Raw genomic sequence first — 53,493 nt, forward strand, 5'->3', positions numbered from 1 at the left:
ACTGGTCGGGCTGAAGGGATATGTCACCAACATCCCCGCCACCTGCATGGACGCGGCCGAGGTGATCGCGTCCTACCACGACCTGTGGCACGTCGAGCAGTCCTTCCGGATGAGCAAGACCGACCTGAGGGCACGGCCAATGTTCCACCACACCCGCGACGCGATCGAAGCCCACCTCACTATCGTCTTCACCGCCCTGGCCGTCAGCCGCGAGGCCCAGAACCGCACCGGGCTCGCGATCCGCAACCTCGTACGCCAGCTACGGCCACTGCGCAGCGCGACCATCGCGGTCAACGGCACCCAGCAGACCTTCCCGCCCGCCGTCACCACCCGCCAACGCAAGATCCTCGACGCCCTGAACACCCCACGCGCCACGCACTAACCAATTGAGCCAACTCAGGAGAAGATCATGACGCCATCGGTGGGCGCGGGCTGCTGCTGATGGCGCAGCTCGTCCACGACTGGGGCGTCCGCCCGCTCAACGAGGAGGGAAAGATCGTATGGGCTCGCTGCGCCCGCTGAACGTCCAGGCGCAACGCCACCTGCTCCGCTGGCGCACCCAACGAGGCCGCACCACCGCGATCCGCTACCTGGACCTGCTCGCCGTGGCCATCGCGTCCAGGGGCTACCGGTGCGTGAAGCTCTACCAGGCCGACGAGTTCCCCACCCGTCCGCCGCTGCTGTGGGTCTTCGCCTTCGGCCCCGACCACCACGTCCGCGTCGCGGTCAGTGTCCGCGCCGTGGCCGGCGGCACCTGGGCCTACCACGAGGCCGGACGCGGCGGACACGGCTACCTCTGCCCCTGCGGCGACACCAAATACGCGGCCGATCAAATCGATGCAGTCCTCAAACACCGCATGTTCCCCACCACCTGGTGAACACCGCCCCCGGCTCGGAAAGAGTTCCGCGATAACTGGGTGGCCGGGGTGAACGAGAGTCCTTTTCAACGTTCGCGACCGATTCTCGCTCAGGCTTTCGGCCATGTCGCGCCGGTCAGTGCCGAGTCGCAGAGTCGTCCATGGATCGCTCGCCCATGCGGGATGGACAGCGGAGTTCCGCTGGGCCGGTTCTGTAATGCGCAAGCACGGGAACTGGCTCTGCTAGGGGCCGGCGGTTTGGCGGCGTCCTCGGGTGGTGGTTCCGGCTCGTGGGGAGCCGTTTCTGTGTCGGTACCGGCGGGCGGGTGAGCGGGGACTGCACGGGACAGCGGGCTGTTCCCAGGGATTGGGGACGTCGGGTGCCGGTAGGGGGCGGCGTCGGTGGTTTCCGTCTTCCGGCGGGATCAGCCGGTAGGTGAATCGGCCGTCCCCGCCTCGGACTATGTGGATCTGGTCGGGGTTGGCCGCCTTGAACCGGTTGTGGAATCCGCAGGTCAGCGCGAGGTTGTCGATGTCGGTGGGTGCGTGGCCCAGGGCCCAGCCGTTGATGTGGTCGACCTCGCACAGCGTCCCGGGTACCTCGCAGGCCTGCACCGCGCACGTCGGGTAGAGCGCCTCGAGTACTCGGCGCTGCCCCGGGGTGGCGAACCGGACGGTGCGGCCGAGGTAGAGCGGGATGTGACCGCTCCCGAGGACGAGCGCTGACACTCCGGCCGCCAGGGCGATGCGGCGGGCCTGTTCCGGTGGGATCGGCGTTCCGTCGGCGAGGCGCGCCGGTGCTCGGCCACCTGCGAGAGTGTCCAGGTCGCAGATGACGGTGACCTTGGTGGCGCGGTGCCCGCCCGACAGGACGTGGGTCAGCGCGGCGGCGGTGCGTTCGGGCAGGTCGCGTGTGTCATCGGGTCCGGCGGGTTTGGCCAGGGGGCCGAGGGTGCCGTCCCAGAGGGCGGCGTCTTCGGCGTTGAGCCAGCCCTTGATGAAGCGACCGCCGTCCAGGGATCGGGTGGAATCGATCCAGGACCGCTCGTACCCGCGCCGGGAGTCGTCATCAGGGGTCTCGGAGTCGTCGCGTTCGGCGATCAGGTCGGTGATCCGGGTGCCGAACGCGGCGACCTTCCCGGCGGAGAACCCCTTCCCGGCCAGGTCGAGCAGGATCTCCTCGGCCGCCGCGCAGTCGGCGTCGTCCAGGCGGGCCACGGCGGTGGCGATGGTGGCGGCGTACCCGTAGGACAACTCCCCGGACGCCAGGCGTTCAGCGGTCTGAGGGAGGCGGTGACGTTCACGGGCCAGCGCGATGCGTTCCTTGGCGCGGGCCTCCCGCATCCCCAGCCGGGTCCGCAGCCAGCTCCGCATCGACGGGTATCCCCACCGGCGCATCTCACCCGAGACGTCTACCCGCCCGATCATCCCGGCCAGGGCACTTTCTTGCAGGTCTGCCGTTCGGGCGAGGGTTTCAGCGTCGTGCATGCAGACAGCCGCCGACTCGGGAGGCTCCCGCCGGGCGAGTTCGGCCGCGATCGCAGCCGCCGCGTCCACCAGCTCACTGGTGGACATCGACGCCACATCGATCACCGACCTCGAACACATGACTCTATGTTATCGAACGGATACCAACGGTTCGGCCGTTTGAAGGTGACAATATTGAGACTTCCTGGATAGCGAATCACTCAGAAGCCGCCGATGGCCTTTCATCTCCATGGACGGGAGACCGGGCCGGCTTTGGCCGGTCGAATGTGCCTGTGCGGGTAAGGGTGGATCGAGCACCTCTTCCGGCATCTGATGTTCTCGACAAAATTGGCGAACCGGTGGAAATCGTCCCAAGGCGGGCGGCCCGCCGATCTCGGCGGCCTGGGCCGCGTGGGCACGTCTTGGTGTGATTTGGGTAACTGCCGTTCATGGAGGACGGGGGTGTCTCGTCTTTGTCGGTGAAGTCTATGAACGGAGACATCATGCGAATCTTCATCGCGGGGGCGTCCGGCGCGATCGGCGGGCACCTCGTCACTCAGCTCGTGGCGCGAGGGCATGAGGTGGTCGGGACGACACGCTCGGCCGCCAAGACGGACGCGTTGCGGGCGCTCGGTGCCGAACCGGTGGTCCTCGACGCCCTCGACCCCGACTCCGTGGCGGACGTGGTGGCCAGGGCCGAGCCCGAGGTGGTCGTCCATCAGCTCACCGCACTGGGCGGACCGGCGGACTTCCGGCACATGAAGCGGATGGCGGCCGCCACCAACCGGCTGCGCGTCGAAGGCACCGACCACCTGCTGGCCGCCGCGCGGGCCGTGGGCGTCCAGAAGTTCGTGGCGCAGAGCAACGCCATGTGGATGGAGCGGACGGGCGGGCCGGTCGCCGACGAGGACGGCCGGATCGAGCCGAACCCGCCCGCGGACGCCGAGGAGGGGGTGGCCGCGCTGCGCCACCTGGAGGAGGCGGTGACCGGCATCGGCTGGGCCGAGGGCATCGCGCTTCGCTACGGTGGCTTCTATGGCCCGGGGACCGGGATGAGCGCCGCGCCGGACGCCGTCATGGGCGTGCAGATCCGCAAGCGGAAGTTCCCGATCGTCGGCGGCGGGCGCGGGGTGTGGTCGCTGGTGCACATCGTCGATGCCGCATCGGCGACGGTCGCGGCCATCGAACGCGGCAAGTCCGGGATCTACCATGTCGCCGATGACGACCCCGCGCCGGTGCACGAGTGGTTGCCGGAGCTGGCCCGCGCCCTCGGCGCCGGACCGCCGCGCCGCGTGCCCGCCGGGCTCGTCCGCCTGCTGGCCGGCAAGGGACCGGTGGACCTGATGACGCGGGCTCGCGGGATCTCCAGCGAGAAGGCCAAACGCGAACTGGAATGGACGCTGCAGTACCCGACCTGGCGTACGGGCTTCATCGAGGGGATGGGATAGCGGGATGTCCTCCGCCGACCTGTACGGCGAACTGTACGGCGAACTGCGCCCGCGGGCCTTCGCCATCGCCTACCGGATGCTCGGCAGCGTCGGCGAGGCCGAGGACGTGGTGCAGGAGGCGTTCCTGCGCATGCACCAGACGCTGGAACGCGACGAGGAGATCTCCTCGCCGCGGGCCTACGTCGCCACGCTGGTCACCCGGCTGGCCATCGACCAGCTCCGCTCGGCGCGGGCCCGGCGGGAACGGTACGTCGGCGAGTGGCTGCCGGAACCGCTGGTCACCGACCCGTCACCGGCCGAGCAGGCCGAGACCGCCGACTCGCTGTCGCTGGCGTTCCTGGTGCTGCTGGAGAGCCTGTCACCGCGGCAGCGGGCCGCGTTCCTGCTGCGGGAGGTGTTCGAGTATCCGTACGGCGAGGTCGCCGAGTTCATCGGCACCGACGTGGACAGCACGCGGCACCTGGTCGCGCGGGCTCGCCGCCACGTCCGGGAGCGCCGCCCGCGCTACCACGCCTCCCGGCGGCAGCGGGACGAGCTGGCCCGGTCATTTCTCGACGCCGCCGGAAAGGGCGACCTGGAAAAGCTGGAGGCGCTGCTGGCGGACGACGTGGCGCTCCACGTCGACGGCGGCGGCAAGGTGCAGGCGATACCGCGGCCTGCCCATGGCCGGGAGCGCGTGGCACGGATCTTGTCGGTCGGGATGTCCGCGCTGGCGCGTCGTGGATTGCGCGTCCAGGTCGCCGCCATCAACGGCCAGCCCGGAATCATGGTGACCGACGCGCAGGAAGGGCTGGTCGGGGCCATGGGCCTCAGCATCGCCGACGGCCGTATCCAGACGATCCACTCCATCGCCAATCCAGACAAGCTGGTCCACGCAGTTCAGGTCGGCGACGCCGACGACCTGTTCGGGCCTCGGTGATTCAGGAATTCCTTTAGTGGCGGGGGCGGGATTCGAACCCGCATCACCAGGCTTATGAGGCCTGCGTGCTCCCGTTGCACCACCCCGCATCGGTACGACCAATGGTAAGAGGGTGGTAAGAGGGGGGCCGGCCCTGTCGCCAATGGTTTTCGGGGCGCCGTCCACCGGGTGGGACGGGGTGGGACGGCGCCCCGTGACCGGTTCCCTGTGCCGGCGCCCAACGCCGGTTGGGCGGAGTTATCGGCAGAATCGCCGGTCGTGCTCCGGGGCTCTTGAAGCGGCCACCTCCTTTTGCGAGATTCCGGGCGATGCCCCTCGCCAAAGGAGGAATGTCGTGAAGAGGCTCGTCCGGAGAGTTCTCCTTCTTCTGTGCGCCCCGCTTCTGCTGACCGGTGTCCTGGCGGCTCCCGCGCACGCCGTCCCCGGCGGCACCGGTCCGTACCCGGCCGACTACGAGACCACCTGGCGGCTCTGGGACCACACCGTCTACCGGCCCGAGAACCTCCCGTCCGGGATCAGGCTGCCGATCGTCGCCTGGGGCAACGGCGCCTGCTCCGCCGACGGCACGATGTTCGAGAACTTCCTCAAGGAGCTGGCCTCGCACGGCTTCCTCGTCATCGCCAACGGCAGGCCCGGCGGGTTCGGCCGCACGGACGCGGACATGCTCACCGAGGCCATCGACTGGGCCATTGAAGAGAACGGCCGCGTCGGCGGCAAGTACCGGGGAAAGATCGACACCGGCAAGGTGGCGGTGATGGGGCAGTCCTGCGGCGGCCTGGAGGCCTACGAGGTCTCCGCCGACCCCCGGGTCACCGCCACCGGCATCTGGAACAGCGGCATGCTCAGTGATTCCGACAACTGGCAGCTCGCCCGGCTGCACGCCCCGATCGGCTACTTCGTCGGCGGCCCCAGCGACATCGCCTACGAGAACGCGATGGACGACTGGGACCGGCTCCCGGCCGGGCTGCCCGCCTTCATGGGCAACCTCGACGTCGGCCACATGGGCACCTACGGCGAGCCGAACGGCGGCGAGTTCGGACGCGTCGGCGCCGCCTGGCTGAAGTGGCAGCTCAAGGGCGACGCAGCCGCCGGGCGGCTCTTCGTCGGCCCGGACTGCGGGCTCTGCGACAGCGAATGGTCCGTGAGACAGAAGAACCTGGGCTGACGGACGCGGGCCGCCTCCGCCGTCACACCCGACGGCGGAGGCGATCCTCCTATGATCGCCTTCATGACCGGCAGAAACCGGGCCTCCGCTCCCCCCAGGCCGATCGCGCCGGGTGACGTCGTGGCCGCCTTCTCGATCGCTCTCGCCGAGTGGACGGCCGCACAGATCATCTGTGTCGACGCCGCCGATGAGGTGGCGGCCGTCCTCGAACTGGACTGGTCCGGTCCCGAACCCTCGTCCGTCGCCGATCTCGGTGACGTCTCACCGCTCAGGCTGACTCACCACTCCTGGAACGGGGTCCTGTCGTACTGCAATTACGAATGGGTCCTCCCGCGCAGCTACAAGGTCATCGGGGCCCTGCCGCCGTTGCACGACGAACCGTCGTGCAGCTACTCCACGGGCTGGCGGCTCGGCGACCAGCTCGCCCGGCAGCGACGCTGGGACGGCGGCGTCCGCGCGGATCCCGCCGACCCGCGAGCCGCGGACCACACCGGCGCCGAGATCAACGATCTGCTCGACGGGCCGGACGAACCGCACCCCGATATCCAGATCCTGGACGTCGAGGGCATCGAGTCGCTCGACTGTGAGCGGCTCGTCCGGCGGTTCCCGAACCTGAGGATTCTGACGTTGGGGGGCGACCTCGGGCTGCTGTCGGCGGCGGCCGCCCTCAACGGCCTGGAGTCGTTGCAGAGGATCGAGATCGTCGACCTGTTCGGGATGGGCCGGGACGACCGCCTGCTCCCCCGGAGCGTCCCCGCGCTGGAGGCGCTGATCCTCCACGGCGTTCCCGCCGAGTACGCCACCGCGATGCGCTCCACCTGGCGCCCGGAGATACCGAACGGCACCTACATCCAGATCAGCGGCGCCCGCAAGCCCGACTGGGTCGCGGAGAACCGGAACAACCCGCTGCGCGACTGGGACGGCCGCGGGCACATCAGCAGCGGCCGGTTCAAGAAGGCCGTCGCGCACTACAAGTCGACGCGGCGGGCGGTCATGGAGGTGCTCTCCAGCGACCCCGGCCCCGACCCCGACCCCGACGGGCCGGCGCGGCTGGTCGAGATCGGGCGGCGGTACGGCGAGGCGTTCAACAGGCTGGACGGCCGCGCACCCTTCATCGAGACCGAGGAGCGCGAGGAACTGTTCGCCGCCCTCGACCGCATCGTGGACGAGGCCGAAGCCGCCCACGGCGCTGACCTGGCCTGGGCACGCGTGAGCCTCGAATCGGGAGTGGAGTCCGTCCGCGACTGGTAGCGGCCCTTTCAGAGGTACGAGACCTCAGAGGTACGAGACCTCAGAGGTACGAGGCCCATCGGGTGAACGCTTCGCCCCATCGGACGGCAATTCCCGGGTGTAAGGCAATCCAGAACGAGGAGGGCCATGACACCCGATCCAGACGATGCGGAGTTGATCGCCCTGTCGCTCGACGGTGACGAGAACGCCTTCGTCGAGGTGGTCCGGCGCCACGAGGCGGCGGTGGGGGCCTGGCCCGCCGGCGGGGAGATCGTGGAAACGCTGATCATCGACGCCGGCACGGGCCAGCCTGTCGCCGTCTCCAGCAAGGCTCCGGACCAGCCGCTCAGGACGATCTACTACCACGCGTCCCGGGTGACGCTCGCCGACATCAAAGCCGGCAGGTTCTGACCCCGTCCCCACCGGAGTGCGGGCCGCCCGTCATCGGGTGGCCCGCACGCCTGCACGGTTCCGGAACAGCCGGCGGTCGAGTGTTCATGTTCGCCGAACAGTGAAGGTGGAGCAGCCGGGGTCGCGGATGTCGCCCTGGAGCAGATCGGGGCTGGCGGTCGAGACCCGCGCGCTCATGGAGACCATCTCGTAGTTGCCCGGCCGGCTGATCCAGCGGTCGCCGCGCAGAGTCAGTGACCGGCCGATGACCGTCCCGCGCAGGGTGAAGGAGCCCGAGCGCGCTTCGGAGTTGCCCGGACCGGGGGAAAAGCGGAAGATGCCGGTGACCCTGCCGCTCGAACTCTGGACGAGCGTGAGGTTCAGTCGCATACCGCCCTGGTTGCAGGTGTAGGTGCCCTGCCAGCTGCCGGTCAGCGAGCTCCGCCGGACCTCCGGCGTCGGCAGGTCCCGCGTCGACAGTTCCGGGGGCGGGATGTCGTCGGTGGACTCCGCGGTCGGGTTGAAGTTCGCTATCGAACAGCCCGAGCCGAGCAGTCCCACCGCGGCGATGGCGGTCGCGACCACGGTGATCCTGGCGCGCCCATGCCTCTGACCGGCACTGAGCTGGCGATTTCTCACGATAGGAACCCTTTGTAGATGATTGATTCGGACACATGTGACGGTGGCCATCCGATTCGGGTTCCATCCGATTCGGGTTCCATCCATTCGGGTTCCATCCATTGCCGGTGACCGTGCCATCTGGCCGGAGGATGCCCGGAACGCGAGAGCCGGCAGAGGCGGGGCAGGTGGCGCCGGAGAGTCGATCGGGTCGACGCAACCCGTCGCACCCGTCGAACCCGTCGATTAGCTGATGCAAATCCTGTTAGCATATGCGAACACGTTCCAGGGTCTCAACCTCTCAACCCTGTGACATGCAGCGTTCTAGAGATTCGCATATGCAATGGCCGTCGAGAGAGAGAACCCCCATGATCCCTTCCCGACTGATCACCCCCGGTGTGCTGAGCCTGGCGCTGGTGGCCCTGGCCGGCTGCTCGGGTTCCGATAAGGACGAGCCCGACGCCAAGGGCGGGCCGGCGAGCTCCACGGCGGCCGCGGGGCAGCCGGGCGGCGGCGGAACGCCCATCGGCGGCGCGAGCACCGGTGTCACGGTCAGCCTTCCGGCCGGATGGAAGCAGGTCGACCCCACACAGGACGCCTCCCCGGTGGTGCAGACGTCCTTCGGGTTGTCCGGCCCCCGCGGTGAGCTCATCAAGAAGCTGAAGGAGGAGCAGAAGAAACTCGGCGTGGTGTGGGGGATCGACTCGTCCGTCACGTCCGCCTACGCGCCGAACGTGGAGGCCGGATGCGACAGGGGCGGCATCATCGGCACCGAGCTGGAGACCCTGAAGGAGAAGGCGCGCAGACTCAACAAGGGCGCCAAGATCACCGATCTCACCGTCAGCGGGAGGCCCGGGTTCAAGATGACCAATACCAGCACCGACTACGACGGGGTCACGACCGACCAGATCGAGGTCACCGTCCCCGTCTCCGGCGAGCGTTACTGCTTCGTCCATCTGGCGGCCGGGAAGGGCGCCATGCCGCCCGCCGCCGAACAGATCCTTTCCTCGATCAGGCTGGCCTGAACGCGACCGGGCGGGCCGCAGCGGGTCAGCAGATGCGGGGCAGCGGGTCGCCCACCAGAAGGTCGGCTATGCGGGTGCCGCCGAAGGCGGTCTTCAGGAGGACGAGGCCGGGCGGGTCCTCGCGCACGCGGCCGATCACGGCGGCGTCCCGGCCCAGAGGGTGGCCCCGCAGGGCGGCCAGAGCGGTCTCCTCCGCCTCGGGCGCGACGACGACCACGGCGCGGCCCTCGCAGGCCACGTACATCGGGTCGATGCCGAGGAGTTCGCAGGCGCCCCGCACGGCGGGACGCACCGGGACGCTGGACTCGTCCACCACCGCGGCCGTGCCGGAGTCCGACGCCAGTTCGTTGAGGACGGTCGCGACGCCGCCGCGGGTGGCGTCGCGCATGCGGCGGACGGCGCCGGGGCAGGCGTCGCGGACGTCGGCGAGCAGGCAGTTCAGCGGCGCGGTGTCGGACGTCAGGTCGGCCTCGATGTCGAGTTCGCCGCGCGCCAGCATGACCGTGACGCCGTGTTCGCCGATCGGGCCGGTGACGAGGACGGCGTCGCCGGGGCGGATGTCCGCCGGCGCCGAACGGGCCAGGCCCACGCCGGCGGTGTTGATGTAGCAGCCGTCGGCCTTTCCGCGCTGGACGACCTTGGTGTCGCCGGTGACGATGTCCACGCCGGCGGCCTCGGCGGCGAGGCGCATCGACTCGGTGATGCGGCGCAGGTCGGAGATCGGGAAGCCCTCTTCGAGGATGAACCCGGCCGAGAGGTGCAACGGGGTGGCGCCGGAGACCGCGAGGTCGTTGACGGTTCCGTTGACGGCCAGGTCGCCGATGTCGCCGCCGGGGAAGAACAGCGGCGAGACGACGTAGGAATCGGTGGTGAAGGCGAGGCGGGTGCCGTTCACGGCGAAGTGCGCCGAGTCGTCCAGCCGGTCGAGGAGCGGGTTGCCGAACGCCTCGCGGAAGACGGTCTCGATCAGGGTGTGGGTCGCCTTGCCGCCGGAGCCGTGCGCGAGCGTGATGGCGTCCTCGCGGAGGCGCGGCCTGGCATTGCGGGCGCGGTCGATGCGTTCGAGGACCTGCTCTTCGCGGATCGTCACGATGTCGCCTCCTTGACGCGGGTCGTGTCCTTGACGCCGGTCGTGTCCTTGACGCCGGTCGTGTCCTTGACGCCGGTCGTGTCCTTGACGCCGGTCGTGTCCTTGACGCGGGGCGCCTCCTCGACGCGGGTGGCCTCCTTGACGCGCTCCCGGGTGAAGCGGCCGAAGTTGTAGTAGGCGGCGCATGCGCCTTCGGACGAGACCATGCAGGTGCCGATGGGCGTCTCCGGTGTGCAGGCAGTCCCGAAGACCTTGCACTCCCACGGTTTCAGGACGCCCTTCAGGACCTCGCCGCACTGGCACGCCTTGGGGTCGGCGACACGGCCGCCCGGGATGTCGAAGACGCGTTCGGCGTCGAAGGCCGCGTACTCGTCCTTCATGCGGAGCGCGGAGTGCGAGATGAAGCCGAGGCCGCGCCATTCGAAATAGGGGCGCAGCTCCATGGTCTGGCCGATGACCTGAAGCGCCTTGGCGTTTCCGTCCCACGGGACGACGCGGCCGTACTGGTTCTCGACCTCGCAGCGGCCCTCGGCGAGCTGGGTCAGCAGCATGTGCACCGACTGGAGGATGTCCAGCGGCTCGAATCCCGCGACGACCAGCGGTTTGCCGTGGTCGCCGGTGATGAACGAGTACGGGCGGCAGCCGATGACGGTGGAGACGTGGCCGGGGCCGATGAATCCGTCGAGCCGCAGGTCCGGCGAGTCGAGGATGGCCTTGATCGCCGGGAGGATCGTCACGTGGTTGTTGAAGACGGAGAAGTTCTCGACGCCCTGCGCCGCCGCGCGCAGCACGGTCATCGCGGTGGACGGGGCGGTGGTCTCGAACCCGATCCCCATGAAGACGACGCGGCGCGACGGGTTCCCCAGGGCGATCTTCAGCGCGTCCAGCGGCGAGTACACCATCCGGATGTCGGCGCCGGCGGCCTTCGCGTCGAAGAACGAGCCGTCGCCGCCGGGTATGCGCATCATGTCGCCGAACGACGTCATGATGACGTCCGGCTGGGACGCGATGTGGATGGCGTCGTCCACCCGGCCCATCGGGATCACGCACACCGGGCAGCCGGGGCCGTGCACGAGCGAGATGTTCTCCGGCAGGTAGTCCTCAAGGCCGTGCTTGTAGATGGTGTGGGTGTGGCCGCCGCACACTTCCATGAACTTGTAGTGCCGGCCGGGCTCGCACAGGGACGTGATCGAGGCGGCGAGCGCCCGCGCCTTGTCCGCGTCCCGGTACTCGTCGACGAAGCGCATCAGTCGATCCTCGATTCCCGCAGTGCGTCGATCTCGTCGTCGTAGGCGTCGCCGATGCCTTCGAGCATCCGCAGCGTGGCCTTCGCCTCCGCCTCGTCGATCTTGGACATGGCGAAGCCGACATGGATGAGGATCCAGTCGCCGGCGGCGAGCCGTTCCCCGTCGAGCAGGCCGATGTTGACGGCCCGCCGGACGCCGGTGACGTCGACCTTCGCCAGCGGACGGTCAGGCATGATCTCCACGATTTCGCCCGGTATCGCCAGGCACATCAGACGGCCTCCTCGGTGGGTTCGCGCTGTGTCGGCTCGTGTTGTGTCGGCTCGTGCTGCGCCGGCTCGCGCTGCGTCAGCTCGTGCTGCGTCAGCTCGTGCTGCGTCAGTTCCCATAGGGCGTGGTAGATGGTCGTCTGCGCCTCCTGGATGCGGTGGACGGAGGACGACGGCACGACGAACAGGTGGTGCAGCCCCGGTTCCTCGGCCATCTGGCCGCCGGTGTAGCCGGCGAGGCCGACCGTGACCATGCCGCGCCGTCCCGCCTCCCGCAGCGCGGCGATCAGGTTGTCGGAGTTCCCGCTGGTGGACAGCGCGAGCGCGATGTCTCCCGGACGTCCGAACGCGGCGAGCTGCCGGGCGAACACCACCTCGAACCCGATGTCGTTGGACAGCGCGGTGACCACGGCGACATCGGTCGTGAGCGCGAGCGCGGGCAGCGGCGTCCCGGAGTCACCCGGGTTGAGGAACAGGGCGGCGACGTCCTGCGCGTCGGTCGAGCTGCCGCCGTTCCCGAACGTGAACAGCCGCCCGCCGGCGCGGAACGCGTCCGCCATCCGGCCGGCGCAGGCCACGAGGTCCTCGCCGTACTCCTCCAGGACGGTCTCGCGCAGCCGGACGATGTCGTTCGCCTTGTCGGCGGTCGAGCGGCGGACGTCGTCCATGAGGGTGTCCAGCCCCGAACCGCCCGCGTACAGGAACGGGTAGAGCTGCTGCATGTCGGTCATGTCACGACCCCGATCGCTTCCTTGGCATGGACGAGGACGGTGTCACCGGGCGCGGCGTCCACCAGTGCCACGCTGACCTCTTCGACGCGCCCGTCCCCGGCGTCGACGTCGGCGAGGCCGCCGTCCCGGATTCGCAGGACCCGGACGGGGACGGCCTCGTCCGAGCACGTCACGCAGTGGTCGCCGGCGCAGTCCCGGCCTCCTGGCGGCGAGGTCAAGAGACCGCCTCCGGCGCGAGCACGTCCGGATGCTCCAGGAACACGTGAACCAGCTCCCAGAGCATGTGGTACGCCGTGACGTGCACTTCCTTGACGATGCGCGGATCGGCGGACGGCACCGTCACCACGTGGTCGGCCGTCCCGGCGAGCGCTCCCCCGTCGCCTCCGGCGAGCGCGACCGTGAGCATCCCGAGGTCCCGGGCGCTTTCCAGCCCGCGCAGGACGTTGCCGCACCGGCCGTCCGGCGAGATCCCGAAGGCCATGTCGTCGGCGCCGCCGAAGCAGCGGAGCTGGTGCGCGAAGATGTCGTCGAACCCGCTGCTCCGGCCGATGCCGGTGAGAGTCGCGACGTCGCCGGTGAGCGACAGCGCCGGCAGCGCCCGCTTCCCCACGATCACCGGGTGGACGAACTCGACCGCCACGTGCTGGGCGTCTGTGGCCGCGCCGCCGTTGCCGAACGTGAACAGCCGGCCGCCGCGGTGGAACCGCGCCGCCATCGCATGGCACGCCGCGGCGATCGCGCCGGCGTCGCCCGCGAGCGCCGCGCCGGGTTCGGCGCGGCGGCGGAAGACCTCCGTGACCGTGACGGTCATCGGTCGTCACCTCCGGGCGGCGGCGGGACGTACTTGACGCCGTGCTGCCTGAGCGACATGTCGACGGCGAGGTCCCAGCGGTCGGACAGTCCGCGCGACATCTCGTAGGCGTCGTCGCACATGGCCCTCGCCACCGCGGCGGTCTCCTCGTCGCCGGCGCGTTCGGCGACGCGCCGCAGCATCTCCCCCGCCGCGATCTGCAGGTGGACGGCGACGTAGGCGTCCCGCATGTGCTTGCCGGCGGTGTCGCGGCGGCTGCGGCCGAGCCCGGCCTCGACCACCGCCGCGAACAGCATCCCGGCGTCCCGGACGAGGGACGGCGCGGAGCGGTGCGCCCTCAGCCGCGCCTCGATCTCCCTGGTGTGCGCGCGCGACCGCTCGGCGTAGTGGCCGAGCGGCCGGCACATGTCGGGTTCGTCCGCCGCCGTGGTCAGCAGTTCGCTCAACGCCGCCTCCACGTGTTCCTGGAGCGCGTGCGCGTCCTTCAGATAGCCGATCAACTGCTTGTCGATCGTCGTCATAGGCGTCCGTTCACATCGTTTTGGCCCTCATGTACCGGCGCATCCCCGGCGTCTCCTTCACGAGCATGACGATCAGGCCCACCGCGAGCAGCGCGACCATCGTGCGGACCACTCCCGGGCCGATATGGATTCCCTTCCGCATTTCTCTCCCTCCTTTGCGGGTCTCTATGCGAGTTCCTTCGCCAGCAGTCCCTCGATCAGCCGGACGGCCTCGTCCACGGCCGCGGCGACCGGGGGGCTGAGCTCCATCTCCCATGTGGCGTCCGTCGTCTGCGACGACGGCTCGCACGCGACGAGCAGGATCCGGGCGGGCACCCATCCGTTGTCGCCGGCGAGGCGCAGCACCTTCGCGGGGTCGAGCCCGTGCGCGTCGACCGTGGCGCCGAAGTCGAAGCCGTCCGGGTCGCGGGTGTCCGGCTCGATGAGCGAGACGGTGCCGGGCGCGTGGCCGCGCGCCGACGCGTCGACCAGGACGACGGTCTCGTAGCCGTCGCCGAGCGCGTACATGAGGTCGATGCCGCGGATGCCGAAGTCGGTGACGTCCACGCCGGGCGGTACGGGCCGGGTCTTCAGCCGCCGGACGGCCTCGACGCCGAAGCCGTCGTCGCCGTGGAACACGTTGCCGATGCCCGCGACGAGCACCGTGCGGGACGGCCCGTCCACCGGCAGCGGTTCGACCTCGTCCAGGCCGACGAAGAAGCGGTGCCCGAGCTGGCCCCTGGCGCCGAGGTCCCGGCCGGGGTCGTCGTCGACCGCGACGACCAGGTGCAGGCCGCCCTCCATGTCCTCCTCGACGCGCTCGACGGTGGCGGTGCGGCCGACGAGGGCGAGGTCGAAGATGTCCGCGCCGCCGCGCGGGCGGAGCCGGACCCGGCTGCCCTGCGACATCTCCGTCCCGTCCACGACGGCTCTGGCGTCCCCCGTCACCAGACGTCCTTCCGCGGGTCGCGCATGGTGCCGTGCAGCGTGAGCAGTTCGTCGGACGAGAGGGCGCCGCAGCGTTCCAGGATCTGCGCCGCCCTCGGGTCGGTGGCCGCCATCTCCCGCCGCTCGTCGTCGCTGAGGCTGAGCACGCTGAGGATGAGCAGCCGGTCGATCTCGGTTCCGTCGAACATGTCCCCCGGGCTCTCCGGTGCGACCTGCGGCCAGTCGTAGAGGACGATCGGCGCGGCGAGGACGGTGTCGTGGCTTCCCGGCGAGCCCGCGAGCACCGGCCACAGCCCGTCGCTCGCGCATGCGGCGGCGGCCTCGGCCATCCGCGCGGGCGGGTCGGTCAGCGAGACGAACGCCGCGCCGCCGCCCGCCCGCGCCACCACGTGGGCGCACAGCATCCCCGCGTGGACGGCGCCGTCACGGTCTTCGGCGGAACCGGTGTTGACGACCTCGACCCTGAGCCGCACGGCGCCGTCCCCGGCCTCGGCGGCCGAGATCTCGATCGTCCCGTCCACCCGCTGCCACAGGCGCGTGAAACGGGCGGCGCCGCCGATCTCCTCGTCCTCGGCGCCCGCCGCGACCGCGACCGGGACCCGGACGGGAGAGCGGAGCAGGCGCGCCACGGAGACCCGGCCGCTGGTGATCTCGCGTTCACGGGCCTCCTGCCATGTCGTGAACGTCTCGTCCCCGTCGCGGATCTCGTCCACCGGGGCGTCGCCGTCCATGACCTGGCGGTGCACCGCGTGCAGGAACCGCAGCGTGAACTCGACGTCCGGGCCGGAGCCCGCCGTGTCCGTGGGGAACCCGGTGTCCGTGGGAAACCCCGTGTCCGTGAGGAACCCGGTTTCCAGGAGGAACTCGGCGCGGACCGTCGAATGGTCGCCGGTCCGTTCGGCGTACGGGCGCGGATAGACGCCGCCGATCGTCCACCTCTGCTGGTTCTTCAGCGCGGACCGCCGGTAGGGCCACAGCAGGTAGCCCTCGTAAAGGACGACGTCCGCGACCGCCCTCACGCAGTCCACTCGCTCTCCTCTCGCAGTTCCTCGTCCGCACGCAGCGCCTCGGCCCTGCGGAGAAGTTCGTCGACCGTGTCGTCGAAGGAGGAGTGGGCCCGCCGTGCCCGGTATGCGGCCAGGCGGCCGAAGCAGTCGTCGTCCAGGCGGAGCCAGCGGGCGGACCCGTAGTAGCGGTCCATCAGGTCCCGCCACGCCTGGACGGGAAGCCGCCCGGTGGCCTCGTGGTGCCACGGGATCTGCCCGGTGCGCAGCCTCCCGTCCTCGCCCGGGTAGAAGACGGTGCCGTTGAAGGTGAGGTCGAGCGGGACGTCGCCGCCGCGCAGCGCGTGCAGGTAGCGGTCGGCCGCGACCTGCATGTCGTGCCCGCACGCGAGCGCGAGCGTCACCTCCGCCTCGCCGCGGAACGTCGGGACGGTCGCGCCGACGCGTCCCCACGTCAGCCCGTGCAGCGACCTGTCCCACATGTCCGGCTCGCCGAACACGCCGGCGAGCCGCTCCCGCTCGACGTCGTCGTAGGCGCGGCGCGCGGCCGCGATCGTGACGGTCGTGGTGAGCAGGACGCACTGGACGGGTCCGCCGTCCAGCCGCCGCAGCCCGATCCGCAGGTTCAGCGTCGGCGTCGCCGCGAACGTCTCCGGTTCGATGCCGAGCAGGTCGAGGCCCAGTTCCGGTGCCCCGCTCATGCCGGCGACAGGTTGGGCATCGAGTCGAGGATCGGTCCCCGGGCGGACGCGTTGATCCCGGTGGAACGGCGCGCGGTCGAGGTGCCGTCCGGCAGGTGCCCGTCCTGTTTCTCGTAGTTGCCGATGCTGTTGCCCTCCGCGACGCCCTTGACGTGCGACGGCTTGTCGGGCCGGACGTCGGGTCTGCCGACCTTGATCATCGTTCTCCCCTCATCTCTTCGAAGAAGCCGCTGATGTGGTCCCAGACGGCGTCGCCGCCGCCGAAACCGGTCCAGTGCTCCCGCAGCAGGGCCGTCAGCCGGTAGCAGTCGTCGATCGGGAGGATCCAGTGCTCGGCGGCCCGCTGAGCCCGGTGACGGTTGGCGCGGTTTGGATGGGCGCGGTGTTGATGGGCGCGGTGGACGACGAGGGCCTCCACGTCCGCGCGCAGGTCCTCCAGGACGGGGTTGGCCTCCACCAGGCGCCGCCAGCTGTCGGGATGGACGGTGGCGTGCAGCGCGCCGGCCAGGCTCGGATAGCGGGCCGACACCTCTCCCAGCGCGGTCACGGAGAAGAACGCCAGGTCGACCGGAACGCCGAGGGCCGCCCACAGGGGCCCGTCCAGGTGGAAGCCGGTCAGTTCGCGCCGTCCGGCCGGGACGAGCCGGTAGTGCCGCCCGCCCGCCGACTGGTCGTCGAACAGGATGGCGCACGCTCCGCACGCGCACAGCAGCTCGTCCTTCTCCAGGTCGAGAAGGTGCCGGTGGGCGTCGTGCAGAGGCTCGGCGCACAGCTCGCATTTCTCCGCGGGCGCGGCCGGCCCGGCGGTCCCGGTGGCTTCGGCGGTCCCGGTCGCTTCGGCGGTCCCGGCGGTCTCGGCGTGCGCCGGTGAAGGCGAGGACGGCGACCCGGCCAGCGCCGCCAGCCGCGGGGTGCACAGCCCGGACGTCATACGCGGCTCCGCAGCTGGTCCAGCGGGATGAGCACCGGTTCCGGCGCCGGCTCCTCGACGTCGACGCGCTCCAGCTCCGGCGCCGCGGCCCGCACCGCCCGTTCGACCGCGTCCATCACCGGGCGGGGCGCGGCGGCGCGGCCCTCCGTCGCGACGCTCAGCCGGACGGCCGGGCCCTCGATCCCCGCCAGCTCCACGGACGTGCGGTGCTTGGCCAGGAACCCCTCAAGCCCGCCGAGTGCCCGCCGCACCCGCGTTTCCGGGGTTTCCGGATGCAGGCCGTGCATGAGCAGCAGGTGGGATATCAGCTCGTCCCCGATCAGCGCGGGCGCCGCGTCCGCGGCGAGCCGCACGACCCGGTCGAGGGCCTCCCCGTACAGGTCCACCAGGGCCTGGACGGCCGGGGCCGCGGCGGGGTCGAGCCGTCCGAGCAGCCCCTCAAGGTGCCGGACGTGCTCGCGGACGCGCTCGTCGTCCCAGACCATCAGTCCTGCCCGTCCATCGGCCGCTCGGCGAACGCCGACTGCTCACCGAACATCGGCGAGTGGCGCTGCTCGATCGTCCGGCCGTTGCCCACGTACATGTGGACGCCGCACGGCAGGCACGGGTCGAAGCTGCGGACCGTCCGCATGATGTCGATGCCCTTGAAGTCGTCCGGGCCGTTCTCCTCGAAGATCGGCGTGCCCTGGACGGCGTCCTCGTACGGGCCGGGCACGCCGTTGGAGTCGCGCGGGCTGGCGTTCCACGGCGTCGGCGGGTACGGCTGGTAGTTCGCGATCTTGCCGTCGCGGATGACGAGGTGGTGCGACAGCACACCCCGGACGGCCTCGTGGAACCCGACGCCGATGGCCTCGTCCGGGACCTCGAAGTCGGAGAACACCTTCGTCCGCCCGGCCCGGACCTCGTCCAGCGCCTTCTCGGCGAAGTACAGCGCCATCGCCGCCGAGTAGGCGATGAAGTACGCGCGGGCCCGGTCGCGTTCGATGGTGTTGGCGTACTGCGGCGGCGTCCACTCCAGGTTGACCTCCGGCATGCCGGGCGTCTTCGGCAGGTCGATCTGGACGCTGTGCCCGGTCGAGCGCACGTACGGCGTGTCCACCTCGCCGGCCAGCGAAGTCGCCCACAGCCGGGCGAGCGGCCCGCCGCCGGTGTCGAGGGCGAGGTGGTCGCCGGACGACGGGTCCAGCCAGCGCGGGCTGACGACCCAGCTGTACTTCCCGCCGTCGAGGTCGCGTTTCTGCGGGTGCGGCAGCGTCGTCTGGTTCCACGGGTGCCGCTTGTCGATGGGGTTGCCGAGCGGGTCCTCCTTGACGAACGTCTCCTCGTTCGTCCAGTCGTCGTAGTACGAGCTGCCCAGCATGATCCGCATGCCGAGGTTGATGTCGACCAGGTCGGTCGTGACGAGCCGCCCGTCCACGACGATTCCCGGCGTGACGAACGCGGCCCGTCCCCACTCGGACATGTGCCGGTAGTCGTAGTCGACGACGTCCGGGTTCTGGAACGCGCCCCAGCAGCCGAGCAGCGTCCGCCGCCGTCCCACCTGGTCGTAGCCGGGCATCGCGTCGAGGAAGAAGTCGAAGATGTCGTCGTTCATCGCGACGGCCCGCTTGATGAAGTCGAGGCAGCGGGTCAGCCGGACGAGATAGTCGGTGAACACCTGCGGTGTCGCGACCGTGCCGACACCGCCCGGATACAGCGTGGACGGGTGGACGTGCCGGCCCTCCATCAGGCAGATCATCTCGCGGGTGATGCGGCTGAGCTGCAGGGCCTCCTTGTAGACCGACCCCTCGAACGGGTTGAACGCGGCCATCAGATCGGCGATCGTGCGGAAGCCGTGGACGGAACCGCGCGGCGCCTCGGTGTTCTTGGCCGTCGCCAGAAGGCCCGGGTTCGTCTCGGCGACCATCCGCTCGCAGAAGTCGACGAAGACCAGGTTGTCCTGGAAGATCGTGTGGTCGAACATGAACTCGGCGGCCTCGCCGAGGTTGATGATCCAGTCGGCGAGCGGCGGCGGCTTGACCCCGTACGCCATGTTCTGTGCGTAGACGGAGCAGGTCGCATGGTTGTCACCGCAGATGCCGCAGATGCGGCTGGTGATGAAGTGCGCGTCGCGCGGGTCCTTGCCCTTCATGAACACGCTGTAGCCGCGGAAGATGGACGAGGTGCTCTTGCACTCGGCCACCTCCCGGTTGGCGAAGTCAATCTTGGTGTAGATGCCGAGGTTGCCGACGATCCGGGTGATCGGGTCGAACGCGACCTCGACGAGACCCCCCTGGCCGGGGGACATGTCGCTTCTTGCCTGAGTGCCCTGCTTCATTCACGCGGCCTTTCGGTAGCGGGCTCGTCCGGCCTCAGTGGTGCGGCCAGCGGGGCTGGTAGCCGCTGGTCAGCCGTTCGCGGTTGTGGCGCCACTTGGGTTCCTTGTTCGCTCCCCTGTTGGTGATCGACCGCATCGTCCGGATGAACGGCCCGTACGTCCGCAGCAGCGTCGAGGACAGGCTCGCGCCGGGCGGCTCGTCCATGAACGGCATGAACTTGTCCGGGAAGCCGGGCATGGTGCAGCCGATGCAGATGCCGCCGACGTTCGGGCAGCCGCCGACGCCGTCCATCCAGCCGCGCTTGGTGACGTTGCAGTTCACCACCGGGCCCCAGCAGCCCACCTTCACCTGGCACTTCGGCGAGTTGTAGTCGCGCGCGAAGTCGGCCTGCTCGTAGTAGGCGGCCCGGTCGCAGCCCTCGTGGACGGTCTTGCCGAACAGCCACGTCGGACGGAGCTGCTCGTCCAGCGGGATCACCGGCGCCAGCCCGGCCGCCTGGTGCAGCACCCACAGCAGCGTCTCCATGAAGTTGTCCGGCTGGACGGGGCAGCCCGGCACGTTCACGATCGGCAGGCCGCCCGCGGAGCGGAAGTCCCAGCCGAGGTAGTCGGCGAGGCCCATGCACCCGGTCGGGTTGCCGGCCATCGCGTGGATGCCGCCGTAGGTCGCGCACGTCCCCGCGGCCACCACCGCCCACGCCTTCGGCGCGAGCCGGTCGATCCAGGTGTTCAGGGTGATCGGCTCACCGGTCTCGGGGTCGTTGCCCATCGACGTCCAGTAGCCGTCCCCGTTGATGTTCTCGTTCGGGATCGACCCCTCGACGACGAAGATGAACGGCTCCAGCTCGCCCCGCGCGGCCTGGTGGAAGGCCTCCATGAACTCGGCGCCGTTCTCGTAGGCGAGCACCTTGTTGTGCAGGTGGACCTTCGGCAGGCCCGGTATCGCTCCGAGGACCACGTCCTCGATGCTCGGCAGCGAGGCCGCGGTCACCGAGATCGTGTCCCCGTCGCAGCTCATCCCCTCGGACGTCCACAGAATGTGGATCTCCTCAGTCTGCGGCTGCGCCGGTGCGACGCTCACCATCGCTTCCTCCCCGACCGGTAGAGATCATTACCAATTCGGCCTGCCCTGCGGGAACGGCCCGAAACACCGGCCGAAAAGCCCCCCAAACAAGTGCATCGACTCGGTAAACACAGCGTTCGACCAGGGAAGATCGGGGCACCAGAAACGCGCGTGCGCAACGAGACCGACGGAGGATGAGCGTGCACGAATTGGCGGTGACGGAGAGCGTCATAGCTGCGATTTCTACGCAATTGCCCGATTCGCGGGTGGCGGTCGTCCATCTCGAAATAGGGAGACTTTCCGGTGTCATGCCGGACGCCGTGCGATTCTGCTTCGAACTCGCGGGCGAGGGCACCTGCGTGGAGGGCGCGCGGCTCGACATCACCGAACCCGACGGGACGGGGAGCTGCGCGAGCTGCGGGACGTCCTTCCCCGCACACCACGCCCTCGCCGTGTGCCCGTGCGGCAGCGCCGACGTGACGATCAGCGGCGGCGCCGAACTGACGATCAAGGCGGTGGAGGTCACCGACGATGTGTGAGACCTGCGGATGCGACGCGGCCGGCGCCCCGCGCCTGACGACCCTGACGGCACCGGACCACGACCTGGGCCACGATCCCGCGCATGACCGCGCCCCCGCACACGACCACGACCACGGCCCCGCTCACGCCCACGTCGTGCCGCTGGGCCAGAGGGTCCTGGCGCACAACGACGACCTGGCCGGGCGGAACCGGGCGTGGCTCGCCGAACGCGGCGTCCTCGCGCTCAACATGATGAGCTCACCCGGCTCCGGCAAGACGACCCTGCTGGAGCGGACGGTCGCCGACCTGGGCACGTCCCGCCCGGTCTCGGTGATCGAAGGCGATCAGGAGACGCTGCTGGACGCGCGCCGCCTCGCCGCCGCGGGAGCACGCACCGTCCAGGTCAACACCGGTTCCGGCTGCCATCTCGACGCCGCGATGGTGGCCGGCGCCCTGTCCGCGCTGGAGCCGCCGGACGGCTCGACGGTGTTCATCGAGAACGTCGGCAACCTCGTCTGCCCCGCGCTGTTCGACCTCGGCGAGCGCGCCCGGGTCGTGCTGATGTCGGTCACCGAGGGCGCCGACAAGCCGCTGAAGTACCCGCACATGTTCCGCGGCGCGGACGTCCTGCTCCTCAACAAGATCGACCTGCTGCCGTACGTGGACTTCGACGTCGACGCCTGCCGGGACGCGGCCCGCCGCGTCCGCCCCGGCCTGCGCCTGCTCCCCGTCTCCGCCACCCGCGGCGACGGCCTCGACACCTGGTACGACTGGCTCGCCGACACCTGACTTCGCACGGCGAGGCGATGAGCGCCCCTTGACCTTGAGCGTGCTCCAGGTTCTAACGTCGAGAGGAACTACCAAGGGAGCACATCTTCATGGAGTACCGGAGACTCGGCCGGACGGGCGTTCGAGTCAGCACGCAGTGTCTCGGCGCCATGATGTTCGGGACGATCGGCAACGCCGACTACGACGAGTGCGAGCGCATCGTCCACCGGGCCCTGGACGCGGGCGTCAACTTCATCGACACCGCCGACATCTACTCGAACGGCAAGAGCGAAGAGATCGTGGGCCGCGCCATCAAGGGGCGGCGGGACGACATCGTCCTCGCCACCAAGTTCTTCAACCCGATGGGCGAGGACCGCAACCGGCGCGGCGGGTCGCGGCGCTGGATCGTCCGGGCGGTGGAGGACAGCCTCCGCCGGCTGGGGACCGACCACATCGACCTGTACCAGATGCACCGGCACGACTGGGCAACCGATCTGGACGAGACGCTCGGGGCGCTGGACGACCTCGTCCGCCAGGGCAAGGTCCTCTACCTCGGGTCGTCGTCGTTCCCGGCGGACTGGATCGTCGAGGCGCAGTGGGCCGCCGACCGGCGCAACACCGCGCGGTTCGTGTGCGAGCAGCCCCAGTACTCGATCTTCGCGCGTTCGATCGAGACGGACATGCTGCCCGCCGCCCGGCGGCACGGCATGGGCGTCATTCCGTGGAGCCCGCTGGCCGGGGGCTGGCTGACCGGCAAGTACCGGCGCGGCGAGCAGGCCCCCGACGGCTCCCGTTTCAGCCGCCGCGGCGGGCTCGACCAGAACCCGGACGCGCCCGCCCGCTTCGACGCCGCCGAGCGCCTGGAGAGGATCGCCGGCGACGCGGGCCTCTCGATGACCCATCTGGCGCTCGGGTTCGTCACCGAGCACCCGGCCATCACCTCGACCATCATCGGGCCGAAGACGATGGAGCAGCTTGACGACCTGCTCGCCGGCGCCGACGTCCGCCTTGACGGCGGCGTCCTCGACGCCATCGACGAGGTCGTCCCGCCGGGTACGGACATACCGGGCATCGACCACATGTCCGGCAACCCGTCACTGAAGCCGCGGAACCGCCGCCGCTGACCGCCCTCACGCCGGCCGGCGGCGTGTTGTCGCCTGACCGATTCGTTGATCTGCGGCGGGCCGCCCTTGTACACGCTGCGACAAGGGCGGCACGCCGCAGTTCAGCGGAGCGCGCCGACCCGGTGGATCACCGGATGAGCGGGTCGCGGGGCAGGCCGAGGATGCGCTCACCGATCTGGTTGCGGGTGATCTCGGACGTCCCTCCGGCGATGGACATGCCGCGGGAGCCGAGCCGCATCAGCCCGGCGAACTGGCCGAGGCCGTCGGTGAACGCCGTGTCCGGGCCCGCGAACTCGGCGAGGAGGTCGGCCGTGGCGTGGCCGTGCTCGGCGAGGACGAGCTTGGTGATGTTGCCCTCGGGGCCGGGCTCGCCGCCGACGACGGCCCGTTCGGCGGACCGGAGGTTCAGCAGGCGGAGGGCCTGCTCCTCCGCCGCGTAGGCGCCGACGCGTTCGGCGGCGGCGGGGACGCGGTCGCCGCGCTCGGTGTAGAGCTTGAAGACGTCGGGCCGGGGCGGGCCGCCGACGCCTCCGCCGATGCTGACCCGCTCGTTGCCGAGCGTCGCGCGGGCCACCGACCAGCCCTGGTTCGGGGTGCCGACGACGTCGGCGTCGGGGACGAAGACGTCGGAGAAGAAGACCTCGTTGAAGTCGGAGTCGCCGGTGGTCTGGCGCAGCGGCCTGACCTCGACGCCGGGGTGCCTCATGTCGACGACGACCATGGTGACGCCGGCGTGCTTGGCGGCGTCCGGGTCGGTGCGGACGGTCGCGAAACCCCAGCGGCAGTAGTGCGCGCCGCTCGTCCAGACCTTCTGCCCGTTGACGAGCCAGCCGCCGTCCACCTTCACGGCCCGGGTCTTCACGGCGGCCGCGTCCGACCCGGCCTCCGGCTCGCTGAACAGCTGGCACCAGATCTCGTCGCCGGTGAGCGCGGGACGCACCCAGCGGTCGATCTGGTCCTGCGTGCCGTGCTGGATCAGGGTGAGGATCACCCAGCCGGTGATCCCGTACTGGGGGCGTTTGACGCCGGCGGCGCGGAACTCGTCCTCGATGACGAGCTGCAGCCCGGCGCTCGCCTCCACGCCCCACGGGCGCGGCCAGTGCGGCTGGACGTACCCGGTCTCGATGAGCTTGTGCCGCTGCTCGCCGGCCGGCAGCGCGGCGATCTCGCGGGCCAGTTCGCGGATCCGGCCGCGCTGCGCCTCGGCCTCGGGCGGCAGGTCCAGGGTCGCCTCCCGGACGACGCCCGCGGTCCGCAGCCGCGTCACGTCCCGCTCCGCGGCGTGCGGGTCGAACAGCGCCTCCAGCGTGGCGGCGCGGCGCAGCAGCAGGTGCGCGTCGTGCTCCCAGGTGAAGCCGATCCCGCCGTGCACCTGGATGTTCAGGCCGGCGTTGCCGGTGAACGCGGGGATCGCGAGCGCCGCCGCGACGGCCGCGGCCAGCTCGAACTGGTCGGACGGACCGGACGCCGCCCGCGCCGCGTCCCACACCGCGGCCGTGCCCATCTCGGCGGCGACGAGCATGTTCGCGCAGTGGTGCTTGACGGCCTGGAACGTCGCGATCGGACGTCCGAACTGCTGCCGCACCTTGGCGTACTCGGTCGAGGTCTCCACGCATTCGAGCGCACCGCCGACCGCCTCGGCGGACGCGAGGGTGCGGGCGATCGCGGTGGCGTGCGCCCTGGCGCCGGCGAGGACGGCTTCGGCGGGCACGCCGTCGAGCCGGACGCGGGCCGAGCGGCGGGACGGGTCGAGGTTGCCGGGCAACTCGACGGTGACGCCCGCCGCGTCCGCCCGCACGACGACCAGGTCGTCGCCGGCGGCGAGGACGAGCAGTTCCGCGAGGCCGCCGCCGAGCACCACCCCGGCGTCACCGGAGGCGGCGCCGTCCCGCACCGTCACGGAGCCGTCCACGCCGAGAGCCGCGGGTGTCGCGCCGGAGGCCAGGCCGGGCAGCAGCCGGACGCGCAGCTCGCCGCCGCCGGACGCGGCGATCGCGGCGGACGCCGTCATCGTCGGCAGGAAGGGTCCGGGCGCGGCCGCGCGGCCGAGTTCCTCGGCGACCACGACCAGCTCCTGGAGCCCGGCACCGCCGCCGCCGTGCTCCTCGGGGAGGTGCAGGCCGAGCAGCCCGAGGCCGGCGAACTCCGTCCAGAAGCCCGGCAGCGTCTCCTTGTCCGCCTCCAGCAGCGCCCGGTTCGCGGCGCGCGCACCGTGGTCGCGCAGGAACGTCCGGGTCGTCCGCGCCAGCTCACGATGTTCCTCGCTGATGGCGATCGCCATGGCCCCTCCAAGGTCCTTCGCTTCGGCACCCGCCCGGCCCGGCACTGCGGCAGGACAGTCGAATGTCTTACCTGGTCACTCTGAACCGAACGGAATTCTAGTCGCACGCGGGGCCGATGGGTATCCTCGGTGACCGTCCGCTATCGCAGCGCGTCGACGAAGCGCTGCGCCTCGTCGCGTCCCATGCCCGTCTCGGCGCAGACCAGGGCGACCGCCGACTCGTAGTCTCCGGCGTGCTTGAACGCCCGCACCCGGTCCGAGAGCACGCCGTGCGGCGCGGCCGGCGGCGTGGACGGGTGCCCCATCTGAAGGGCGCGGACGTAGTCCTTCGCGGCCCGCGCATCAAGGCCGATGTACTTGCGGACCAGTTTCGCCGCGTCCTTCTTCCTGCCTCCGATGATCAGCGCACGCGCCCGGGCCTGGATCTCGGGCGGCACCATCCTGTCGAACGCCTCGGCACGCAGGCCGTCCACATACTCCTTCGCCTCTTTCAGCCCGGCCCCCGTGGCCTCCCGGACGAACTTGATGGCCGGAATGTACTTCCCCCGCCTGACCAGCTCGATGACCCTCTCGCGGGCCTCCGGATGCACATGGGGAACAGAAGATTTCACCAGATCTCTCCTCAGAGCGGCAGGCGCCCGATTCTTCCCGCATTCACGGGCCGCCGCACCCTCACCCCAACGGCCTGCGCCCCAGATAGGCGATCAGCCGCTCGCCCGCGTCGGCGTCCGGACCCGGCTCGACCGGCTCGTCGAACAGCGGGCGGCGCGGCTCGGGCACGACCAGCGGGCAGAGTTTCAGCAGGTCGTCCGCCAGTCCCGGCGGGACGGGGCGCCGCTCCCCCGACGCCTGTGCGATGTCCCAGCCGTGGACGGCCACCTCGATCGCCCCTGCGGCGGCCATCAGGTCCCCGGCCAGCGAACGGTCACCGATCTCGACCCGCCCCAGCGCCCCGGACGCCCTCAGCAACCTGACCGCGCTCACCCGCACGGCCGACACCGGATCGTCCTCCCGGGCGAGCGACGCCGGTTCGATGCCGACCCGCCCCAGGGAGGCGCCCTCGCTCAGCGCCGTCAGCGAGTCCCGCAGGTGCAGCAGGAGCATCTCGAGGTCCCACGACGCGCACGGCGTCCGGCGCGGCAGCATCTGCGGCGTGACCGCCTGGACGGACGTCAGCGCGAAGCCGATCGCCCGCTCCATCAGCCCGCGGCCCCGCGGGGCCCGGCGCGGCGTGCCCGTCCGCTCGTGCATCGGCGTTCCAATCGTGGCGGTGTGCCTCACTCTCCTGTGGACCATCCGCACGGCAGAAAGTCATCGGGCGTCACACATTGCGCGAAAATCTCCCACCCGACCGGGCGACGCCCACCCGCCCCCGGCCGCGGTCTGCCGGGGGCGGATGAGCGGGCGGGTCAGGAGTCGCCGGCGTGACCGTGCGCGTGGCCGGAGGCGAAGCCGGCACCGGCCGGGACGCCCGCGCCGGCCGCGTCGTCGTCGCTGCTCCGCAGGCAGCCGCAGCCGGCCTCGGTCTTGGCCTGGTGGACGGTGACCCCGGGGTTCACGGCCTGCTCGGCGCCGGTACAGCAGGCATTGACCCCGCAGCAGCTCCCCTCGGCGGTGGACGGGGCGGGCTCGGGACTTTCGGGCTTCTCGGTCATGGCGACTCCTCGATTGATTCGAAGTTCATCTAATCAAGGGTCAGCTTGCATCACTGGATAGAAGGATGTCAAATTAGAGGCATGTCTAAGTTGATGGAGATCGAGGACGTCACCGCTCCGGTCTGCTGCGCGCCGCTGAGCGGCCCCGTGATGCCCGCGGACGAGGCGGCCGACCTGGCCAGGGTGTTCAAGGCCCTGGCCGATCCCGTCCGGCTGCGGCTGCTGAACCTGATCGCCTCGGTCGAGGGCGGTGAGGCATGCGTGTGCGACCTCACGGGCCCGTTCGAGTTGACCGCGCCGACCATCTCCCACCACCTGAAGGTGCTGCGCCAGGCCGGGCTGATCGAAGGTGAGCGGCGCGGGACCTGGGTGTACTACCGCGTGATCCCCGAAGCGCTGACCCGCCTGTCCGGCCTGTTCGCCCTGCCCACCCCGGCCCGTACCTGACCGCGGCGGATCGGCCGATCCGCCGCATGTCCCGGGTCGGGCCGAGGAGGCCGTTCGTGGCCGACCGGGCGCCGGCGTCAGTCCGCAGGGGGCGGGCAGCAGCTGCGGAGGTAGTCCCGGAGTTCGGTCAGGGACTTCTCGACGGTGGGGACGTCGACGCGGTAGCGGACCTCCTTGCCGACGCGGCGGGAGGTCAGCAGGCCGCCGCGGCGGAGCAGCGCGAGCTGCTGCGAGGCGTTGGACTGGCCGATGCCCATGCGCCGGGCGACCGTGCCGACGGTGAGTTCGGCACCGCCGGCGAACAGTTCCATGAGCTGCTGGCGCTGCTCGCTGGCCAGGGCCTTGAGGAAGTCGCGCAGCTTGTCGCCGGGCTGGACCACGGCCGCGGCGCAGGACGGCCCGGCCGCCTCGTCCGGCTGCGGCGGCCCGTCCGGGGAGCCGGTCGTCGGCCCGGTCATGGTCGTCCCCCTTCCGCGGTCGTCATCGTAGCCCACATATCAATAAATTGACACATCATGAAATGTTGGTATGAGACGCCACTCGTCACCATCGCCGCCGTCCCCGCCGCGGGCAGCGTCCCCGCGGGGATCGAACTGGCCCGCCACGGCTTCGTCCGGGAAGGTTGAACGGCAGGACCCCGCGCCCGGCGACGTCCCCCTGGCCGCCGCGCCCTCCGACGCGGGCGGGTGCCGTCAGGAGATCCAGCCGTTCGCGCGCGCCTGGTCGAGGGTCTGCTCCGCCTCCCGGGTGTCGAGCATCTCCAGACCTCGCACCGCCCAGAACCGCAACGACTCGTCCATGTCCTCCAGCTGATCGCGGAACAGGCCGAGCGCCTTCGGGGAGCGGGCCTCGGCGATGAGTTCCAGCAGCCAGCAGCGCAGGCCGTGGTCCTCCTCCGCCGTGAACTCCGCGATCAGCTCATCGACATACGCGTCGGCGTGCTCGCGCAGGAAGTCGAACGCGTCCTCCCGGACCTGCGTGTCGCTCTTCCGCATGTGCTGCATGGCCTGTTCGAAACGTTGCCGCGACATGCGTCGACCCTACGACCGCCACGGTGCGCGCCGGAACGCGCCGTCGCCGGGGCCGGGTGCCCGTCGGGCGGTGGGTGCCGAATGGTCCCGGGGTTCGGGACCAAAGTCCTCGTACAGGCGGGACGGGGGTGAGTCAGGCTCTGGTTACCCGACCCCAGGAGGAGCCGAAATGACCGTGGCGGAGCCGTACAGGATCAAGAGTGTGGAGCCGCTGCCGGTGCCGACCCGGGCCGAGCGGGAGGCGGCGATCGGACGTGCCGGCCACAACACGTTCCTGCTGCGCTCCGACGAGATCTACATCGACCTGCTCACCGACAGCGGAACCAGCGCGATGAGCGACCGTCAGTGGGCGGCGATGATGTGCGGTGACGAGGCGTACTCGGGGTCGCGTTCCTTCTACCGGCTGCAGGAGGCGGTCGGCGAGGTCTACGGCTTCCGGCACGTGGTCCCGGCGCACCAGGGACGCGGCGCCGAGCACATCCTCTCCCAGATCGCGATCAAGCCGGGCCAGTACGTCCCGGGGAACATGTACTTCACCACCACGCGCGCCCACCAGGAACTGGCCGGCGGCATCTTCGCCGACGTGGTGATCGACGAAGCCCACGACGCGCGGGCCCGCCACCCGTTCAAGGGCAACGTGGACGTGGCGAAGCTGGCCGCCCTCATCGAGCGGGAGGGCGCGCAGAACATCGCCTACGTCAATGTCGCCGTCACCGTGAACATGGCCGGCGGGCAGCCGGTCTCCATGGCGAACCTGCGCGAGGTACGGGAACTGTGCACCCGCCACGGCATTCTGCTGTGGTGCGACGCGACCCGGTGTGTCGAGAACGCCTACTTCATCCAGCAGCGCGAAGAGGGTTACGCCGACCGTACGGTGGCCTCGATCCTGCGGGAGATGATGGCGTGCTTCGACGGATGCACGATGTCGGGCAAGAAGGACGCCCTGGTGAACATCGGCGGGTTCCTGGCCATGAACGACGAAACCCTGCTCCAGCGCGCCAGCGAACTCGTCGTCCTGTTCGAGGGCATGCCCTCCTACGGCGGCATGGCCGGACGGGACATGGAGGCGATGGCCCAGGGCGTCCGCGAGATGGTCGACGACGCCTACATCGCGCACCGCGTCCACCAGGTCCACCACCTCGGTGAGCGGCTCCGCCGGGCCGGTGTCCCCATCGTCGAGCCGATCGGCGGGCACGCGGTGTTCATCGACGCCGCCCGCTTCCTGCCCCACCTCGACCAGGAGCAGTTCCCCGCCCAGGCGCTCGCGGCGGCGCTCTACCTCGACAGCGGCGTGCGTTCGATGGAACGAGGCATCGTCTCGGCCGGGCGCGACCCCAAGACGTCCAAGAACCGCAGACCGCGCCTGGAACTGGTCCGGCTCACCGTGCCGCGGCGCGTCTACACCGACAGCCACCTGAACGTCGTGGCCGACTCCGTGCAGCGCCTGCATGAGCGACGGCACTCCATCGGCGGGCTGCGCATGACCTACGAGCCACCGACACTGCGGTTCTTCACGGCCCGCTTCGAACCGGCCGGCCAGGCGCCCGCCTGAGCCGGGCCTCGGTGGGGTGCAGGACGGCCGCGGCCGCTGCGGCCGAAACGATGGAGGAAGCAGATGTCAAAGCTCGACGTGTTGCCCCGGCGGGAGATCCACACCGATCTTGCGGCTCGTTTCGTCATCCGCGCGGCGACCATGGCGCCGTCGGTGCACAACACTCAGCCGTGGCGATTCGGCACGTCCGGCGAGGCCATCCGGCTGTACGCCGACGACCACCGCCGGCTGCCCTGGTCGGATCCGGCAGGCCGGGAACTGGTCATCAGCTGCGGCGCCGCACTGTTCAATCTCCGGCTGGCCATGCGGCACCTCGGCTTCACCGCCAGGATCACACCGTTCCCGGTGGCTGGGCAGCCCGATCTGCTGGCCGAGATCCACTGGGGTTGGAATGCGCGGCCGTCCTCGTACGAGGAAGTGCTCTTCCGCGCCCTGAGCCGGCGCCACAGCCATCGCGGCCTGTTCACCTGCGCCCCGGTTCCGAACCATCTGATCTCCGAACTGCGCGGGGTGACCCGGCGGCAGCAGGCATTCCTGAGTGTCATCAGCGACCGGACGCGGCTCCGTCACGTCGCCCGCCTGGTGCACGCCGCCGAGACCGCGCAGCGGGCCGACTCAGGGGTGGCGTCGGAACTGGAGCGCTGGGTTCCCGTGCCCGGCGATGAGCGCTTGGACGGCGTCCCGGCCACCGCGTATCCGAGGCAGCCGGACGGCGCGGTGTTCGCCACCCGGGACTTCGCACGTGGCGCGCCGCTGGGATACCCGCCCAGTCCGCGCCTCGCGTCCCCCACGACCCTCGGCGTCGTCGCGGTGCTCAGCACCCGCAGGGACCGGCCCGCAGACTGGCTGCAGGCGGGCCTGGCCCTTCAGGCCGTACTGCTGCACGCCGCGGCACACCAGGTCAGCGCGGCCTTCCACACCCAGCCGCTGGAACTGCCGGGACCGCGCGCCCGCATCCGGAAGGAGGTCATCGCCAGCGGCCACCCGCAGATGCTGCTGCGACTCGGCTACTCCGACCGGCCGCGCGCGACTCCCCGCCGTCCGGTCACCGAGGTACTCACCGAGCAGGCGTCATAGCGAGACGGAAAGCAGGGCGTGTCCATGTCCACTCTCAACGACGGCGCCGGTTTCGGCGGCGTGCGGTGGAGGCGCTTCGCGGCGATCCTGATACCCGGCCTCATGGCGGCGGGCGGTCTGGTCGCGATGGCCGGCCAGGGTGCGATCGCCTCGTCGTTCGCCGTGTCCGGCAGCAGTTTCAAGGTCTCCGTCGGCTCGCTCGACGGGACGGGGTTCGAGCAGTTCGGCGGCTTCGACACGACCAAGGACGGCGAGGGCCACCCGGTTCAGGTGTCACGGATCCGGTCGGCCACGATCCGGGACCTGTGCCAGTCGGTCCTCGTCTCCACCCCCGCCGGCAAGGTCACGGTGGTGCTGCGCGCCGGGCAGGGCGACAAGCCGGTCGAGGCGAGCAACCTGGTCATGGACGTGGAGTCCCTCGCCGCCGACGCGGAGTTCACCGACATCCAGATCGGCCGGGACGCGAGCACGCTCGACCAGGTCCCCGGCGCCAAGGGAGCCGCCGGCGGGTTCGCCCAGCAGGCCGGCAGGATCCGCCTCACCAACGTCAAGCAGACCGCGTGGGCCACCACGGCCGGCACGTTCAAACTGAACGGCCTGCGAATGAGCGTCAGGCCCGGTACCCATGAGTGTTTCTGAACGCTCGGCCGCCGCCGAGGCCGCGCCCCTTCCCGGCGGCTTCCGGCGCTGGCGGCGCACCCGGCCGTTCTGGGGCGGCCTGCTCGCCGTCCTCGCCGGGGCCGAGATCATCCTGATCCCGTTGGCCCCGGTCGGCATCGTGGTCCATCAGGGCATGGCCGGTGTGGCGAGCTGGCTCGCCGGTGCCCTGCTCATCGCCTCCGGTGCCCTGATGTGGTGCCAGCCGGAGCAGCGCGCCTTCCTCGGCGTACTCTGCGTGCTGCTGTCGCTGGTCTCGTTCGTGACGTCCAATCTCGGCGGTTTCCTGCTGGGAATGCTCCTCGGCATGGTCGGCGGAGCGCTGGGCTTCGCCTGGACGCCGCACGCGGCCGGAACGGGCCCCGGCCGGTCACGCGCCCCGCGGCACATGGGCCTGGTGCTGATCCCGGTCCTGCTCAGCCCCGTCGCACCCGACACCGGACCGGCCTTCTCGACGGCCGAGGTCACGCTGAAGGCGTCATCGCTGACGATGTCGGGGCTGACCTACGACGGCGTGGTGGCCCTGCGGACCCGGCGGGCCGCGCCGGTGAGGGCCCTGCGGTTCTCGATGGAACGCGCGGTGCTGAGGGACGTCGACCAGCGGATCGGCAAGGGCCCGCGCCGGGCACGGCTGCGCGCGGAGTCACTGACGCTTGAGGGGGACGTCGTCATGTACACGACCAGGATGTCATCGACGCTCCTCGGCCTCGGACCGCTGACGTTCACCCCTGAGCATCCGCCGCCGCTCGTGCTCCCCCACATGGTGATGACCGACGTGACCGCCGAGCAGCCGGACGTCCTGGCGTCCTCGGCCGTCCTGCGCGGTCTCCGGCTGTCGGCGTAGCGGCGCGCACCCGCCCCCGGTCAGTCCGAGCCGCCGGGCGGACGGGTCTCCGCGTCGATGCGTTCGAGGAGCGCGCCGAGCACCTCTTCGCCCTGGGCCGCGTCGAAGTCCTCGCCGAGGCGTTTGCGGACGCCCTGGTCGCTGAGCCGGTGGTGGACGTCGGGGGTCACGCTGTGCCGGGCCAGACAGCTGCGCGCACATTCGAGGGCGCACCCGTCGATCGCGATGATGGTCCGCCCGCTGGTGGCCTTGCGGACCAGGCTCCGCACGTCACCGCCGACACCGGCGATGCAGGACATCTCGGCGACGCCGCGGCGGTCCAGCTGGATCGCCAGCCAGTTCGTCATCTGGGCGGCACTGGAGCAGCCGGAACACGAGTAGACGAGCGGAAGGTCACGGCGGTCGGTCACGGATTCTCCTCCAAGTCACGGGCAGCCCGCTGGTGACTTCAAGGTTCCGGGCATCGAGAGGGGCGGGTCAGGGCCAAAGGTCCCGCCGACCCGGCCGAAAGGCTCGACCACGGACGACACCGCATGACCGATGGCCCGCTTTTGCGGGACCTAAGCCCTTATCCGGCACATTCATCGCCGCGGCAGGCTTGAGCGGCAATCCCGAGTCGCACACGAAGGAGCACCGAACATGCGCGCAAGGACCATTCCCGGGGGTTTCCTGTTCGACGCCGTGGGGGTCGTGATGCTCGTCGCCGGTCCCGCCATGGTCGCCCGCGCCGCCTGGGGCAGGAAGGAGATACGCGGTGAGCTGGCCACGCAGGAGATCACGTTCCCGGACGAGAGCCGCCTGCCCACCGGGCTGACGTCGTTCGCCGGGCAGCGGGTGGAGACCGGCCCACAGGCACGCGCCTACGCCGACCTGATCAAATCCAATCTCGCCGGCACGACCGCGGGCCGCACCTATGCACAGCTCGGCGCCGAACTGGCGGCCGTGCGGGCGGACGGCGGCGAGGACGAGAAGCTGACCGAACTGCAGCGAACCGCGTTCACCGGCGAAATGCTGCGCGCGTCCCTGATGTCGGCGTACCAGGCGTGGCAGGTCACCCTGCTGGCCGGCGCCTTGGGCGCTTTGTTCACCGGGCTCGGCGCCGCACTGCTCACCGCCCGGGGTTCCACCGCCGGTCTGCGGCGGCCGGACGTGGGCTGAGGCGCATTCGAAGGCGTCAAGAGCACCGCGGCCCAAGTCAGGCGGCCTTGGACTCGGCTTCGACGTCCACGCCGATTCGCGGCGGATCGAGGATCGAGTTGTGCACCGTGCAAGCCTCCACGGCTCTGCGCAGCCCGTCGACGGCCTCGCTCGGCAGCGAAACGGGAGGACGCAGCCGCAGCCCGATCCGGGACACCCGCGCGGGTCCCCCGCCCGCGCTCATCGCGAAGTCGGCGGTGACCTCCAACCCTTCCGCGGGGAAACTGTGCCGCGTCAGGTACCGCCGCCCGTAGTGCGCCGCGCAGGCGGCGAGCGACGCCACGAACAACTCGACCGGTGTGGGTCCGTTGTTCATCCCGCCCGCGAAGTACGGCTGGTCCACGTGGACCACATGATCCCGGACAAGCACGGCGAAAGCGTCGTTCTCCTGATGGACGACCATGATCTCGCTCATCGGCGCACCCCTCTTCTCCAGGCTCCGTCCCTTCCTTCAGTGTCGGCCCGTGAGCTTCCACGGGCAGGAGCCGAAGGTCCCTCCAACAGGGGACGGACGTCATCGACCGGCGGCGATCAGCGTTCCGGCCCGCGTCTCGCCGTGTTGATCGCATTCGCAGCAGTCACCGATCCGTCACGTCGCTTGTCAGATCGCGCGTGCGCCTGTTCGGAACCGTCCTGGCGAACAGGCTGACAACACCGATCTTCTTGTGGACATGTGAGCGATCCGTGACGGTGGACTTCCGCCACGGGCTTCGCCCCTCCAGCTCCCGCAAACGGAGAAGCCGATGAAGCTGCTCACATATACCGCCGGCCTCGCGACGGCCGCCCTGCTCACTTCCCTGACCGCGGCGTCCGATACGCCGGTGGCACAGGCGGCCGGCAGCGGCGCTCTTCCGAGAGTGAACATGGAAGCCACCGTCAAGGCGGCCCAGATCGACCCGCGGCGGCCCGACGACACGCTGACTCCGGGCGCCAAGGCCGGCGTGCTCCTCGTTGAGCGGGCGCTGCGCGACCGGAACCTGCTCGACGCGACGTGGGTGGACGGCTACTTCGGCACCACAACGGTCGCCGCCTACGCGAAGTACCAGAAGTCGCTCGGCTACACCGGTCTCGACGCAAACGGCCTGCCGGGCAGGACGTCGCTCACCAAGCTCGGAACCGGCCGCTTCACCGTCACTCACGTCATCGGGCCGGGCGCCCGCGTGTCCACCGGCGGTGTCGTCGTCAACACCCGCACGCGGAAAATGCTGGCCGAGGCGGAGCGGCTGCTCGGCCGCACCCTCGTGCTGGAGCAGGGGTCGTACAACCCTGGCGGCGACCCCACGTCCGCGGGCACCCACGATGGCGGCGGCGTCGTCGACATCTCGGTCAAGGGGATGAACTCCGCCACCCGCACCCGGGCCGCCCGCGCGCTGCGCCGTGTGGGCTTCGCGGCATGGGTGCGCAGCCCCTCGCAGGGCGACTGGCCGTGGCACATCCACGCCGCCGCCATCAGCGACACCGACCTTTCCAGCCAGGCCCAGCACCAGACCGGCGACTACTACCTCGGCCTGAACGGGCTCGCCGACCGTCGCCCGGACGACGGCCCGAAGGTGACCATCCGTACCTGGGAGGAGTACCAGCGCCGCTGACCCCGTCCGCACTCCCGGCTCCGACATGAGAACCCCAGGCTCCGCCAACAGAAGGAGAACGGCATGAGAACGCACAACAAGATCCTCGCCGCGACGACCGCCGCCATCGCGCTCGGCGGGGCGGCGTCCGCCCTCATATCGCCCGCCTCGGCGGCGAGCCGCAACGGCGTGTGCGAAAGCGGCGAGTTCTGCTACTACTTCAACAGCGACAACAAGGGATCGATCTCCGACTTCACCGGCTCCATCGCCGACTACGGCACCAAGCAGCCCTCCTGCTACGACTTCAAGGGCGCGGGCAACGGCAAAGGCCAGTGCATCAAGAACAACGCCGCCGCCGTCTGGAACCGCAGCGGCAAAACCGTCCGCGTCCACTACAACAGCAACTACGGCGGCAAGTACCAGGACTTCAAAGCCGGCGCCAAAGGCAACCTCAACTCCAGCCTGAAGAACCAGAACGCCTCGCACCAGTTCTCACCCTCATCGCGCACGAACATGTCGTACGGGCTGTACAAGGCGAGCGGCGGCCGTATCACGTGCGGCTTCGACGGCTACACCAGCACCCCCGGCCGTCACGAAGGCATCGACATCGCCCGCGGCATCGGTTCCAACGTCCGCGCCCTGGTGGGCGGCAAGATCATCTACATCGCGCGCGGGGCCAAAGGCAGGGCCGGGCTCTCCACGATCTCCATCTACAACGCCTCGCTGAACAAGACGGTGATCTACCTGCACACCGCACCGCGGTCCTCGCTGAGCGTCGGCCAGAAGATCAGCCGCGGCCAGATCATCGCCGACGAGTCGTGGCGGGGAGTGTCGTCCAGTTCGTCCGCGCACACCCACGTCGAGATGCGCCCCGGACGGCGGACGCTCGCGGCCAAGAGCGTCAACGACCCGCACCTGGACAACCCGAACCCGACCTCGTTCTGGCGCGCCCGGGGCTACAACGTCCGATAGCCGCTGCGGCCTCTACCAGAAGAGGAAGACAACTGTGTCGAAACCAACCGCGCGTGTGATCTCGCGGGTCACCGCGGCGACCGCCGCGATGGCGCTCGGCGGGGCGGTCCTCATCCCGGCGTCGCCCGCCTCGGCGGCGAGCCGCAACGGCGTGTGCGAAAGCGGCGAGTTCTGCTACTACTTCAACAGCGACAACAAGGGATCGATCTCCGACTTCACCGGCTCCATCGCCGACTACGGCACCAAGCAGCCCTCCTGCTACGACTTCAAGGGCGCGGGCAACGGCAAAGGCCAGTGCATCAAGAACAACGCCGCCGCCGTCTGGAACCGCAGCGGCAAAACCGTCCGCGTCCACTACAACAGCAACTACGGCGGCAAGTACCAGGACTTCAAAGCCGGCGCCAAAGGCAACCTCAACTCCAGCCTGAAGAACCAGAACGCCTCCCACAGGTTCCGGAGCTCCACGCCGCCAACCGGGTGCAAGACCGACGGCACGCACAGCAAACTGCCCACGACGATCCTGGTGTACCGGGTGTCCCTCAATCGGGTGGACCGGGTGTCGTTCAAGACCTACGTGAAGAACGTCCTGCCCAACGAGTGGGTGCCGAGCTGGCCGAGAGAGTCGCTCAGGGCCGGGGCCGTGGCCGTCAAGAGCTACGGCTGGTACTGGGCGCTGCACTCGACGCGCAAGACGTCGAGCGGCCAGTGCTTCGACGTCTATGACAACACGTCCAGCCAGGTGTACAAGCCCGGCTCCGCGACGGCGTCCACCAACGACGCGGTGAACGCGACGTGGGGCACCCGGATGACCCGCAGCGGGAAGATCCTGCAGGCCCACTACTGCGCCACGACCACGGCGTGCGGCGCGTGGGTCACCGGGGACTGGATGTCGCAGTACGGCTCTCGCGACAAGGCCAACGCGGGGTGGAGCCACCCCAGGATCCTGAAGGCCTACTACAGCGGGATCGTTCTCTCCTGACCCGGCGAACCGTCCGGATCTGGTTCCCCGCCGTGTCCCGCGCACGGCGGGGAACTACCCCTCGACGATGACCTGGAAATTGACCGGCCGGCTTCCGGGGAAGGCGACCTTTCCCGAAGCGTCCACCATCTTGAACCGCACGTAGCACAGGCCCGGCCTTCTGGGCGTGGTGATGTCGGTACGGATGTCGACCATCTCGCCGGGTCGCGTCTCGTCGATCGGCACGTCCGAGATGGTCTGGCATTGGTCGGCGCGCTGCGGAACGTCGAGGCGACGCAGCGAATATCCCTCCCACGACACTTTCCCGGCGTTCTTGAGCCGCCATATCTTGGTCGTGGTCTTGCCGGCGCCGACGCGCGTGCAGTCGGGGAGCGTGATGTCCGCGATGAACACGGCGGCGTCGCCCTTGTGCGCCGGCGGGGCGGGCGGCGGGTTGGACGCGTGCACCGGGCAGTCGGCCGGGGTCAGCGCGGCCTTCGACCGGCTGCCGGAAGGCTTCAGTCCGTCCTCGCCGGAACCGGAGTCGCGATTGCCGGCGCCCACGATGAGGACCACCGTCCCGATACCGACGGCCCCTGCCACCAGCGCGACCGCGGCCGGGCGGGCCGGCCGGATTCGCCTTCGGCTCCTCGGCGCGGGGATGGCCGGCTGGACATCGTCCGCGATCTCGTCGGACGGAGGCGTCGACGTGGGCACGGATGCCGAGGTCTCGCCGGGTGACAGTGGCGCCGGCGGACCAGCGGCGATGTCCCTGGTGTCGCGTTCTGCGGCGCTCGTGGCGGAGGCTGTGAGTTCACCGGGCGGGCGGGCGCCGGAGCTCGCGGGCTCGGCGGCGTTCGCCGATCTGACCGCCCGGTTCGCCGTCTCCCAGCGTTCGCGGTAGGCGGCCGGGTCCGCGCCGCACGCCTTGACGAACTCGGCGGTGGTACCCCAGCTCGGGAGTCGGTTGCCCTTCGTGGCCTCGTACAACGTCGTGTGCGAGATCGCCCCGGACCGGCCGGACATCTCCCGAAAGGGCGGGTTACCGGCCGATCTGCGCAGGTCTCGCAGAACCATCACGAAGTCCGCGATCGCCTCCGCTTGTGCACGCATCTCGTCCACCGGCTGAAACTAACAGCGCCCATGGTCTCCACTCAAGCCGTACCCGATATCGGCGGACGAGGCGGGGCGAGCGCGGACTTCGGGACCGCGAAACCTTTGACCAGCCGGCCGATTATCCAGGGGGCCTCAGCATATTTCGCGGAGAATTCACCGACTTCGAGTGGGGCGTTCACGTGTGCCCCCAGGTCCGCGGCCCGCCCCGCCGATGCAACACCCGTGAGCCCGGTCGGGTCGACCTCGTGACCGTCGATGGCGAATGAGCGCTCGGGTTCCGGTCAGCTCCCGCCGCACGACGATCGGCTTCTGCACTCAGTCACGGCTCGTGCCGCACTCCAGCCCTGTGCCGCGACGGTCAACTACCCCTACCTCGTATCGGCCTCCCTGCTTCTAAGGCCAGCTCTGTCGTCCTGACTCTGACCTCGCACATGCTGGTGGATTCGGACGGCATGGGGGTTGCCGTTTCAGCCCTACCCCCGTAGGGTATGCAGCCTCCGCTGATACCCCCCTGGTGTATAGGAAGTGACGATCATGTCTCGTGCAACAGCTCCCCCGGCGTCGCGTCGCTGGTGGGCGCTCGCCCTCATCGCCCTCGCCCAGTTCATGGTGATCATGGACACGTCGATCATCGGGGTGGCCCTCCCCCGCATCCAGGAGGACCTCGGGTTCTCCCAAGAGAACCTGTCGTGGGTGTTCAACGCCTACGTCATCGCTCTGGGCGGCCTGCTGCTGCTCGGCGGCCGCCTGTCGGACCTGTTCGGCGCCCGGAAGATGTTCGGGACCGGCTGGCTCATCCTGCTCGCCGGTTCCGCCATGGCCGGGGCCGCCGGCGACGTGGGCGTCGAACTCGCCGGACGCGCCGTCCAGGGCGCGGGCGCGGCGCTCATCGCACCGGCGGCGCTGACGCTGCTGATGATGCTGTTCGGGTCCGAGCCCCGCGAGCTCACCAAAGCCCTGGCCCTGTACGGCGCCGCCGCCCCCGCCGGCGGAACCGCCGGCGTCTTCCTCGGCGGCGCCATCACCGAGTACGCCTCCTGGCCCTGGGTCTTCTACGTCAACATCCCCATCGCCGTCATCGCGCTGGCCGCCGCGCCGTTCCTCATGCCCGGCGGTGGCAGGGCGCGTGGCTCGGTCGACCTCGTCGGCGCCGTCACCGTCACCCTTGGGCTCGGCACCACCGTGTACGCGATCGTTCGCGCTCCCGAGGTCGGCTGGGGCTCGGTCGAGACCTGGGCGGTGATCGCGGCCGGGATCGTCCTGCTCGCGGCGTTCCTGTGGATCCAGTCCGCGCGCCGCGCACCGCTGATGCCGTTGTCGATCTTCCGTGCACCGAACCTGGGCGCGGCCAACCTGGCCCAGTTGCTGCTCGGCGCCGCGTGGATCCCGATGTGGTTCTTCCTCAACCTCTACCTGCAGCAGGTCCTGGACTACAGCGCCTTCCCGTCCGGAGCCGCCCTGCTGCCGATGACCGTGCTGATCATGATCGGGATGGTCGTCCTGGCCCCGCGCGTCATCAACCGGTTCGGCCCCAAGGCCGTCACCGTCACCGGGCTGGCCGTGCTGGCCATCGGCATGGGCTGGCTGTCACTGATCCGTCCCGACGGCTCGTTCTGGATCGACGTACTGCCCGCCTCGCTGGTCGCCGCGCTGGGCATGTCGCTGGCCTTCATCCCCTCGCTGGGCACGGCGATCTCCGCCGCCCGCCCCGAGGAGGGCGGTCTGGCGTCCGGCATCGTCAACACCGGCTACCAGGTCGGCTCCGCGCTCGGCTTGGCCGCCATGACCGCCATCGCCACCGCCAACGGCGCCGACCGCCTCGGCGACCTGCCCGCACTCACCGACGGCTTCTCCGCCGCCTTCATGGGCGCCGGCCTGATCGCCCTCACCGGAGCCGTCCTGGCCGCCGCCACTCTGCGGTCCGCCCGCCCGGAGCCGAGAACTGCGGCCCCGGCCGAACGGAGCGACGCGCGGGAGACGACCCTCGGACTCTGAGACGAACCACCACCACAAACGAATGACACCGACCTTCGAAGGAATTGCGTGCGGCGCCGCCGAACGTCCCACCCGGCGGCGCCGCCGCTACACCCTGCAGACCGCATCCGAACAGAATCCAAGGCAACGCCATGCGAAATCTGCGCACACTCACCCCCGCCGACGCCGCACCAGGCTGCGGCGCCCGTTGAGCGAGAAACTCTCCCTCGCGGCACAGAAATGGATCGGTTGCGGCACATGCCTGGCGCCCGCCGACGCCGCACGATCGGCCGGCCCGACCGAGACCGACATCGCCCTCGCCCCCAGGGCACCTCGACCGACCTGGTCGGGAATGGCTCCGAGGCTCATGTTGGCCATGGTTCCGGCGATACCGGCGGCCCGGTCCGAGGCGACGAACGTGACGACCTCAACCACTTCATGGAGGCTCGGCAGGCGTTTGCGGTGTGTCCGCTCGGCAACCATGGCCTGGAACTTTCTCGCCCGCTTTGGACTCCCAGCGCCGCCGGCCTGTCCGCACATCATGAGCAGCCGGAGCCGACCAGCCTTCGCTGGCCGTAGTCGTGCTCGGCCAGAGCTGGGACAGGCGCCGGCCCGCCGGGAGCCCGTCGACGGCCGCGTCGGCGTGCGGGTGCGCTCGCGGCGGGCCTGCCACAGCCGCTGCCCGGTCACGCCTTGGTCACGCTGCCCACCAGGGTCGTGCGCTGCCACCGCAGCACGTCGTCATCGTCGGTGGGCCGATCCCGCCCGCTGACCGGCGGTCGCCGATCAGATGTTCGATTGTACCGGTGAGCGTCCGCCGCCTCTCCACGCCGCCCGGGGCCGCACTCGTGGTTGCGACCAGCCTGTATGCACGCACTGTCATCTCTGGAGCCGTGGATCACGTGCGGCCAGGTAAGACGGGAGCAAGAAATGCCAGACGCGGGGCAGCCGCCGAGAGTTCGACGGCACATCGTGACGGGGGTCGCCGTCCTCGGAACACTCGTCGCGGGGTGCGGCACCAGTGACGCCGGCGGGGACGGGCAGAAGGCTCCGGCCTCACCGAGTCGCCCGGCCACGGTCGCCGCGGTGACCGAGGCGCAGGCGAAGGCCATCTTCGCCCGGCACCAGAAGGTCAACAACAAGGCGAACGCGCAGGTCTCCGACGAGCTGCTGCGCTCCAACGAGACCGGTCCCATGCTCGAAGCCGATCTGGCGGGCAACAAGCGCATCCGCGGTAAGCACGAGGAGAAGATTCCCGCGTTCTTCTACCGGGATCCCCAGTTCTATATCCCGCGCACCACGGGCCCCGCGTGGTTCGCCGTCACGGCGGCGGAGACCGAGAACGGAAACACCGAGCTGCTCGTATTCGTGGATACCGGAGGCGGATCCTACAAGGCGGCCGTCGGCGTGTGGCTGGCGAAGGGCAAGAAGTTCCCGGCGATCGCCCGCAATGCCGACGGCTCGGCGACGGCCGTGACGGACGGGGCCGCCCTCGGAGTCGGCGCCAAGGTCTCCGACTACCTGACTACCGCGGCGCGCGGCAAGCAGTCCGCCACCGGGCTCGTACCCGGCCCGCTCACCTCGCAGCTCGGCAAGAGCTGGGCCAAGACGGTGAGGAGGATCAACGACGGGCTTCGCTGGGCGGGGGGCACGTCCTGGAAGGCTCGCCCCCAACCGGTCTACGCGCTCAAAACGGCCGATGGCGGAACCCTGGTCATGAGCGTCTCCGACCAGTCGCAGACCTATACGGCGCTACGTGAGAATGTCTGGTACCAGCCTGACCAGGTCTACTTCGGGCTGGGGCCCAAGCGCTACTACACGCGTTTCTCGGGTGAACGCCTGTGGCAGTTCGCCACCCACGTCCCGTCCAGTGGCCCCGCGGACGTCCTTGCCCGGTCCACCCACGCGGTATCGGCGTCCGGCTCGTAAGACCTGCTTTGTCGTAGCGGCGGGAAAACCTGTCGGAACCGCCCCCGCGATGCGGCGGTCAGGCGTCGGTGCCGGATATCGAAGTTGCGGCGCCGGCGCAGTTCGCCGCTGAGACCGCACGCTGACTCGTCGTCGCGCGACCTGCCGGCAGGGCACGGGCAGTCCAAGCTGCGCCGGAGCTACGGGAGTCGCGGAGAGGTGAGACCTGTTTTGCCGGGGTGTGTCATCTGGTGCCGGTTGGTCTTGATGACATTTCGATGACAAACGATCAGGGGCCTGATCGGACATTGCTCCGATCAGGCCCCTGACCTGCGAATCCTTGGTGGAGCTGAGGGGATTTGAACCCCTGACCCCCTCGATGCGAACGAGGTGCGCTACCGGACTGCGCCACAGCCCCGAGGACTCCGTAAGGCTAGCAAACATCCGGGGGTGTTCGCGCACCGGTTATTCGCCGACGGCGCGGCGGTCGTCGGCGTATTGGTCGAAGACCTCCTCGGGGGTGAGGAGCTCGATGACCTCGGCCGGTTCGGCCGTTTCGGCGGCGCGGCGGGCCTCGCGGGCCTTGGCGAGGGCGAGGGCGCGGGCGTGTGCGGCGGCCTGGCGGCGGGCGGTGTCCATGCCGACGGCGACGCGGAGGAGCGCCAGGTGGCCCGCCAGGAGGGCGGTCGGGGGCGCGGTGATCCACCAGGGCGCGAGGCCGGACGCGACGACGGCCGAGGTGGTGAGGAGCAGGGCCGTGAGGCCCGTGGTGCGGCGCCGGCGCCGGGCGATGACGGTGGCGCGGCTCGTCCGGCGGTGGGGCCGGGGCTCCGGGATCTCCTCGGGGACCTCTTCGTCGTCTTCGACGAGAATTTCCTCGGAACGTTTGTGGAGGAGCCGGGTGATTCCGGTCGTCTCGATGTCGCGGCGCAGCCACATGGGCACGAGGACGATCGCCCAGACGGCGACGATGGCGAGATAAAGAACGGCGCTGCTCACCGGCCCCACCGCCCCAGGGCACGCTCAACAGGCGAGCCGACATTCGGCGCGCGAACGTGCATTGGGAGCAGGGTCACGCCCCGCACGGTACGAGGGGGTGTCAGAGGTTGACGAGCATAAGGGACGGTGTGTCGCGAGATCGATCTCGGCGTTACTCTCCGTTTGCCTGGGCTTCTCGATCGCAGGATTCTTACAGCGGGAAAGTCACAGCGGACTCAAGTGCGCCGGGGAAATGCCTGTTTGCGCTCGGCCAGCCAGCGTGCGCGCAGGCCACCGGGCACGTCCTCGACGGTCAGGGCGTAGCAGATGTGGTCGCGCCAGGCTCCGTCGATGTGCAGATGGCGGCGGCGAATTCCCTCTTCCCGGAATCCGAGCTTTTCGACGACACGGCGGCTTGCCGCGTTCTCCGGACGGATATTCGCCTCCAGGCGGTGGAGGCCGACGGTGAAGAAACAGTGGTCGACGGCCAGGGCGACCGCGGTGGGAATGACGCCGCGGCCGGCGACCTGCTTGTCGACCCAGTAGCCGATCTGGGCGGAACGGGCCGAGCCCCAGACGACCGCGCCGATGGTGAGCTGCCCGGCGAACTCGCCCTCGTGGGTGACGACCCAGGGCAGGGCGAGGCCTTGGCGGGCCTCGCGGCGCATGGTGTGGACCATGCTGAGGTACGGGCCGAGGCCGCTGCGGAACAGCGGTGTCTCGGGGTTGGTGGGCTCCCAGGGGCGGAGCCAGTCGGCGTTGCGGACCCGCAGTTCACGCCAGACGGCGGCGTCGCGGTGCCGGAGCGGGCGCAGCCCGACAGGACCCTCGGTCAGGGTGGCAGGCCATCCCCGCAAACGTTCCACGGCTCCATGATTCCCTGGTCGGACGTCCGGACGCCATCAATTGTCGCCGAGAAACGGTCACCCGGGCCGTTCCGGGGCCGTTTCCACAGGCGGGCGGCGGTGCTTCGCCATCCGGGCGGCGTGGAGGTCGCCGCTCCTAACCGGCGCCGGGGCGGGGGTGGTCGCCACCCTTGATCTGGTCGAGCGCGTGGGTGAGGACCCGGCCGAGGACGGTCATGCCGTCGCGGACGCCGCCCGTCGAGCCCGGCAGGTTGACGATGAGGGTGCCGCCCGCGACGCCGGCGAGCCCGCGGGACAGGATCGCGGCGGGGACCTTGTCGCGGCCTTCCAGCCGGATGGCCTCCGCGATGCCCGGTATCTCCCATTCGATGATCTGCCGGGTCATCTCGGGGGTCTGGTCGGTCGGGGTGAGGCCGGTCCCGCCGGAGGTGACGACGACGTCGTAGCCGGTGGCAACCGCGTCCCGGAGGGTATCGGCGACCGGTTCCCCGTCCGGGATGACGACCGGGCCGTCCACCTGGCAGCCGAGTTCCGCCAGCATCTCGGCGAGGACGGGGCCGGATCTGTCCGCGTAGACGCCCGCGGCGGCCCGGTTCGACACGGTGACCGCCATCGCCCTGATCATCGGCGCCACACGCCCGTCTTGCCGCCGGTCTTCTCCTCGACCCGCACGTCGGTGATCACGGCGGCGGGGTCGACGGCCTTGACCATGTCGACCAGTGCGAGCGCGGCGACGCTGACGGACGTCAGCGCCTCCATCTCCACGCCGGTGCGGTCGGCGGTGCGGGTGACGACGGTGATCGCGACGCCCTCGTCCCGGATCTCCAGGTCGACGGTGACTCCGTGGAGCGCGATCGGGTGGCACAGCGGGACGAGGTCGGGGACGCGCTTGGCCCCCATGATCCCCGCGATGCGGGCGACGGACAGGGCGTCGCCCTTGGGGATGTCGCCCGCGCGCAGCAGGGCGACGCACTCGGCCGAGAGGTGGACGAGGCCCGTGGCGGTCGCGGTACGGGCCGAGACGTCCTTGGCCGACACGTCGACCATGCGTGCCGCGCCCGCGTCGTCCAGGTGGGTGAATTCGGGGCCTGTGGCACTCAAGACGGCAACCTCATGACGTCGACGTGGGATCCGGCGGGGAGCGCTTCGGCATCCTCCGGCAGAACGATGAGCGCGTTCGCGGACGCGAGCGAGCCGAGCTGGTGCGAGCCCTGCACTTCGGCCGCCGTGACGGAGTAGGAGCCGCGGTGGAACGACAGCCCGCCGCGCAGGAAGTGGCGGAGCCCGGCGGGTGACTTGACGTCTTCGGCCAGGACGGCGCTCACCGTGGGCAGCGGGTCGGGTTCCAGTCCTTGCATGGCGCGCAGGGCGGGACGTACGAACACCTGGAACGACACGTACGCGCTTACCGGGTTGCCGGGGAGGGTGAAGACCGGCGTGTCCTCAAGGAGGCCGAACCCTTGAGGCTTCCCGGGACGCATGCGCACCTTGTGGAAGCCCACAGTGCCCGTGCCGGAAAGTACTTCCTTGACCACGTCCTTGGTGCCCATGGAGACGCCGCCGGTGGTGACGATGGCATCGGCGCGGACGAGCTGGTCTTCGAACATCTCCAGCACCTTGGCGGGCTCGTCCACCACGGTGGCCTGCCGGAAGCCCACCCCGCCCGCCTCGACGACGGCGGCGGTGAGCATGTAGCTGTTGGACTCCCAGATCTGGCCGTGCCCGAGCGGGGAGCCCGGCTCGCGGAGCTCGTCCCCGGTGGCCACGACCACGACACGGGGCCTCGGCCGCACCGTCACCCGGGAGCGTCCCACCGCGGCGATCATGCCGATCTGCGGGGCGCCGAGGCGCGTGCCCGCGTCCACGACGACCTGCCCGGCGACGACGTCCTCGCCCGCGCGGCGGATGTAGTTGCCCGCCGGCGCGGCGCGCGAGACCCGGACGGTGGCGTTGCCGCCGTCCGTCCACTCGACGGGGATCACGGCGTCGGCGCCGGCCGGCAGCGGCGCGCCCGTCATGATCCGGGCGGTCAGGCCGGGTCTGATCGCCGACACGCCGGTGTCGCCCGCGACGATGTCCCCGACGACGGGCAGCGTGACCGGGGCGGACTCGGTGGCCGCCGCGATGTCGGCGGCGACGACCGCGTAGCCGTCCATCGCGGAGTTGTCGAACGGCGGCAGCGGGACGGGCGCGGACACGGGCTCGGCGAGCACCGTCCCCTGCGCCTCCAGCAGCGCCAGGTCGAGCGGCGGCAGCGCCGCGACGCTGCCGAGGATGTCCGTCAGATGCTCATCGACCGATCTCATGCCCACGGCCCCAGTGTGACGTGTCGTCACGAGTCCCCGGAGCCGCCCACGCCGCCGGACGCGTCGTACTCGCGCACGAACTCACGCAGCCACGGGATGAACTCCGGCGCCAGGTCGGGGCGTTCCGAGGCGAACTGGACGACCGTCCGCAGGTATTCGAGCTTGTTGCCCGTGTCGTAGCGGCGTCCCCGGAACTTGACCCCGTAGACGCCGCCGCCCTGGTCGGCGGGCGTGTCGGCGAGGGTGCGCAGGGCGTCGGTCAGCTGGATCTCGCCGCCGCGTCCCGGCGGGGTCTTCTCCAGGACGTCGAACACCGCGGGGTCGCAGACGTACCGGCCGATGATGATCCAGTTGCTCGGCGCCTCCTCGGCGGAGGGCTTCTCGACGAGGTCGGAGATCCGGACGACGTCGTCCTCGCCGGTCGCCTCGATGGCCGCGCACCCGTACGAGGAGACCTGGTCGGGCTCGACCTCCATCAGCGCGACCACGCTGCCGCCGTACCGCCCCCGCACTTCGATCATGCGCCGCAGCAGGTTGTCGCGCGCGTCGATCATGTCGTCGCCGAGCAGCACCGCGAAGGGCTCGTGGCCGACGTGCTGGCGGGCGCAGTGCACCGCGTGCCCGAGCCCGCGTGGCTCGCCCTGCCGCACATAATGCATGATGGCCAGGTCACTGGACGCATGGACGGCGTTGAGGCGCTCGTCGTCGCCCTTGGCGCGCAGTGCCTCCTCCAGCTCGTACGCCCGGTCGAAGTGGTCCTCGATGGACCGCTTGCTGCGGCCGGTGACCATCAGGACGTCGCTGAGACCCGCGTCCACCGCCTCCTCGACGACGTACTGGATCGCAGGTTTGTCGACGATGGGCAGCATTTCCTTGGGAGTCGCCTTGGTGGCGGGCAAGAATCGGGTACCGAGACCGGCCGCCGGGACGACCGCCTTGAGCACAGGTGCAGTGTCGGCCATGTAATGACCCTAGCCACCCACGAGGACGGCAGCGTGCAGGACATCGTTTCGAAGAGCGACCTACGAGCCGAACTGATCGGCAGACGTGCGGCGATGCCGCCCGAAGCCCGCGCGGCGGCCGGGAGATCGATCCGGGACGCGCTGCTGCCGGTCCCCGAGGTCGAGATGGCGGGGACCGTCGCGGCGTACGTCTCGATCGGCACCGAACCGGACACCCGCGGGCTGCTGTTCGCGCTGTGGAAGCGCGGCACCTACGTGCTGCTCCCCCGGCTGCTCCCGGACGGCGATCTCGACTGGGCGTCCTATGAGGGCCCCGACTCGCTCGTCCCAGGGCCGGGCGGATGCCCGGAGCCGTCCGAGCCGCCCCGCGGGCCCGGCGCGGTGGCCAGCGCTGACGTCGTTCTCGTCCCGGCGCTCGCCGCCGACCGCACCGGGATGCGCCTCGGCCGCGGCGGCGGGTCTTACGACCGGGCGCTCGCCCGGGTCGGCCCGGCGATCCTGACCGTGGCGCTGCTGTACGACCAGGAGCTTCTGCAGACCGTGCCGGCCGAACCGCACGACCAGCGCGTCCGCGCGGCCGTGACGCCGTCGCAGGGCCTCGTCCGCCTCGGCTGACGAGCGGGCCGGCGACCCGGGCCGGGCGGGTCGTCCGCGGGGCTCATTAGAGTGAGGAAGGCAAGATCGCGGTAGCGGTCGGGCGGGGGAGGAACGGGAGGTTCCAGATGACGGCGCCGTGGCGGATCCTGTCCCTGCCCCCGATCGACCAGCACGTCGTCCGGCGGCTGTTCGAACCGCTCGGGGACGCCGCGGAGGTGATGTTCCCGCAGGCCAGGGAGCGCGCCGCGATGCTGTCCGCGCTTCCCGGCGCCGACATCGTGATCGCCGACTTCAGCGGACGGCTGGCCATGGACGCCGAAGCCGTACGGGCCGCGCCGCGCCTGGCGTTCGTCCAGATGCCCGCCGTCGGGACGGACAGCATCGACATCGCCGCGCTCACCGCCGCGGACGTGCCCGCGGCGAACGCGGCGGGCTTCAACGCGCGCGGGGTCGCCGAGTGGGCGGTGGGTGCGTCGTTCGCGCTGTGCCGCCATCTCGCCTGGGCCGACCGGGGCGTCCGCGCGGGCGGGTGGCCGCAGATGGAGGTGGTCGCCCGGCGGCCCCGCGAGATCCACACCCAGCGCGTAGGCATCGTCGGATTCGGCGCGATCGGCGCCGAGGCGGCGCGGCTGTTCGCGGCGCTCGGCTGCGCCGTCTCCTACTGGACGAGGCGTCCTCGTCCAGAGGCCGCGGCCAGGTTCAGGGAGCTGGACGACCTGCTGGCCACGTCCGACATCGTCGTCCTCGCCCTGCCGCTGACGGACGAGACCCGCGGGCTGATCGGTCCCGAACGTCTCGCCCTGCTGCCGGACGACGCGCTGCTGGTGAACGTGGCGCGCGGGGGCATCGTGCCGGACGACGCCATCGTCGCGGCCTTGGAGTCGGGACGGCTGGCGGGCGCGGCCCTGGACGTGTTCGACGAGGAGCCCCTTGGAGCGGACCATCCGCTCCGCACCCACGAGGACGTGCTGGTGTCTCCGCACGCGGCCGGGACGTCCGTGCAGTCACAGTTGAACCTCGTGGCGGCCGTGCGCGACAACGTCACCGCGGCCGTCGAGGGACGCGAGGTGCAGAATGTGGTCAACGGTGTGAACCCGCACGTCAGACGGCGATAACGGGGATCCCCGGCATGCCATCCCTCAACCGCAAATATGCGATCGGCCCGTGAATCTGTAGGATTCCTAAACGATCAACTTTGACGACCCCGAAGGGTGGGATGTGCATCTCGACATCTGGCTACTCCTCGGGGCCACGCTCGTACTCAGCGCCATCGTCGCGGTCAGGCTGTCCCATCGGGCCGGCCTGCCGTCCCTCCTGGCGTACATGGGCCTCGGCCTTTTCATCGGCGAGTCCGGCCCCCTCCACATCAACTTCGACGACGTCGAGCTGGCTCATACGCTCGGCTTCGCCGCGCTCGTCCTGATCCTCGCCGAGGGCGGTGTCACCACCAGCTGGCGGCACGTGCGGCCCTCGGTGCCCGCCGCCATCGCGGTGTCCACGATCGGCACGCTGATCAGCATCGTCGTGGTGGCGCTGTCCGCGATGTGGCTGGTCGACATGGACTGGCGGCCGGCGTTCCTGCTCGGTGCCGTGCTCGCCCCGACCGACGCGGCCGCCGTGTTCTCCGTGCTGCGGCGGCTACCGCTGCCGTCCCGGCTGTCCGGGCTGCTGGAGGCCGAGTCCGGCTTCAACGACGCGCCCGTCGTGATCATCGTGATCGCGCTCAGCACCCACACCAGCGCACCCCACCTCGGCGAGCTGTTCGGCCTGATGGTGTACGAGCTGGCCGCCGGCGCCCTCATCGGCATCGGCATCGCCTGGCTCGGTGCGCAGGGGCTGCGCCGCCTCGCGCTGCCCGCCTCCGGCCTCTACCCGATCGCGGTGCTGTCGCTGGCCATCGGCGCCTACGCCGTCGCGTCGCTGCTGCACGCCAGCGGGTTCCTCGCCGTTTACGTCGCCGGTGTCGTCCTCGGCAACGCCCGGCTCCCGCACCGGCCCGCCACCCGCGGCTTCGCCGAGGGCATCGCCTGGCTGGCCCAGATCGGGGTGTTCGTGATGCTGGGCCTGCTGGCCTCCCCCGGCAAACTGCCCGGCCAGATCGTGCCCGCGCTGCTGATCGGGTTCGTGCTGCTGCTGATCGCGCGTCCCGTGTCGATCGTGCTGTCCACGATCGGGTTCAAGATGTCGTGGGGCGAGAAGATGTTCGCGTCCTGGGCCGGGCTGCGCGGCGCCGTCCCGATCGTGCTCGCCACCATCCCGATGGCGCAGGGGGTCGAGTCGTCCGGCCGGATCTTCTCGATCGTCTTCACCATCGTGGTGGTCTTCACTCTGCTCCAGGGGCCCACACTGCCGCTGGCGGCGCGCTGGTGCCGGCTGGAGAGCGACGAGCAGACCCGGGAACTGGACGTGGAGGCGGCGCCGCTGGAGGAATTGCACGCCGACCTGCTGGAGGTCCGGATCCCGGCGGACTCGATGCTGAACGGCGTGGAGATCTTCGAGCTGCGGCTGCCGCCCGGCGCGTCCGTCACGCTCATCGTGCGGAACGGGTCCAGCTTCGTCCCGGAACCCACCACGCCTCTGCAAGCGGGTGACACCCTCCTGGTCGTGACCACCGACGCCGTGCGTGAGGCCACGGAACGCCGTCTGCGCGCGGTCAGCCGGAAGGGCAGGCTGGCCGGCTGGTTCGGTGAGAAGGGCATCTGACCGGTCAGGGACAGACCAGGCCGGTCAGGAACAGACCAGGGGCGAATCCTGTTTCCGCTACCGGGTAGCATTAGCAGTCGTTCACAGTGAGTGCCAGCCCGGGTCGAACCGGGCTGAGTCAGCGAGGAGGAACCGTGCCGACGTATCAGTACGTTTGCACCGAGTGCGCCGAGCCTCTGGAGGTCGTGCAGAAGTTCAGCGACGACGCGCTGACCGAATGCCCGGCTTGCCAGGGCAGGCTGCGCAAGGTCTTCTCGGCGGCGGGGATCATCTTCAAGGGGTCGGGCTTCTACCGCACCGACAGCCGCGGTTCCGGCAAGACCTCGACCGCGGGCGTCTCGTCCAACGGCTCCGCCTCGAACGGCGACTCGTCGTCGTCCGACTCCTCCAAGTCGGAGAAGTCGGAGAAGTCTTCGTCGTCTTCCTCCTCGTCCTCTGGTAGCGACTCCTCCTCGTCCTCCGGTACGGCGTCGTCCTCCTCCTCGTCCTCCGAAAAGGTCGCCTGACGCCTTTCGGAGCTCCTCCGGGCCCCGCGCACTGCAAGCCGGGAGATCCGCCGCCCCTCTGGTGCGGCCGGCGGATCTCCCGGCTTTCGCCATGCCCGGACAGCCGCATGTCCTGCACATCCTCGGTGGCGGTCGCACTGGAAGTACCGCACCGGAGATAATCGGGGATACCCTCCGGTTATCTCCTCCTGGCCATGGTGCGGACTACATCTCAGGTGGTAGCCGCGGTGGCGGCACGTGCCCCAGACGACGTAGCCCAGGTCCAATCTCACGCCGGAGGCGCCGGCGGTGCCATCCGACGACGATCTAGGGGATGAGGGTCGACCGGCAGGCCGGCTCTCTTTTCGGAAAGTGCACAGGAGAGGAACCATGAGCACACAGAGCCCGGCTCCCCCCAGAACGTGGGCGCACCGTCTGGCCGGACTGATCGCCGGCAGGCGCACCAAGTGGGCAGTCCTGGCCCTGTGGGTCGTCCTGCTCGTCGCCCTCGGCCCCCTGGCCGGCAAGCTCGGCGACGTCGAGGAGAACGACGCGGCGTCCTGGCTCCCCGCCGGAGCCGAATCGACCCAGGTCGTCGAACTGGAAGAACAGTTCCGCAAGGACGAGACGATGCTCGCGGTCGTCGTCTACGAACGCGCCGGGGGAATCACCGCCGAGGACCGCGCGAAGGCCGCCTCGGACGTCTCCGCATTGCAGAACCTGCCCGGCGCACAGAAGGTACAGGGCCCGATCCCGTCCGAGGACGGGAAAGCGCTGCAGACCCTCGTGCCCCTCACGGACGAGGACCTGACCGGCGCCGTCGACGGGGCGCGTGAACTCGCCGAGCGCGGACCTCCCGGGCTGGCCTCGCACGTCACCGGCCCCGCCGGAAGCGGCGCCGACCAGTTCGAGGTCTTCGAGACCATCGACGGGTTCCTGCTCATGGCCGCGGGCTCCGTCGTCATCGTCCTTCTGCTCATCATCTACCGCAGCCCGATGCTCTGGTTCGTGCCGGTGCTGAGCGCCCTCTTCGCCCTCGGGCTGGCCCAATCACTGGTGTATCTGCTGGCCAAGTACGGGGACCTCACCGTCAACGGCCAGAGCGCCGGAATCCTGACCGTCCTCGTCTTCGGCGTCGCCACCGACTACGCACTGCTGCTCGTCGCCCGTTATCGGGAGGAACTGCACCGCCACGAGGACCGGCACGAGGCCATGGCCTACGCGCTGCACCGCGCCGGACCCGCCATCATCGCGTCCGCCGCCACCGTCGCGGTCGGCCTGCTGTGCCTGCTGCTCGCCGAGATGAACTCCACCGCGGGCATGGGTCCCGTGGCCGCCGCGGGCGTCCTGACCGCCCTCGCCGCGATGACGACCCTCCTGCCGGCGCTGCTCGTCATCTGCGGACGGTGGCTGTTCTGGCCGCTGATCCCCCGCTACGACGTCAAGTACCTGGAGCCGGAGGCGTACGAGTCGGAGCACGGCATCTGGAGCCGGGTGGCCGGTCTCATCCGCAAGCGCCCGCGCGCGCTCTGGGCCGCCACCATGCTCGGCCTGATCGTCCTCAGCCTCGGCCTGGGCACGCTCAAGGCCGACGGCCTCTCGGACGCGGGGATGTTCACCGGACGCCCCGACTCCGTCCAGGGCACGGAGGCCGTCGCCCGGCACTACCCCGCCGGCTCGGGTTCCCCGGCCGTCGTCATCGGCTCCGCATCGGCGTCCGACAAGATCGCCGAGACCGTCCGCGGTACGTCCGGCGTCGCCCAGATCGGCGCACCGGCCACGGTGAACGGGCTGGTCAAATACGAGGCGACGCTGAAGGACGCGGCGGACGGCGAGGCCGCCCGCGCGACCATCGACCGGCTGCGCGCCGCCGTGCACGACGTCCCGTCCGCGAACGCCAAGGTCGGCGGCATGACCGCGACGTCCCTGGACATCCAGCGGGCCTCGTCCCGCGACAACAAGGTGATCATCCCGATCGTGCTGGCCGTGGTGTTCCTGATCCTCGTCGCACTGCTGCGCGCCCTCATCGCGCCGCTGCTGATGATGGGCACCGTGGTCCTGTCGTTCCTGGCCTCGCTCGGCGCCTGTGCGGTGATCTTCGAGTACGGGTTCGGGTTCGAGGGGACCGACTCCGGCTTCCCGCTGCTGGCCTTCATCTTCCTGGTCGCACTGGGCGTCGACTACAACATCTTCCTGATGCACCGCGTCCGGGAGGAATCG

61 protein-coding genes and 2 tRNA genes (1 of these 63 only partly in view) are annotated in these 53,493 nt (G+C 70.3%); 27 read left to right on the top strand and 36 right to left on the bottom strand.

Features of this window, described 5'->3' with window-relative positions:
- Both ACGFK0_RS28555 and ACGFK0_RS28560 read left to right on the top strand, forming a co-directional pair.
- Positions 1 to 382: transposase (locus tag ACGFK0_RS28555; protein ID WP_392910238.1), on the top strand; the 382-nt coding region annotated here is incomplete at its 5' end.
- A 118-nt stretch (positions 383 to 500) separates the two neighbouring features.
- Positions 501 to 878: a hypothetical protein gene (locus ACGFK0_RS28560; RefSeq protein WP_392910240.1), complete on the top strand. Its 378-nt coding sequence runs from the start codon at positions 501 to 503 to the stop codon at positions 876 to 878.
- Positions 879 to 1,100: 222 nt separating this feature from the next.
- Here the strand turns inward: ACGFK0_RS28560 and ACGFK0_RS28565 are convergent, their stop codons facing one another.
- Positions 1,101 to 2,465, bottom strand: a complete 1,365-nt coding sequence (locus ACGFK0_RS28565) for a DUF222 domain-containing protein (protein WP_392910242.1) — start codon at positions 2,463 to 2,465, stop codon at positions 1,101 to 1,103.
- 362 nt (positions 2,466 to 2,827) lie between these two features.
- Between ACGFK0_RS28565 and ACGFK0_RS28570 the strand changes: the two genes are divergently transcribed.
- Both ACGFK0_RS28570 and ACGFK0_RS28575 read left to right on the top strand, forming a co-directional pair.
- Positions 2,828 to 3,772, top strand: a complete 945-nt coding sequence (locus ACGFK0_RS28570; protein ID WP_392910244.1) for an NAD-dependent epimerase/dehydratase family protein — start codon at positions 2,828 to 2,830, stop codon at positions 3,770 to 3,772.
- A 4-nt stretch (positions 3,773 to 3,776) separates the two neighbouring features.
- Positions 3,777 to 4,691, top strand: coding sequence for an RNA polymerase sigma-70 factor (locus ACGFK0_RS28575; protein ID WP_392910246.1), 915 nt, complete (start codon positions 3,777 to 3,779; stop codon positions 4,689 to 4,691).
- A gap of 17 nt (positions 4,692 to 4,708) precedes the next feature.
- Here ACGFK0_RS28575 and ACGFK0_RS28580 read toward each other — a convergent pair.
- Positions 4,709 to 4,780 (bottom strand) — tRNA-Met (locus tag ACGFK0_RS28580).
- A 245-nt stretch (positions 4,781 to 5,025) separates the two neighbouring features.
- On the opposite strand from ACGFK0_RS28580, the gene ACGFK0_RS28585 reads away from it, so the two are divergent.
- The 3 genes from ACGFK0_RS28585 to ACGFK0_RS28595 all read left to right on the top strand — a co-directional run bounded on the left by ACGFK0_RS28585 (position 5,026) and on the right by ACGFK0_RS28595 (position 7,497).
- Positions 5,026 to 5,856 carry an alpha/beta hydrolase gene (locus ACGFK0_RS28585; protein ID WP_392910248.1) on the top strand — a complete coding sequence of 277 codons (831 nt, stop codon included), beginning with the start codon at positions 5,026 to 5,028 and terminating at the stop codon, positions 5,854 to 5,856.
- Between the two features lie 63 nt (positions 5,857 to 5,919).
- Positions 5,920 to 7,107, top strand: coding sequence for a hypothetical protein (locus ACGFK0_RS28590; RefSeq protein ID WP_392910250.1), 1,188 nt, complete (start codon positions 5,920 to 5,922; stop codon positions 7,105 to 7,107).
- A gap of 126 nt (positions 7,108 to 7,233) precedes the next feature.
- Positions 7,234 to 7,497: a hypothetical protein gene (locus ACGFK0_RS28595; RefSeq protein WP_392910252.1), complete on the top strand. Its 264-nt coding sequence runs from the start codon at positions 7,234 to 7,236 to the stop codon at positions 7,495 to 7,497.
- 84 nt (positions 7,498 to 7,581) lie between these two features.
- Here ACGFK0_RS28595 and ACGFK0_RS28600 read toward each other — a convergent pair whose 3' ends face one another.
- A complete protein-coding gene (locus tag ACGFK0_RS28600) occupies positions 7,582 to 8,061 on the bottom strand; it encodes a hypothetical protein (protein ID WP_392910254.1) in 480 nt (159 codons plus the stop codon).
- A gap of 401 nt (positions 8,062 to 8,462) precedes the next feature.
- Between ACGFK0_RS28600 and ACGFK0_RS28605 the strand changes: the two genes are divergently transcribed.
- Positions 8,463 to 9,119, top strand: a complete 657-nt coding sequence (locus ACGFK0_RS28605) for a hypothetical protein (RefSeq protein ID WP_392910256.1) — start codon at positions 8,463 to 8,465, stop codon at positions 9,117 to 9,119.
- A 25-nt stretch (positions 9,120 to 9,144) separates the two neighbouring features.
- Here ACGFK0_RS28605 and hypE read toward each other — a convergent pair whose 3' ends face one another.
- From hypE to ACGFK0_RS28685, 16 genes are all read right to left on the bottom strand, one after another.
- Positions 9,145 to 10,209, bottom strand: coding sequence for a hydrogenase expression/formation protein HypE (gene hypE, locus ACGFK0_RS28610; protein WP_392910258.1), 1,065 nt, complete (start codon positions 10,207 to 10,209; stop codon positions 9,145 to 9,147).
- Complete coding sequence (gene hypD / locus ACGFK0_RS28615) at positions 10,206 to 11,456, bottom strand: hydrogenase formation protein HypD (RefSeq protein ID WP_392910260.1); 1,251 nt, start codon at positions 11,454 to 11,456, stop codon at positions 10,206 to 10,208. The genes hypE and hypD overlap by 4 nt, the downstream gene beginning before the upstream one ends.
- Entirely contained in the window at positions 11,456 to 11,725 is a 270-nt protein-coding gene (locus ACGFK0_RS28620) for a HypC/HybG/HupF family hydrogenase formation chaperone (protein WP_392910262.1), read from the bottom strand. The genes hypD and ACGFK0_RS28620 overlap by 1 nt, the downstream gene beginning before the upstream one ends.
- Positions 11,725 to 12,453, bottom strand: a complete 729-nt coding sequence (locus tag ACGFK0_RS28625; RefSeq protein WP_392910264.1) for an SIS domain-containing protein — start codon at positions 12,451 to 12,453, stop codon at positions 11,725 to 11,727. Before ACGFK0_RS28625 ends, ACGFK0_RS28620 begins: the two co-directional genes overlap by 1 nt.
- Positions 12,450 to 12,671 carry a HypC/HybG/HupF family hydrogenase formation chaperone gene (locus tag ACGFK0_RS28630; RefSeq protein WP_392910266.1) on the bottom strand — a complete coding sequence of 74 codons (222 nt, stop codon included), beginning with the start codon at positions 12,669 to 12,671 and terminating at the stop codon, positions 12,450 to 12,452. The genes ACGFK0_RS28625 and ACGFK0_RS28630 overlap by 4 nt, the downstream gene beginning before the upstream one ends.
- The gene (locus ACGFK0_RS28635) at positions 12,668 to 13,264 is read right to left on the bottom strand and encodes an SIS domain-containing protein (protein ID WP_392910268.1); all 597 of its coding nucleotides are present in this window, start codon (positions 13,262 to 13,264) and stop codon (positions 12,668 to 12,670) included. The genes ACGFK0_RS28630 and ACGFK0_RS28635 overlap by 4 nt, the downstream gene beginning before the upstream one ends.
- Entirely contained in the window at positions 13,261 to 13,785 is a 525-nt protein-coding gene (locus tag ACGFK0_RS28640) for a DUF892 family protein (protein ID WP_392910270.1), read from the bottom strand. Before ACGFK0_RS28640 ends, ACGFK0_RS28635 begins: the two co-directional genes overlap by 4 nt.
- A 10-nt stretch (positions 13,786 to 13,795) precedes the next feature.
- Complete coding sequence (locus tag ACGFK0_RS28645) at positions 13,796 to 13,927, bottom strand: hypothetical protein (RefSeq protein ID WP_392910272.1); 132 nt, start codon at positions 13,925 to 13,927, stop codon at positions 13,796 to 13,798.
- A gap of 23 nt (positions 13,928 to 13,950) precedes the next feature.
- A complete protein-coding gene (locus tag ACGFK0_RS28650; protein WP_392910274.1) occupies positions 13,951 to 14,712 on the bottom strand; it encodes a hydrogenase maturation protease in 762 nt (253 codons plus the stop codon).
- On the bottom strand, positions 14,709 to 15,740 hold the full coding sequence (locus ACGFK0_RS28655) for a hypothetical protein (protein ID WP_392910276.1): 1,032 nt from the start codon (positions 15,738 to 15,740) through the stop codon (positions 14,709 to 14,711). Before ACGFK0_RS28655 ends, ACGFK0_RS28650 begins: the two co-directional genes overlap by 4 nt.
- Positions 15,728 to 16,417: a DUF6084 family protein gene (locus ACGFK0_RS28660; RefSeq protein WP_392910278.1), complete on the bottom strand. Its 690-nt coding sequence runs from the start codon at positions 16,415 to 16,417 to the stop codon at positions 15,728 to 15,730. The genes ACGFK0_RS28655 and ACGFK0_RS28660 overlap by 13 nt, the downstream gene beginning before the upstream one ends.
- Complete coding sequence (locus ACGFK0_RS28665) at positions 16,414 to 16,617, bottom strand: hypothetical protein (protein ID WP_392910280.1); 204 nt, start codon at positions 16,615 to 16,617, stop codon at positions 16,414 to 16,416. The genes ACGFK0_RS28660 and ACGFK0_RS28665 overlap by 4 nt, the downstream gene beginning before the upstream one ends.
- Positions 16,614 to 17,348, bottom strand: coding sequence for a DUF5947 family protein (locus tag ACGFK0_RS28670; protein ID WP_392910282.1), 735 nt, complete (start codon positions 17,346 to 17,348; stop codon positions 16,614 to 16,616). Before ACGFK0_RS28670 ends, ACGFK0_RS28665 begins: the two co-directional genes overlap by 4 nt.
- A complete protein-coding gene (locus ACGFK0_RS28675; RefSeq protein ID WP_392910284.1) occupies positions 17,345 to 17,833 on the bottom strand; it encodes a hypothetical protein in 489 nt (162 codons plus the stop codon). Before ACGFK0_RS28675 ends, ACGFK0_RS28670 begins: the two co-directional genes overlap by 4 nt.
- Positions 17,833 to 19,635: a nickel-dependent hydrogenase large subunit gene (locus tag ACGFK0_RS28680; RefSeq protein ID WP_392910286.1), complete on the bottom strand. Its 1,803-nt coding sequence runs from the start codon at positions 19,633 to 19,635 to the stop codon at positions 17,833 to 17,835. The genes ACGFK0_RS28675 and ACGFK0_RS28680 overlap by 1 nt, the downstream gene beginning before the upstream one ends.
- Before the next feature lie 64 nt (positions 19,636 to 19,699).
- On the bottom strand, positions 19,700 to 20,749 hold the full coding sequence (locus ACGFK0_RS28685; protein ID WP_392910288.1) for a hydrogenase expression protein HypE: 1,050 nt from the start codon (positions 20,747 to 20,749) through the stop codon (positions 19,700 to 19,702).
- A 173-nt stretch (positions 20,750 to 20,922) separates the two neighbouring features.
- Between ACGFK0_RS28685 and ACGFK0_RS28690 the strand changes: the two genes are divergently transcribed.
- The 3 genes from ACGFK0_RS28690 to ACGFK0_RS28700 all read left to right on the top strand — a co-directional run bounded on the left by ACGFK0_RS28690 (position 20,923) and on the right by ACGFK0_RS28700 (position 23,139).
- Complete coding sequence (locus tag ACGFK0_RS28690) at positions 20,923 to 21,267, top strand: hydrogenase maturation nickel metallochaperone HypA (protein ID WP_392910290.1); 345 nt, start codon at positions 20,923 to 20,925, stop codon at positions 21,265 to 21,267.
- Positions 21,260 to 22,036, top strand: coding sequence for a hydrogenase nickel incorporation protein HypB (gene hypB / locus ACGFK0_RS28695; RefSeq protein WP_392910292.1), 777 nt, complete (start codon positions 21,260 to 21,262; stop codon positions 22,034 to 22,036). The genes ACGFK0_RS28690 and hypB overlap by 8 nt, the downstream gene beginning before the upstream one ends.
- An 89-nt stretch (positions 22,037 to 22,125) precedes the next feature.
- Positions 22,126 to 23,139, top strand: coding sequence for an aldo/keto reductase (locus ACGFK0_RS28700; protein ID WP_392910294.1), 1,014 nt, complete (start codon positions 22,126 to 22,128; stop codon positions 23,137 to 23,139).
- A 127-nt stretch (positions 23,140 to 23,266) separates the two neighbouring features.
- Here the strand turns inward: ACGFK0_RS28700 and ACGFK0_RS28705 are convergent, their stop codons facing one another.
- From ACGFK0_RS28705 to ACGFK0_RS28720, 4 genes are all read right to left on the bottom strand, one after another.
- Entirely contained in the window at positions 23,267 to 25,420 is a 2,154-nt protein-coding gene (locus tag ACGFK0_RS28705; protein WP_392910296.1) for an acyl-CoA dehydrogenase, read from the bottom strand.
- 140 nt (positions 25,421 to 25,560) lie between these two features.
- Positions 25,561 to 26,031 (bottom strand): ribosomal protein L7/L12, encoded by a 471-nt coding sequence (locus ACGFK0_RS28710; protein ID WP_392910299.1) that lies wholly within the window; start codon positions 26,029 to 26,031, stop codon positions 25,561 to 25,563.
- A gap of 61 nt (positions 26,032 to 26,092) precedes the next feature.
- The gene (locus ACGFK0_RS28715) at positions 26,093 to 26,671 is read right to left on the bottom strand and encodes a TIGR03086 family metal-binding protein (RefSeq protein ID WP_392910301.1); all 579 of its coding nucleotides are present in this window, start codon (positions 26,669 to 26,671) and stop codon (positions 26,093 to 26,095) included.
- Between the two features lie 158 nt (positions 26,672 to 26,829).
- The gene (locus tag ACGFK0_RS28720) at positions 26,830 to 27,075 is read right to left on the bottom strand and encodes a hypothetical protein (RefSeq protein WP_392910303.1); all 246 of its coding nucleotides are present in this window, start codon (positions 27,073 to 27,075) and stop codon (positions 26,830 to 26,832) included.
- 81 nt (positions 27,076 to 27,156) lie between these two features.
- On the opposite strand from ACGFK0_RS28720, the gene ACGFK0_RS28725 reads away from it, so the two are divergent.
- Entirely contained in the window at positions 27,157 to 27,522 is a 366-nt protein-coding gene (locus tag ACGFK0_RS28725) for a metalloregulator ArsR/SmtB family transcription factor (protein WP_392910305.1), read from the top strand.
- A gap of 77 nt (positions 27,523 to 27,599) precedes the next feature.
- Here ACGFK0_RS28725 and ACGFK0_RS28730 read toward each other — a convergent pair whose 3' ends face one another.
- The gene (locus tag ACGFK0_RS28730; RefSeq protein ID WP_392910307.1) at positions 27,600 to 27,980 is read right to left on the bottom strand and encodes an ArsR/SmtB family transcription factor; all 381 of its coding nucleotides are present in this window, start codon (positions 27,978 to 27,980) and stop codon (positions 27,600 to 27,602) included.
- Between the two features lie 234 nt (positions 27,981 to 28,214).
- Complete coding sequence (locus tag ACGFK0_RS28735; protein ID WP_392910309.1) at positions 28,215 to 28,553, bottom strand: HEAT repeat domain-containing protein; 339 nt, start codon at positions 28,551 to 28,553, stop codon at positions 28,215 to 28,217.
- A 169-nt stretch (positions 28,554 to 28,722) separates the two neighbouring features.
- Here ACGFK0_RS28735 and ACGFK0_RS28740 point away from each other — a divergent pair, with 169 nt between their 5' ends.
- The 4 genes from ACGFK0_RS28740 to ACGFK0_RS28755 all read left to right on the top strand — a co-directional run bounded on the left by ACGFK0_RS28740 (position 28,723) and on the right by ACGFK0_RS28755 (position 32,683).
- Positions 28,723 to 30,105 carry a tyrosine phenol-lyase gene (locus ACGFK0_RS28740; RefSeq protein ID WP_392910311.1) on the top strand — a complete coding sequence of 461 codons (1,383 nt, stop codon included), beginning with the start codon at positions 28,723 to 28,725 and terminating at the stop codon, positions 30,103 to 30,105.
- Between the two features lie 63 nt (positions 30,106 to 30,168).
- Positions 30,169 to 31,182: an Acg family FMN-binding oxidoreductase gene (locus tag ACGFK0_RS28745; RefSeq protein WP_392910313.1), complete on the top strand. Its 1,014-nt coding sequence runs from the start codon at positions 30,169 to 30,171 to the stop codon at positions 31,180 to 31,182.
- Between the two features lie 24 nt (positions 31,183 to 31,206).
- The gene (locus ACGFK0_RS28750; RefSeq protein ID WP_392910315.1) at positions 31,207 to 31,821 is read left to right on the top strand and encodes a DUF6230 family protein; all 615 of its coding nucleotides are present in this window, start codon (positions 31,207 to 31,209) and stop codon (positions 31,819 to 31,821) included.
- Positions 31,808 to 32,683 carry a DUF6114 domain-containing protein gene (locus ACGFK0_RS28755; protein ID WP_392910317.1) on the top strand — a complete coding sequence of 292 codons (876 nt, stop codon included), beginning with the start codon at positions 31,808 to 31,810 and terminating at the stop codon, positions 32,681 to 32,683. Before ACGFK0_RS28750 ends, ACGFK0_RS28755 begins: the two co-directional genes overlap by 14 nt.
- A 20-nt stretch (positions 32,684 to 32,703) precedes the next feature.
- On the opposite strand, the gene ACGFK0_RS28760 is transcribed toward ACGFK0_RS28755, so the two are convergent.
- Entirely contained in the window at positions 32,704 to 33,093 is a 390-nt protein-coding gene (locus ACGFK0_RS28760) for a putative zinc-binding protein (protein ID WP_392910319.1), read from the bottom strand.
- A gap of 229 nt (positions 33,094 to 33,322) precedes the next feature.
- Here ACGFK0_RS28760 and ACGFK0_RS28765 point away from each other — a divergent pair, with 229 nt between their 5' ends.
- The gene (locus ACGFK0_RS28765) at positions 33,323 to 33,841 is read left to right on the top strand and encodes a hypothetical protein (protein ID WP_392910321.1); all 519 of its coding nucleotides are present in this window, start codon (positions 33,323 to 33,325) and stop codon (positions 33,839 to 33,841) included.
- 37 nt (positions 33,842 to 33,878) lie between these two features.
- On the opposite strand, the gene ACGFK0_RS28770 is transcribed toward ACGFK0_RS28765, so the two are convergent.
- Entirely contained in the window at positions 33,879 to 34,295 is a 417-nt protein-coding gene (locus ACGFK0_RS28770; protein ID WP_392910323.1) for an OsmC family protein, read from the bottom strand.
- Between the two features lie 328 nt (positions 34,296 to 34,623).
- Here ACGFK0_RS28770 and ACGFK0_RS28775 point away from each other — a divergent pair, with 328 nt between their 5' ends.
- The 3 genes from ACGFK0_RS28775 (at position 34,624) to ACGFK0_RS28785 (ending at position 37,399) form a co-directional block, all read left to right on the top strand.
- Positions 34,624 to 35,469: a peptidoglycan-binding protein gene (locus ACGFK0_RS28775; RefSeq protein ID WP_392910325.1), complete on the top strand. Its 846-nt coding sequence runs from the start codon at positions 34,624 to 34,626 to the stop codon at positions 35,467 to 35,469.
- A gap of 63 nt (positions 35,470 to 35,532) precedes the next feature.
- Positions 35,533 to 36,420, top strand: a complete 888-nt coding sequence (locus ACGFK0_RS28780) for a peptidase inhibitor family I36 protein (protein WP_392910327.1) — start codon at positions 35,533 to 35,535, stop codon at positions 36,418 to 36,420.
- A gap of 34 nt (positions 36,421 to 36,454) precedes the next feature.
- Entirely contained in the window at positions 36,455 to 37,399 is a 945-nt protein-coding gene (locus ACGFK0_RS28785) for a SpoIID/LytB domain-containing protein (RefSeq protein ID WP_392910329.1), read from the top strand.
- Between the two features lie 54 nt (positions 37,400 to 37,453).
- Here the strand turns inward: ACGFK0_RS28785 and ACGFK0_RS28790 are convergent, their stop codons facing one another.
- A complete protein-coding gene (locus tag ACGFK0_RS28790; RefSeq protein WP_392910684.1) occupies positions 37,454 to 38,491 on the bottom strand; it encodes an NBR1-Ig-like domain-containing protein in 1,038 nt (345 codons plus the stop codon).
- Positions 38,492 to 39,028: 537 nt separating this feature from the next.
- Between ACGFK0_RS28790 and ACGFK0_RS28795 the strand changes: the two genes are divergently transcribed.
- Complete coding sequence (locus ACGFK0_RS28795) at positions 39,029 to 40,489, top strand: MFS transporter (protein WP_392910331.1); 1,461 nt, start codon at positions 39,029 to 39,031, stop codon at positions 40,487 to 40,489.
- A 150-nt stretch (positions 40,490 to 40,639) separates the two neighbouring features.
- On the opposite strand, the gene ACGFK0_RS28800 is transcribed toward ACGFK0_RS28795, so the two are convergent.
- On the bottom strand, positions 40,640 to 40,951 hold the full coding sequence (locus ACGFK0_RS28800) for a hypothetical protein (RefSeq protein ID WP_392910333.1): 312 nt from the start codon (positions 40,949 to 40,951) through the stop codon (positions 40,640 to 40,642).
- Positions 40,952 to 41,554: 603 nt separating this feature from the next.
- Here ACGFK0_RS28800 and ACGFK0_RS28805 point away from each other — a divergent pair.
- Positions 41,555 to 42,397 carry a hypothetical protein gene (locus ACGFK0_RS28805; RefSeq protein ID WP_392910335.1) on the top strand — a complete coding sequence of 281 codons (843 nt, stop codon included), beginning with the start codon at positions 41,555 to 41,557 and terminating at the stop codon, positions 42,395 to 42,397.
- A 320-nt stretch (positions 42,398 to 42,717) separates the two neighbouring features.
- Here the strand turns inward: ACGFK0_RS28805 and ACGFK0_RS28810 are convergent.
- The 7 genes from ACGFK0_RS28810 to galU form a co-directional block, all read right to left on the bottom strand.
- Positions 42,718 to 42,794 (bottom strand) — tRNA-Ala (locus tag ACGFK0_RS28810).
- A 47-nt stretch (positions 42,795 to 42,841) separates the two neighbouring features.
- Positions 42,842 to 43,375: a hypothetical protein gene (locus tag ACGFK0_RS28815; protein ID WP_392910338.1), complete on the bottom strand. Its 534-nt coding sequence runs from the start codon at positions 43,373 to 43,375 to the stop codon at positions 42,842 to 42,844.
- 215 nt (positions 43,376 to 43,590) lie between these two features.
- Complete coding sequence (locus tag ACGFK0_RS28820; protein WP_392910686.1) at positions 43,591 to 44,211, bottom strand: GNAT family N-acetyltransferase; 621 nt, start codon at positions 44,209 to 44,211, stop codon at positions 43,591 to 43,593.
- A 145-nt stretch (positions 44,212 to 44,356) separates the two neighbouring features.
- Positions 44,357 to 44,833, bottom strand: coding sequence for a molybdenum cofactor biosynthesis protein B (locus ACGFK0_RS28825; protein ID WP_392910341.1), 477 nt, complete (start codon positions 44,831 to 44,833; stop codon positions 44,357 to 44,359).
- Between the two features lie 8 nt (positions 44,834 to 44,841).
- Positions 44,842 to 45,321 carry a cyclic pyranopterin monophosphate synthase MoaC gene (moaC, locus tag ACGFK0_RS28830; RefSeq protein ID WP_392910344.1) on the bottom strand — a complete coding sequence of 160 codons (480 nt, stop codon included), beginning with the start codon at positions 45,319 to 45,321 and terminating at the stop codon, positions 44,842 to 44,844.
- Positions 45,318 to 46,526 (bottom strand): gephyrin-like molybdotransferase Glp, encoded by a 1,209-nt coding sequence (gene glp / locus ACGFK0_RS28835; RefSeq protein WP_392910346.1) that lies wholly within the window; start codon positions 46,524 to 46,526, stop codon positions 45,318 to 45,320. Before glp ends, moaC begins: the two co-directional genes overlap by 4 nt.
- A 26-nt stretch (positions 46,527 to 46,552) precedes the next feature.
- Entirely contained in the window at positions 46,553 to 47,488 is a 936-nt protein-coding gene (gene galU, locus ACGFK0_RS28840) for a UTP--glucose-1-phosphate uridylyltransferase GalU (RefSeq protein ID WP_392910349.1), read from the bottom strand.
- Between the two features lie 3 nt (positions 47,489 to 47,491).
- Between galU and ACGFK0_RS28845 the strand changes: the two genes are divergently transcribed.
- The 5 genes from ACGFK0_RS28845 to ACGFK0_RS28865 form a co-directional block, all read left to right on the top strand.
- A complete protein-coding gene (locus ACGFK0_RS28845; protein WP_392910351.1) occupies positions 47,492 to 48,103 on the top strand; it encodes a 5-formyltetrahydrofolate cyclo-ligase in 612 nt (203 codons plus the stop codon).
- A 107-nt stretch (positions 48,104 to 48,210) separates the two neighbouring features.
- Positions 48,211 to 49,200 (top strand): NAD(P)-dependent oxidoreductase, encoded by a 990-nt coding sequence (locus ACGFK0_RS28850; RefSeq protein ID WP_392910353.1) that lies wholly within the window; start codon positions 48,211 to 48,213, stop codon positions 49,198 to 49,200.
- Between the two features lie 103 nt (positions 49,201 to 49,303).
- Positions 49,304 to 50,788: a potassium/proton antiporter gene (locus tag ACGFK0_RS28855; RefSeq protein ID WP_392910355.1), complete on the top strand. Its 1,485-nt coding sequence runs from the start codon at positions 49,304 to 49,306 to the stop codon at positions 50,786 to 50,788.
- A gap of 134 nt (positions 50,789 to 50,922) precedes the next feature.
- The gene (locus ACGFK0_RS28860) at positions 50,923 to 51,294 is read left to right on the top strand and encodes an FmdB family zinc ribbon protein (protein ID WP_392910357.1); all 372 of its coding nucleotides are present in this window, start codon (positions 50,923 to 50,925) and stop codon (positions 51,292 to 51,294) included.
- Between the two features lie 369 nt (positions 51,295 to 51,663).
- Positions 51,664 to 53,493: the 5' portion of an MMPL family transporter gene (locus ACGFK0_RS28865; RefSeq protein ID WP_392910359.1), read on the top strand. 300 nt of this gene lie beyond the right edge of the window; the window shows 1,830 of its 2,130 coding nt (coding positions 1–1,830); it begins with the start codon at positions 51,664 to 51,666; its stop codon lies beyond the right edge, outside the window.

Source organism: Spirillospora sp. NPDC048823 (assembly GCF_043198445.1).
Taxonomy (GTDB): domain Bacteria; phylum Actinomycetota; class Actinomycetes; order Streptosporangiales; family Streptosporangiaceae; genus Spirillospora.

What these genes read in the sequence shown, in the direction of transcription:
- ACGFK0_RS28560 (WP_392910240.1), top strand. Translation starts at nt 501, where the DNA reads ATGGGCTCGCTGCGCCCGCTGAACGTCCAGGCGCAACGCCACCTGCTC.
- ACGFK0_RS28565 (WP_392910242.1), bottom strand. Translation starts at nt 2,465, where the DNA reads ATGTGTTCGAGGTCGGTGATCGATGTGGCGTCGATGTCCACCAGTGAG.
- ACGFK0_RS28570 (WP_392910244.1), top strand. Translation starts at nt 2,828, where the DNA reads ATGCGAATCTTCATCGCGGGGGCGTCCGGCGCGATCGGCGGGCACCTC.
- ACGFK0_RS28575 (WP_392910246.1), top strand. Translation starts at nt 3,777, where the DNA reads ATGTCCTCCGCCGACCTGTACGGCGAACTGTACGGCGAACTGCGCCCG.
- ACGFK0_RS28590 (WP_392910250.1), top strand. Translation starts at nt 5,920, where the DNA reads ATGACCGGCAGAAACCGGGCCTCCGCTCCCCCCAGGCCGATCGCGCCG.
- ACGFK0_RS28595 (WP_392910252.1), top strand. Translation starts at nt 7,234, where the DNA reads ATGACACCCGATCCAGACGATGCGGAGTTGATCGCCCTGTCGCTCGAC.
- ACGFK0_RS28605 (WP_392910256.1), top strand. Translation starts at nt 8,463, where the DNA reads ATGATCCCTTCCCGACTGATCACCCCCGGTGTGCTGAGCCTGGCGCTG.
- hypD (WP_392910260.1), bottom strand. Translation starts at nt 11,456, where the DNA reads ATGCGCTTCGTCGACGAGTACCGGGACGCGGACAAGGCGCGGGCGCTC.
- ACGFK0_RS28620 (WP_392910262.1), bottom strand. Translation starts at nt 11,725, where the DNA reads ATGTGCCTGGCGATACCGGGCGAAATCGTGGAGATCATGCCTGACCGT.
- ACGFK0_RS28625 (WP_392910264.1), bottom strand. Translation starts at nt 12,453, where the DNA reads ATGACCGACATGCAGCAGCTCTACCCGTTCCTGTACGCGGGCGGTTCG.
- ACGFK0_RS28635 (WP_392910268.1), bottom strand. Translation starts at nt 13,264, where the DNA reads ATGACCGTCACGGTCACGGAGGTCTTCCGCCGCCGCGCCGAACCCGGC.
- ACGFK0_RS28640 (WP_392910270.1), bottom strand. Translation starts at nt 13,785, where the DNA reads ATGACGACGATCGACAAGCAGTTGATCGGCTATCTGAAGGACGCGCAC.
- ACGFK0_RS28645 (WP_392910272.1), bottom strand. Translation starts at nt 13,927, where the DNA reads ATGCGGAAGGGAATCCATATCGGCCCGGGAGTGGTCCGCACGATGGTC.
- ACGFK0_RS28660 (WP_392910278.1), bottom strand. Translation starts at nt 16,417, where the DNA reads ATGAGCGGGGCACCGGAACTGGGCCTCGACCTGCTCGGCATCGAACCG.
- ACGFK0_RS28665 (WP_392910280.1), bottom strand. Translation starts at nt 16,617, where the DNA reads ATGATCAAGGTCGGCAGACCCGACGTCCGGCCCGACAAGCCGTCGCAC.
- ACGFK0_RS28670 (WP_392910282.1), bottom strand. Translation starts at nt 17,348, where the DNA reads ATGACGTCCGGGCTGTGCACCCCGCGGCTGGCGGCGCTGGCCGGGTCG.
- ACGFK0_RS28675 (WP_392910284.1), bottom strand. Translation starts at nt 17,833, where the DNA reads ATGGTCTGGGACGACGAGCGCGTCCGCGAGCACGTCCGGCACCTTGAG.
- ACGFK0_RS28680 (WP_392910286.1), bottom strand. Translation starts at nt 19,635, where the DNA reads ATGTCCCCCGGCCAGGGGGGTCTCGTCGAGGTCGCGTTCGACCCGATC.
- ACGFK0_RS28685 (WP_392910288.1), bottom strand. Translation starts at nt 20,749, where the DNA reads ATGGTGAGCGTCGCACCGGCGCAGCCGCAGACTGAGGAGATCCACATT.
- ACGFK0_RS28690 (WP_392910290.1), top strand. Translation starts at nt 20,923, where the DNA reads ATGAGCGTGCACGAATTGGCGGTGACGGAGAGCGTCATAGCTGCGATT.
- hypB (WP_392910292.1), top strand. Translation starts at nt 21,260, where the DNA reads ATGTGTGAGACCTGCGGATGCGACGCGGCCGGCGCCCCGCGCCTGACG.
- ACGFK0_RS28700 (WP_392910294.1), top strand. Translation starts at nt 22,126, where the DNA reads ATGGAGTACCGGAGACTCGGCCGGACGGGCGTTCGAGTCAGCACGCAG.
- ACGFK0_RS28705 (WP_392910296.1), bottom strand. Translation starts at nt 25,420, where the DNA reads ATGGCGATCGCCATCAGCGAGGAACATCGTGAGCTGGCGCGGACGACC.
- ACGFK0_RS28715 (WP_392910301.1), bottom strand. Translation starts at nt 26,671, where the DNA reads ATGCACGAGCGGACGGGCACGCCGCGCCGGGCCCCGCGGGGCCGCGGG.
- ACGFK0_RS28720 (WP_392910303.1), bottom strand. Translation starts at nt 27,075, where the DNA reads ATGACCGAGAAGCCCGAAAGTCCCGAGCCCGCCCCGTCCACCGCCGAG.
- ACGFK0_RS28725 (WP_392910305.1), top strand. Translation starts at nt 27,157, where the DNA reads ATGTCTAAGTTGATGGAGATCGAGGACGTCACCGCTCCGGTCTGCTGC.
- ACGFK0_RS28730 (WP_392910307.1), bottom strand. Translation starts at nt 27,980, where the DNA reads ATGACCGGGCCGACGACCGGCTCCCCGGACGGGCCGCCGCAGCCGGAC.
- ACGFK0_RS28735 (WP_392910309.1), bottom strand. Translation starts at nt 28,553, where the DNA reads ATGTCGCGGCAACGTTTCGAACAGGCCATGCAGCACATGCGGAAGAGC.
- ACGFK0_RS28740 (WP_392910311.1), top strand. Translation starts at nt 28,723, where the DNA reads ATGACCGTGGCGGAGCCGTACAGGATCAAGAGTGTGGAGCCGCTGCCG.
- ACGFK0_RS28745 (WP_392910313.1), top strand. Translation starts at nt 30,169, where the DNA reads ATGTCAAAGCTCGACGTGTTGCCCCGGCGGGAGATCCACACCGATCTT.
- ACGFK0_RS28750 (WP_392910315.1), top strand. Translation starts at nt 31,207, where the DNA reads ATGTCCACTCTCAACGACGGCGCCGGTTTCGGCGGCGTGCGGTGGAGG.
- ACGFK0_RS28755 (WP_392910317.1), top strand. Translation starts at nt 31,808, where the DNA reads ATGAGTGTTTCTGAACGCTCGGCCGCCGCCGAGGCCGCGCCCCTTCCC.
- ACGFK0_RS28765 (WP_392910321.1), top strand. Translation starts at nt 33,323, where the DNA reads ATGCGCGCAAGGACCATTCCCGGGGGTTTCCTGTTCGACGCCGTGGGG.
- ACGFK0_RS28770 (WP_392910323.1), bottom strand. Translation starts at nt 34,295, where the DNA reads ATGAGCGAGATCATGGTCGTCCATCAGGAGAACGACGCTTTCGCCGTG.
- ACGFK0_RS28775 (WP_392910325.1), top strand. Translation starts at nt 34,624, where the DNA reads ATGAAGCTGCTCACATATACCGCCGGCCTCGCGACGGCCGCCCTGCTC.
- ACGFK0_RS28780 (WP_392910327.1), top strand. Translation starts at nt 35,533, where the DNA reads ATGAGAACGCACAACAAGATCCTCGCCGCGACGACCGCCGCCATCGCG.
- ACGFK0_RS28790 (WP_392910684.1), bottom strand. Translation starts at nt 38,491, where the DNA reads ATGCGTGCACAAGCGGAGGCGATCGCGGACTTCGTGATGGTTCTGCGA.
- ACGFK0_RS28795 (WP_392910331.1), top strand. Translation starts at nt 39,029, where the DNA reads ATGTCTCGTGCAACAGCTCCCCCGGCGTCGCGTCGCTGGTGGGCGCTC.
- ACGFK0_RS28800 (WP_392910333.1), bottom strand. Translation starts at nt 40,951, where the DNA reads ATGGTTGCCGAGCGGACACACCGCAAACGCCTGCCGAGCCTCCATGAA.
- ACGFK0_RS28825 (WP_392910341.1), bottom strand. Translation starts at nt 44,833, where the DNA reads ATGGCGGTCACCGTGTCGAACCGGGCCGCCGCGGGCGTCTACGCGGAC.
- glp (WP_392910346.1), bottom strand. Translation starts at nt 46,526, where the DNA reads ATGAGATCGGTCGATGAGCATCTGACGGACATCCTCGGCAGCGTCGCG.
- galU (WP_392910349.1), bottom strand. Translation starts at nt 47,488, where the DNA reads ATGGCCGACACTGCACCTGTGCTCAAGGCGGTCGTCCCGGCGGCCGGT.
- ACGFK0_RS28845 (WP_392910351.1), top strand. Translation starts at nt 47,492, where the DNA reads ATGACCCTAGCCACCCACGAGGACGGCAGCGTGCAGGACATCGTTTCG.
- ACGFK0_RS28850 (WP_392910353.1), top strand. Translation starts at nt 48,211, where the DNA reads ATGACGGCGCCGTGGCGGATCCTGTCCCTGCCCCCGATCGACCAGCAC.